Origin of the sequence: Cetobacterium sp., assembly GCF_051658645.1 — a bacterium.
Taxonomy (GTDB): domain Bacteria; phylum Fusobacteriota; class Fusobacteriia; order Fusobacteriales; family Fusobacteriaceae; genus Cetobacterium_A.
The window spans coordinates 1-57,671 of record NZ_JBOFMZ010000042.1; the positions used below are offsets into that span (position 1 = coordinate 1).

Annotated in this window: 56 protein-coding genes, 1 tRNA gene, 1 other RNA gene and 1 riboswitch (1 of these 59 running past the window's edge); of the genes, 39 read left to right on the forward strand and 19 right to left on the reverse strand. The window is 28.8% G+C overall.

Annotated elements, in window-relative coordinates; all coding sequences use genetic code 11:
- Positions 1-36 precede the first annotated feature (36 nt).
- The 19 genes from ACRCZX_RS03940 (at position 37) to atpC (ending at position 13,793) form a co-directional block, all read left to right on the forward strand.
- Positions 37-112, forward strand: a tRNA-Asn gene (locus ACRCZX_RS03940).
- Positions 113-156: 44 nt separating this feature from the next.
- On the forward strand, positions 157-741 hold the full coding sequence (locus ACRCZX_RS03945) for an LA_2272 family surface repeat-containing protein (protein ID WP_438581644.1): 585 nt from the start codon (positions 157-159) through the stop codon (positions 739-741).
- Between the two features lie 119 nt (positions 742-860).
- Positions 861-1,211 carry a 50S ribosomal protein L19 gene (gene rplS, locus ACRCZX_RS03950; RefSeq protein ID WP_438581645.1) on the forward strand — a complete coding sequence of 117 codons (351 nt, stop codon included), beginning with the start codon at positions 861-863 and terminating at the stop codon, positions 1,209-1,211.
- 89 nt (positions 1,212-1,300) lie between these two features.
- A complete protein-coding gene (gene lepB, locus ACRCZX_RS03955; protein WP_438581646.1) occupies positions 1,301-2,227 on the forward strand; it encodes a signal peptidase I in 927 nt (308 codons plus the stop codon).
- 2 nt (positions 2,228-2,229) lie between these two features.
- On the forward strand, positions 2,230-2,655 hold the full coding sequence (gene rimI / locus ACRCZX_RS03960) for a ribosomal protein S18-alanine N-acetyltransferase (RefSeq protein WP_438581647.1): 426 nt from the start codon (positions 2,230-2,232) through the stop codon (positions 2,653-2,655).
- A gap of 25 nt (positions 2,656-2,680) precedes the next feature.
- On the forward strand, positions 2,681-4,114 hold the full coding sequence (purB, locus tag ACRCZX_RS03965; RefSeq protein WP_438581648.1) for an adenylosuccinate lyase: 1,434 nt from the start codon (positions 2,681-2,683) through the stop codon (positions 4,112-4,114).
- A 1-nt stretch (position 4,115) separates the two neighbouring features.
- Positions 4,116-4,625 carry a Gx transporter family protein gene (locus ACRCZX_RS03970; RefSeq protein WP_438581649.1) on the forward strand — a complete coding sequence of 170 codons (510 nt, stop codon included), beginning with the start codon at positions 4,116-4,118 and terminating at the stop codon, positions 4,623-4,625.
- A gap of 1 nt (position 4,626) precedes the next feature.
- Positions 4,627-5,985 (forward strand): phosphoglucosamine mutase, encoded by a 1,359-nt coding sequence (gene glmM / locus ACRCZX_RS03975; RefSeq protein ID WP_438581650.1) that lies wholly within the window; start codon positions 4,627-4,629, stop codon positions 5,983-5,985.
- Between the two features lie 9 nt (positions 5,986-5,994).
- Positions 5,995-6,705 (forward strand): class I SAM-dependent DNA methyltransferase, encoded by a 711-nt coding sequence (locus tag ACRCZX_RS03980; RefSeq protein ID WP_438581651.1) that lies wholly within the window; start codon positions 5,995-5,997, stop codon positions 6,703-6,705.
- Positions 6,706-6,733: 28 nt separating this feature from the next.
- Positions 6,734-6,943, forward strand: a complete 210-nt coding sequence (locus tag ACRCZX_RS03985) for an AtpZ/AtpI family protein (RefSeq protein ID WP_438581652.1) — start codon at positions 6,734-6,736, stop codon at positions 6,941-6,943.
- Between the two features lie 12 nt (positions 6,944-6,955).
- Positions 6,956-7,330: an ATP synthase subunit I gene (locus ACRCZX_RS03990; RefSeq protein WP_438581653.1), complete on the forward strand. Its 375-nt coding sequence runs from the start codon at positions 6,956-6,958 to the stop codon at positions 7,328-7,330.
- Between the two features lie 23 nt (positions 7,331-7,353).
- The gene (gene atpB / locus ACRCZX_RS03995) at positions 7,354-8,166 is read left to right on the forward strand and encodes a F0F1 ATP synthase subunit A (RefSeq protein WP_438581654.1); all 813 of its coding nucleotides are present in this window, start codon (positions 7,354-7,356) and stop codon (positions 8,164-8,166) included.
- A gap of 49 nt (positions 8,167-8,215) precedes the next feature.
- Entirely contained in the window at positions 8,216-8,485 is a 270-nt protein-coding gene (gene atpE, locus ACRCZX_RS04000; RefSeq protein ID WP_040407557.1) for an ATP synthase F0 subunit C, read from the forward strand.
- Between the two features lie 46 nt (positions 8,486-8,531).
- Positions 8,532-9,038 (forward strand): F0F1 ATP synthase subunit B, encoded by a 507-nt coding sequence (gene atpF / locus ACRCZX_RS04005; RefSeq protein WP_438581655.1) that lies wholly within the window; start codon positions 8,532-8,534, stop codon positions 9,036-9,038.
- On the forward strand, positions 9,035-9,559 hold the full coding sequence (gene atpH, locus ACRCZX_RS04010) for an ATP synthase F1 subunit delta (protein ID WP_438581656.1): 525 nt from the start codon (positions 9,035-9,037) through the stop codon (positions 9,557-9,559). The genes atpF and atpH overlap by 4 nt, the downstream gene beginning before the upstream one ends.
- Positions 9,560-9,592: 33 nt before the next feature.
- Positions 9,593-11,095 (forward strand): F0F1 ATP synthase subunit alpha, encoded by a 1,503-nt coding sequence (gene atpA, locus ACRCZX_RS04015; protein WP_438581657.1) that lies wholly within the window; start codon positions 9,593-9,595, stop codon positions 11,093-11,095.
- Positions 11,096-11,109: 14 nt separating this feature from the next.
- Complete coding sequence (atpG, locus tag ACRCZX_RS04020; protein ID WP_438581658.1) at positions 11,110-11,961, forward strand: ATP synthase F1 subunit gamma; 852 nt, start codon at positions 11,110-11,112, stop codon at positions 11,959-11,961.
- Between the two features lie 18 nt (positions 11,962-11,979).
- Positions 11,980-13,383: a F0F1 ATP synthase subunit beta gene (gene atpD, locus ACRCZX_RS04025; RefSeq protein ID WP_438581659.1), complete on the forward strand. Its 1,404-nt coding sequence runs from the start codon at positions 11,980-11,982 to the stop codon at positions 13,381-13,383.
- Between the two features lie 2 nt (positions 13,384-13,385).
- Complete coding sequence (gene atpC / locus ACRCZX_RS04030) at positions 13,386-13,793, forward strand: ATP synthase F1 subunit epsilon (RefSeq protein WP_438581660.1); 408 nt, start codon at positions 13,386-13,388, stop codon at positions 13,791-13,793.
- Between the two features lie 432 nt (positions 13,794-14,225).
- On the opposite strand, the gene der is transcribed toward atpC, so the two are convergent.
- Genes der through ACRCZX_RS04045 form a run of 3 tightly spaced genes read right to left on the reverse strand, consistent with a single transcriptional unit; the run spans position 14,226 to position 18,865 of the window.
- On the reverse strand, positions 14,226-15,545 hold the full coding sequence (gene der, locus ACRCZX_RS04035) for a ribosome biogenesis GTPase Der (protein WP_438581661.1): 1,320 nt from the start codon (positions 15,543-15,545) through the stop codon (positions 14,226-14,228).
- A 2-nt stretch (positions 15,546-15,547) separates the two neighbouring features.
- Positions 15,548-17,254 carry a YgiQ family radical SAM protein gene (locus ACRCZX_RS04040; protein WP_438581662.1) on the reverse strand — a complete coding sequence of 569 codons (1,707 nt, stop codon included), beginning with the start codon at positions 17,252-17,254 and terminating at the stop codon, positions 15,548-15,550.
- Between the two features lie 6 nt (positions 17,255-17,260).
- On the reverse strand, positions 17,261-18,865 hold the full coding sequence (locus tag ACRCZX_RS04045; protein WP_438581663.1) for a putative manganese-dependent inorganic diphosphatase: 1,605 nt from the start codon (positions 18,863-18,865) through the stop codon (positions 17,261-17,263).
- A gap of 193 nt (positions 18,866-19,058) precedes the next feature.
- On the opposite strand from ACRCZX_RS04045, the gene ACRCZX_RS04050 reads away from it, so the two are divergent.
- From ACRCZX_RS04050 to ACRCZX_RS04075, 6 genes are all read left to right on the forward strand, one after another.
- Complete coding sequence (locus ACRCZX_RS04050; protein WP_438581664.1) at positions 19,059-19,817, forward strand: TatD family hydrolase; 759 nt, start codon at positions 19,059-19,061, stop codon at positions 19,815-19,817.
- Between the two features lie 8 nt (positions 19,818-19,825).
- Positions 19,826-20,197: a holo-ACP synthase gene (acpS, locus tag ACRCZX_RS04055; RefSeq protein WP_438581665.1), complete on the forward strand. Its 372-nt coding sequence runs from the start codon at positions 19,826-19,828 to the stop codon at positions 20,195-20,197.
- The gene (locus ACRCZX_RS04060; RefSeq protein ID WP_438581666.1) at positions 20,190-20,609 is read left to right on the forward strand and encodes an NAD(P)H-dependent oxidoreductase subunit E; all 420 of its coding nucleotides are present in this window, start codon (positions 20,190-20,192) and stop codon (positions 20,607-20,609) included. The genes acpS and ACRCZX_RS04060 overlap by 8 nt, the downstream gene beginning before the upstream one ends.
- Positions 20,610-20,627: 18 nt before the next feature.
- Positions 20,628-21,732 (forward strand): peptide chain release factor 2 gene (prfB, locus tag ACRCZX_RS04065; protein ID WP_438581667.1). Its coding sequence is split into 2 segments (ribosomal slippage): positions 20,628-20,699 and positions 20,701-21,732, totalling 1,104 coding nucleotides; the frame shifts between segments, so codons are not numbered across the junction.
- Positions 21,733-21,812: 80 nt separating this feature from the next.
- On the forward strand, positions 21,813-23,321 hold the full coding sequence (gltX, locus tag ACRCZX_RS04070) for a glutamate--tRNA ligase (RefSeq protein ID WP_438581668.1): 1,509 nt from the start codon (positions 21,813-21,815) through the stop codon (positions 23,319-23,321).
- An 85-nt stretch (positions 23,322-23,406) separates the two neighbouring features.
- Complete coding sequence (locus tag ACRCZX_RS04075; protein WP_438581669.1) at positions 23,407-24,714, forward strand: ATP-dependent nuclease; 1,308 nt, start codon at positions 23,407-23,409, stop codon at positions 24,712-24,714.
- A gap of 31 nt (positions 24,715-24,745) precedes the next feature.
- Here ACRCZX_RS04075 and ACRCZX_RS04080 read toward each other — a convergent pair whose 3' ends face one another.
- Genes ACRCZX_RS04080 through ACRCZX_RS04090 form a run of 3 tightly spaced genes read right to left on the reverse strand, consistent with a single transcriptional unit; the run spans position 24,746 to position 27,494 of the window.
- Positions 24,746-25,282: a chromate transporter gene (locus tag ACRCZX_RS04080; protein ID WP_438581670.1), complete on the reverse strand. Its 537-nt coding sequence runs from the start codon at positions 25,280-25,282 to the stop codon at positions 24,746-24,748.
- Positions 25,279-25,815, reverse strand: a complete 537-nt coding sequence (locus tag ACRCZX_RS04085) for a chromate transporter (RefSeq protein WP_438581671.1) — start codon at positions 25,813-25,815, stop codon at positions 25,279-25,281. Before ACRCZX_RS04085 ends, ACRCZX_RS04080 begins: the two co-directional genes overlap by 4 nt.
- A 56-nt stretch (positions 25,816-25,871) precedes the next feature.
- Positions 25,872-27,494 (reverse strand): ABC-F family ATP-binding cassette domain-containing protein, encoded by a 1,623-nt coding sequence (locus ACRCZX_RS04090; RefSeq protein WP_438581672.1) that lies wholly within the window; start codon positions 27,492-27,494, stop codon positions 25,872-25,874.
- Positions 27,495-27,657: 163 nt separating this feature from the next.
- Here ACRCZX_RS04090 and ACRCZX_RS04095 point away from each other — a divergent pair, with 163 nt between their 5' ends.
- The 3 genes from ACRCZX_RS04095 to efp are packed head-to-tail and all read left to right on the forward strand — an operon-like array spanning position 27,658 to position 30,355.
- A complete protein-coding gene (locus ACRCZX_RS04095) occupies positions 27,658-28,614 on the forward strand; it encodes an NADH:flavin oxidoreductase (protein WP_438581673.1) in 957 nt (318 codons plus the stop codon).
- Positions 28,614-29,780: an elongation factor P maturation arginine rhamnosyltransferase EarP gene (gene earP, locus ACRCZX_RS04100; protein ID WP_438581674.1), complete on the forward strand. Its 1,167-nt coding sequence runs from the start codon at positions 28,614-28,616 to the stop codon at positions 29,778-29,780. The genes ACRCZX_RS04095 and earP overlap by 1 nt, the downstream gene beginning before the upstream one ends.
- Before the next feature lie 11 nt (positions 29,781-29,791).
- Positions 29,792-30,355, forward strand: a complete 564-nt coding sequence (gene efp, locus ACRCZX_RS04105) for an elongation factor P (RefSeq protein WP_438581675.1) — start codon at positions 29,792-29,794, stop codon at positions 30,353-30,355.
- A 97-nt stretch (positions 30,356-30,452) separates the two neighbouring features.
- Here the strand turns inward: efp and ffs are convergent.
- The 4 genes from ffs to ACRCZX_RS04125 all read right to left on the reverse strand — a co-directional run bounded on the left by ffs (position 30,453) and on the right by ACRCZX_RS04125 (position 34,376).
- Positions 30,453-30,552: signal recognition particle sRNA small type (gene ffs, locus ACRCZX_RS04110), an RNA gene on the reverse strand.
- Between the two features lie 58 nt (positions 30,553-30,610).
- The gene (locus ACRCZX_RS04115) at positions 30,611-31,903 is read right to left on the reverse strand and encodes a hypothetical protein (protein ID WP_438581676.1); all 1,293 of its coding nucleotides are present in this window, start codon (positions 31,901-31,903) and stop codon (positions 30,611-30,613) included.
- 79 nt (positions 31,904-31,982) lie between these two features.
- The gene (gene fabG, locus ACRCZX_RS04120) at positions 31,983-32,708 is read right to left on the reverse strand and encodes a 3-oxoacyl-[acyl-carrier-protein] reductase (protein WP_438581677.1); all 726 of its coding nucleotides are present in this window, start codon (positions 32,706-32,708) and stop codon (positions 31,983-31,985) included.
- Positions 32,709-32,786: 78 nt separating this feature from the next.
- Positions 32,787-34,376 carry a ClC family H(+)/Cl(-) exchange transporter gene (locus ACRCZX_RS04125; protein ID WP_438581678.1) on the reverse strand — a complete coding sequence of 530 codons (1,590 nt, stop codon included), beginning with the start codon at positions 34,374-34,376 and terminating at the stop codon, positions 32,787-32,789.
- Between the two features lie 154 nt (positions 34,377-34,530).
- Here ACRCZX_RS04125 and dapF point away from each other — a divergent pair, with 154 nt between their 5' ends.
- Complete coding sequence (dapF, locus tag ACRCZX_RS04130; protein WP_438581679.1) at positions 34,531-35,361, forward strand: diaminopimelate epimerase; 831 nt, start codon at positions 34,531-34,533, stop codon at positions 35,359-35,361.
- Complete coding sequence (locus ACRCZX_RS04135; RefSeq protein ID WP_438581680.1) at positions 35,352-36,671, forward strand: hemolysin family protein; 1,320 nt, start codon at positions 35,352-35,354, stop codon at positions 36,669-36,671. The genes dapF and ACRCZX_RS04135 overlap by 10 nt, the downstream gene beginning before the upstream one ends.
- 212 nt (positions 36,672-36,883) lie before the next feature.
- On the opposite strand, the gene ACRCZX_RS04140 is transcribed toward ACRCZX_RS04135, so the two are convergent.
- The 4 genes from ACRCZX_RS04140 to ACRCZX_RS04155 all read right to left on the reverse strand — a co-directional run bounded on the left by ACRCZX_RS04140 (position 36,884) and on the right by ACRCZX_RS04155 (position 40,047).
- A complete protein-coding gene (locus ACRCZX_RS04140) occupies positions 36,884-38,059 on the reverse strand; it encodes an NAD(P)-dependent malic enzyme (protein WP_438581681.1) in 1,176 nt (391 codons plus the stop codon).
- Between the two features lie 20 nt (positions 38,060-38,079).
- On the reverse strand, positions 38,080-38,622 hold the full coding sequence (locus tag ACRCZX_RS04145) for a Fe-S-containing hydro-lyase (protein WP_438581682.1): 543 nt from the start codon (positions 38,620-38,622) through the stop codon (positions 38,080-38,082).
- Positions 38,619-39,461, reverse strand: coding sequence for a fumarate hydratase (locus ACRCZX_RS04150; RefSeq protein WP_438581683.1), 843 nt, complete (start codon positions 39,459-39,461; stop codon positions 38,619-38,621). The genes ACRCZX_RS04145 and ACRCZX_RS04150 overlap by 4 nt, the downstream gene beginning before the upstream one ends.
- A gap of 88 nt (positions 39,462-39,549) precedes the next feature.
- Entirely contained in the window at positions 39,550-40,047 is a 498-nt protein-coding gene (locus ACRCZX_RS04155; RefSeq protein WP_438581684.1) for a PTS sugar transporter subunit IIA, read from the reverse strand.
- Between the two features lie 284 nt (positions 40,048-40,331).
- Positions 40,332-40,429: riboswitch (purine riboswitch) on the forward strand.
- An 81-nt stretch (positions 40,430-40,510) separates the two neighbouring features.
- Between ACRCZX_RS04155 and ACRCZX_RS04160 the strand changes: the two genes are divergently transcribed.
- Positions 40,511-41,797 (forward strand): NCS2 family permease, encoded by a 1,287-nt coding sequence (locus ACRCZX_RS04160; protein WP_438581685.1) that lies wholly within the window; start codon positions 40,511-40,513, stop codon positions 41,795-41,797.
- Between the two features lie 50 nt (positions 41,798-41,847).
- On the opposite strand, the gene brnQ is transcribed toward ACRCZX_RS04160, so the two are convergent.
- The gene (gene brnQ / locus ACRCZX_RS04165; RefSeq protein WP_438581686.1) at positions 41,848-43,107 is read right to left on the reverse strand and encodes a branched-chain amino acid transport system II carrier protein; all 1,260 of its coding nucleotides are present in this window, start codon (positions 43,105-43,107) and stop codon (positions 41,848-41,850) included.
- A 295-nt stretch (positions 43,108-43,402) separates the two neighbouring features.
- On the opposite strand from brnQ, the gene ACRCZX_RS04170 reads away from it, so the two are divergent.
- From ACRCZX_RS04170 to ACRCZX_RS04180, 3 genes are all read left to right on the forward strand, one after another.
- Positions 43,403-44,752, forward strand: a complete 1,350-nt coding sequence (locus ACRCZX_RS04170; RefSeq protein WP_438581687.1) for an alanine/glycine:cation symporter family protein — start codon at positions 43,403-43,405, stop codon at positions 44,750-44,752.
- Between the two features lie 96 nt (positions 44,753-44,848).
- Positions 44,849-45,691 (forward strand): WYL domain-containing protein, encoded by an 843-nt coding sequence (locus ACRCZX_RS04175; protein ID WP_438581688.1) that lies wholly within the window; start codon positions 44,849-44,851, stop codon positions 45,689-45,691.
- A gap of 77 nt (positions 45,692-45,768) precedes the next feature.
- The gene (locus ACRCZX_RS04180; RefSeq protein ID WP_438581689.1) at positions 45,769-46,530 is read left to right on the forward strand and encodes a formate/nitrite transporter family protein; all 762 of its coding nucleotides are present in this window, start codon (positions 45,769-45,771) and stop codon (positions 46,528-46,530) included.
- A gap of 42 nt (positions 46,531-46,572) precedes the next feature.
- Here ACRCZX_RS04180 and ACRCZX_RS04185 read toward each other — a convergent pair whose 3' ends face one another.
- The 4 genes from ACRCZX_RS04185 to ACRCZX_RS04200 are packed head-to-tail and all read right to left on the reverse strand — an operon-like array spanning position 46,573 to position 50,989.
- Positions 46,573-47,346: an SDR family NAD(P)-dependent oxidoreductase gene (locus ACRCZX_RS04185; protein ID WP_438581690.1), complete on the reverse strand. Its 774-nt coding sequence runs from the start codon at positions 47,344-47,346 to the stop codon at positions 46,573-46,575.
- Positions 47,347-47,356: 10 nt separating this feature from the next.
- Positions 47,357-47,875: a shikimate kinase gene (locus tag ACRCZX_RS04190; protein WP_438581691.1), complete on the reverse strand. Its 519-nt coding sequence runs from the start codon at positions 47,873-47,875 to the stop codon at positions 47,357-47,359.
- A gap of 5 nt (positions 47,876-47,880) precedes the next feature.
- On the reverse strand, positions 47,881-48,210 hold the full coding sequence (locus ACRCZX_RS04195) for a DUF1904 domain-containing protein (RefSeq protein WP_438581692.1): 330 nt from the start codon (positions 48,208-48,210) through the stop codon (positions 47,881-47,883).
- 1 nt (position 48,211) lies between these two features.
- Positions 48,212-50,989 (reverse strand): M16 family metallopeptidase, encoded by a 2,778-nt coding sequence (locus tag ACRCZX_RS04200; RefSeq protein WP_438581693.1) that lies wholly within the window; start codon positions 50,987-50,989, stop codon positions 48,212-48,214.
- A 135-nt stretch (positions 50,990-51,124) separates the two neighbouring features.
- Between ACRCZX_RS04200 and ACRCZX_RS04205 the strand changes: the two genes are divergently transcribed.
- The 5 genes from ACRCZX_RS04205 to ACRCZX_RS04225 all read left to right on the forward strand — a co-directional run.
- Complete coding sequence (locus tag ACRCZX_RS04205) at positions 51,125-52,675, forward strand: putative glycoside hydrolase (RefSeq protein ID WP_438581694.1); 1,551 nt, start codon at positions 51,125-51,127, stop codon at positions 52,673-52,675.
- 67 nt (positions 52,676-52,742) lie between these two features.
- Positions 52,743-53,600: a tRNA pseudouridine(55) synthase TruB gene (truB, locus tag ACRCZX_RS04210; RefSeq protein ID WP_438581695.1), complete on the forward strand. Its 858-nt coding sequence runs from the start codon at positions 52,743-52,745 to the stop codon at positions 53,598-53,600.
- A gap of 19 nt (positions 53,601-53,619) precedes the next feature.
- Complete coding sequence (typA, locus tag ACRCZX_RS04215; RefSeq protein WP_438581696.1) at positions 53,620-55,425, forward strand: translational GTPase TypA; 1,806 nt, start codon at positions 53,620-53,622, stop codon at positions 55,423-55,425.
- A 21-nt stretch (positions 55,426-55,446) separates the two neighbouring features.
- Complete coding sequence (locus ACRCZX_RS04220; protein ID WP_438581697.1) at positions 55,447-56,247, forward strand: hypothetical protein; 801 nt, start codon at positions 55,447-55,449, stop codon at positions 56,245-56,247.
- Positions 56,248-56,376: 129 nt separating this feature from the next.
- Positions 56,377-57,671, forward strand: partial view of a TrkH family potassium uptake protein gene (locus ACRCZX_RS04225; protein WP_438581698.1) — the 5' portion only. Its footprint extends 55 nt past the window's final position; 1,295 of the gene's 1,350 nt are visible here — the first part of the coding sequence; its start codon is at positions 56,377-56,379; its stop codon lies beyond the right edge, outside the window.

The following is a 57,671-nucleotide window of genomic DNA, read 5'->3' on the forward strand; positions in this document are numbered from 1 at the left end:
CCTGGGAGGATAGGAAGTTGCCAATCTTAAAAAAGTGCTTCTTTAGCTCAGTTGGTAGAGCACACGACTGTTAATCGTGTTGTCGCTGGTTCGAGCCCAGCAAGAAGCGCCATTTTTTTATTTTTTGTAAAAAACAAAATTTAAAGGGAGAGCTGGATGAAGAAAAAATTACTTACAGGATTGTTGGGATTAGGATTATCATTAGTTTCTTTTGGAGCTGAAAGTTTAGAATTAGGTTTTTTATCGCCAAAACAACTTAAAAGTCCAAATGCAGATGTAAATGGAGTTAGATTAGGATTGATATATACTGAAAATAGAAATGTTGAAGGTGTTGATATAAATATAATTGCAAATAAAAAACAAAATTTTAAAGGACTTTCAATAGGTTCTCTTTATGATAGAACAGAAGGGAATTTTGAAGGAGCAAAATTAGGTTGGTTTTTCTTTCCTATTACATTTAATAGTGTAGGTGGAAATATGACAGGAGTTCAGCTAGGTTTAGTAAATATAGTAGAACAAAATATAAAGGGAGTTCAATTAGGTGCGGCAAACTTTACAAAAACTGGAACAGGAGTTCAATTTGGAGTATTTAATAAATCTGAAAAAATAAGAGGACTACAGTTAGGTTTAGTAAATATGGCTGATAATTTAGAAGGATTACAGATTGGTTTAGTAAATATGGCTGATAATAGTGAAATTTTTGAAGTGTTACCACTTTTAAATTTCAACTTTAGATTTTAATCTTCTAAATTGACAAAATAAAGATTTTATGATACACTTATATAGTTATTAAAAGGAATATTCCGCTTTAATGGAATATAATATATTAATATATTAAATGAATATTCATGGAGGCTAAAATGAAAGAAAAATTAATTCAATTAGTAGAGCAAGACTACTTAAGAAACGACATCCCAGCATTCAAAGCTGGAGATACTATCACTGTTCACTACAAAGTTGTAGAGGGTAACAAAGAAAGAATACAGTTATTCGAAGGTGTAGTAATCAGAGTAAATGGTGGAGGAATCGCTAAGACTTTCACAATAAGAAAAGTAACAGCTGGAATCGGAGTAGAGAGAATAATCCCTATGAATTCACCAATGATCGCTAAAATCGATGTTTTAAAAATCGGAAAAGTAAGAAGATCAAAGCTTTACTACTTAAGAGAACTTTCTGGAAAGAAAGCAAGAATCAAAGAAATCAGAAAGTAATATTTCTAAAGCTAAGGGACAACAATTCCTTAGCTTTTTTCTTTTTTTTGTGTTAAAATATAATCAAATTGACTAAGGGAGTTGAGATTATGAGTAGAGACAACATCATTTTAAATATCATTTTTTACGTAATTTTATCAACTTTTTTTCTTTATATATTTATAAAAGAAAAAAAGATTGTTGCTTTAATTGAAAAGAAAAGAACTAAATTTGAAGATGTTCTTGTAAATAAGTTTAATTTAAAAGGTAAAATAAGTGAAAAGATTTTGAGAAGAATAATCAAATTAGTTGAAAGTTTAGGTAGTGCATTAATTTTAGTATTAATTATACAAAAATTTTATATAGGAAACTTTTTAGTTCCAACAGGATCAATGATTCCAACAATAATACCAAAAGATAGATTGTTTGGAAATATGGTTATTTATAAATTTAAAGCCCCTCAAAGAGAGGATATAATTGTATTTAAAGAGCCTATAGAAAATAAAGTTCTCTATACAAAAAGACTAATGGCTTTACCTGGAGAAAAAGTTCAAATTAAATATAACAAATTATTTATAAATGGAAAAAAAATATCTGAAAGAGAATATGCCCCTTTAGGTGAATTGGGAAATAAAGAATGGTTAGTTCCTAAAAAAGGAGATGTAATAACTATAATTCCAGGACAAGATTATAGAAATAATTTTGAGAAAGAGAATATTGATATTGTAAAAGTTCAAGCTCTTTTAAAAGAAAATAGTGGATATGTATCACAGTTGTTACCAGATGTGAAATTTATGATAAATGATACTTCTACAGGAATGATTTTAGATTTTATTCACGATGAAGAAATCTTAAAAAAATTATTAGTGGGTGAAACTGTTACAGAAAAAATAGACGAGGATTTTTATCTTGCTTTAGGTGATAATACAAATGGAAGTTATGATTCTAGAATGTGGGGATTTGTGAAAGATACTAGAATAAAAGGAAAAGCATTGGTTAGATTCTGGCCTTTAAATAGAATAGGATTATTAAATTAGTTATGATATTAGAAATCACTGTAGAAAATATTATTTTACTTCAAGAATTGGTAAAAATAGAGAAAGAAATTTTTTCAGAAAGTTATTATTCAATAGAAACTTTAAAAGAAATGATCATAAAAAATGATTATAAAATTTTAGTTTTTAATAAAAGAATAGATGGATATTTAATTTTACATGACTCTTATGATCTTTATGAAATTATGAAGATCGGTGTTAGAAAAGAATTAAGAAAAAATAAAATAGGATATAAATTAATTGAATTTTATTTGAAAAACTTTGATAAAAATTTATTTTTAGAAGTGAGAGAAAGTAATGAAGTGGCAAAAAACTTTTATGAAAAAATAGGATTTATAAATATTGGAAAAAGAAAAAATTATTATCCAAATGGAGAAACTGCCATTTTAATGTCGCTAGAAAGAAATTAATATATATTTAGGAGGAAAATTAATAATGAACAGAGAGATTTATTCAAACCCTTTAGCAGAAAGATACAGCTCAAAGGAAATGCTAGAAGTATTTTCACCGAAATTTAAATTTTCTACTTGGAGAAAGTTATGGTATGTTTTAGCAGAGACTGAAAAAGAATTAGGTCTAGATATAACTGATGAACAGTTAGTACAAATGAAAGCTAATATAGATAACATTGATTATGATTTAGCCGATAAAATGGAAAAAAAGTTTAGGCACGATGTAATGGCTCATGTTCATACATTTGGAACAGCAGCACCAAAAGCTATGCCTATAATACATTTAGGAGCTACAAGTGCCTATGTAGGAGATAATACAGATTTAATTCAAATAAAAGAAGCATTAAATATTTTAAAGAAAAAATTAATAAATGTAATGGATGGATTAGGTAAATTTGCAAATGAACATAAAGATTTACCGACGCTTGGGTTCACACATTTCCAAGCGGCTCAATTAACAACAGTTGGAAAAAGAGCAACTCTTTGGTTACAAAGTTTAGTTTTAGATTTAGAGGAGTTAGATTTCAGGCAGGATACTTTAAGATTTAGAGGAGTAAAAGGAACAACTGGAACTCAAGCATCTTTTGAAGAATTATTTGATGGGGATTATAAAAAAGTTAAAGAATTAGATGAAAAAGTAGCAACTAAAATGGGCTTCAATAAAAGATTTTTAGTAACAGGACAAACTTATGATAGAAAAATAGATTCAGAAATTTCAAATCTATTAAGTAATTTAGCTCAATCAGCTCATAAATTTACAAATGATTTAAGATTATTACAGCACTTAAAAGAGTTAGAAGAACCATTCGAAAAAAATCAAATAGGTTCATCAGCTATGGCATACAAAAGAAATCCTATGAGAAGTGAAAGGATTTCATCACTAGCAAAGTTTGTAATAGCTTTACAACAAAGTACTGCAATGACAGCTGCTACTCAATGGTTTGAAAGAACGTTAGATGATTCTGCAAACAAAAGATTAGCATTACCACAAGCTTTCTTGGCAGTAGATGCTATATTAATCATTTGGAAAAATATACTAGAGGGATTAGTAGTGTACCCAAAAATGATAGAAAAGCATATAATGGCAGAACTACCATTTATGGCGACTGAATACATCATTATGGAGGGTGTAAAAAAAGGTGGAGATAGACAAGAACTTCATGAAATAATAAGACTTCATTCAATGGAAGCTGGGAAAAAAGTCAAAGTTGAAGGTCTTGATAATGATTTGATTGAAAGAATATTAAATGATTCATCATTTAATATAGATAAAGATAAATTAATGGAAATTTTAGCTCCTAAAAACTTTATTGGTTTCTCTTCAGAACAAGTGGTAGATTTCTTAGAATCAGAAATAAAACCAATATTAGAAGCTAATAAAGATTTATTAGGAATGGATACTGATTTAAGAGTATAATATGGAATTTAAAAGAAAGAGATATTTAACTACATTTGTGTTACTAGCTCTTTATTTATCATTGATAGAGACATTAATTCCAAAACCATTTCCTTGGATGAAACTTGGACTTGCAAATATTGCATCAATAATAGCATTAGAAAAATTTGATGAAAAAATGGCATTAGAAATTTTATTACTCAGAATTTTGATTCAAGGAATGATGTTAGGAACAATGTTTTCACCTAGTTTTATAATAAGTTTAATCTCAGGAGGGGCTAGTACCCTCTTGACCATTTTATTATTTAGATATAGAAAAAATCTATCTTTGATTGCTATATGTATAAGCGGAGCTTTTATTCATAATTTAGTACAGCTAGTAGTAGTTTATTTTTTATTGTTTAGAAATATTAGCATTATAAGTAAATCAATTTTTATATTTATTTGGGGGTTTTTATTTATGGGCTGTATTTCAGGAGTTATAACAGGATACATTTGTGAAAGATTACAATTTAGAAGAAAAAGGGGATAAAATGAGAAAATATTTTGGAACAGATGGAATAAGAGGAGAAGCGAACAAAGAATTAACAGTTGAATTAGCCTTAAAATTAGGATATGCTTTAGGTCATACCTTAAAAATGAAATATCCAGATAAAAAAAGAATCAGAGTGATAATGGGTTCAGATACAAGAAGATCAGGTTATATGTTAAGATCGGCTTTAACTGCAGGATTAAATTCAATGGGGATTAATATAGATTTTGTAGGAGTTATTCCAACACCTGGAGTTGCTTATCTAACAAAAAAAAGTACAGCAAAAGCTGGAATAATGATATCAGCATCACATAATCCAGCAAAAGATAATGGAATAAAAATATTCTGGGAAGATGGATATAAACTTCCTGATGAAGTAGAATTGGAAATTGAAAAATTAATGGATAATGTAGAAGAAATAATAAAAAATCCAATTGCAGGAGATGATGTAGGTAGATTTACATATGCAGAGGATGAATATTACCTTTATAGAGATCATGTAATATCTACTGTTTCTGGAGATTTTTCAAGTATGAAAATAATATTAGATGCAGCAAATGGATCGGCGTATAGAGTAGCTAAAGAGGTATTTTTAGCCTTAGGAGCAGAAATTGTAGTAATAAATGATGCACCAAATGGGAAAAATATAAATGTAAAATGTGGATCAACATATCCAGAAATATTATCAAAAGTAGTAATTGGTTATGAAGCAGATTTAGGTTTAGCTTATGATGGAGATGCAGATAGACTAATTGCTGTTGACAAGTATGGAAAAATAATAGATGGAGATAAAATTATAGCTGTTTTAGCTTTAGGAATGAAAGCTAAAGGAGAACTAAAAAATAATCAAATAGTTACAACAGTAATGAGTAACATGGGATTTGAAAGTTATCTTTCTAATAAAGGTATTCATTTAATAAGGGCTAATGTTGGTGATAGATATGTTCTTGAAAAAATGAAAGAGCTAGATGTTAACATTGGTGGAGAGCAATCAGGCCATATAATTTTATCAGATTTTGGAACAACAGGGGATGGAGTACTAACATCTGTAAAACTAGTTGAAGCAATCAGAGATTCACAGAAATCACTTGATGAATTAGTAAATGAAATAGTTGATTGGCCTCAAGTTTTAATAAATGTAAGAGTTGATAATAATAAAAAAAACTTATGGAATAAAAATAAAAACATAGTTAATTTTATAGAAAAAAAAGAAGAAGAGATGCTAGGATTTGGTAGGGTACTTGTAAGGACATCAGGAACAGAGCCAATAGTAAGAGTGATGGTAGAAGGAAAAGAAATGACTACAGTTGATAGGGTAGCTAAAGAAATTGTAGCAATAGTAGAAAAAGAATTAATTTAGGAGAAAATTATGTATTATAAAAATTTTTCAAAAGTATATGACAAATTTATGCAACATTGTGATTATGATTTATGGGTTGATTTAGTTAAAGAAAAGATTGTAGAATCTGAAACAGAAGGAAAAAAACTTTTAGATTTAGGATGTGGAACAGGAGAAACATTAGTTAGATTAAAGGATGATTTTGAATGCTCAGGATTAGATTTATCTCCTGATATGTTAACTATAGCTAACAAAAAATTAAAAAATAAAGGTGTTCAATTATTTGTAGGAGATATGAGAGAGTTTTCTACTGGAGAAAAATATGATATAATCGTGTCGCTTTTTGATACAGTAAATCATTTGACATCTTTAGATGATTTGGATGATTTAATGAAGTGTATTTATAATTCTTTAAATCCAAAAGGAGTATATATTTTTGATATTATAAATAGAAACTTTATAGAAAATATGTTCCCTGGAGGAGTTTATTATGATGATAGAAAGGATATGACTATTATTTGGGAGCACTTCAGAGAAGAAGAATTAGATATAATTGAAGCTGTATATTTTGTTAAAAATAGAGCAGGAAGTTATGAAAAATTGAAAGAGGTTTATGAAAAGAAAATATTTGAAGAGTGCGAAATTAGAAAAGCAATTGAAAAAAATAATTTAAACTTGTTAAGTATTAGTAAAAATGATAGAATAGCTGGAGAAAGGTTCTTTTACATGGTAAAAAAATAATTCCTATTTAAAATAAGGAGTGTAAAACATGATGTTTTTCAATAAAGATTTTATACATTCTTTTTCATTGTTGGGGTCTTTAGGATTTTTAATGGTAGGAAATATAGGAATATTTGTATTAGTTTATAAATTAATTGAAAGATTTTTTTTTAAGAGTACACCATTGTTTATAATTTTACTTATAATTGGAGTATTTAGTGCATTTTATAACGTGTATAAGTTGATAATGAAAAAATAGGATTGAGTGATAATGGACGAACTAAAAATAATAATGAAACGTGGAACCATAGCCGCATTAATTGTTTTACTATATGGGATATTATCAAAAAATGAATATATTTATTTAGGGATGTTTTTAGGATCTATTTTGTCTGTAGTTGGATTCTATATGATCTGTCTCGATGCAAAAGCAAGTTTAGCTTCCAATTCACCATTTAAAGTTGGAGTAATAGGATATTTAAAAAGATACTTTTTATACGGAATATTTTTAGCACTTGCTGCAAAGTTTTATGGATTTCCAATGTTAGTTAGTGGAGTTATTGGATTATTAAATATTAAAATTAATATTCTTGCAATAACTTTATTTAACAATATAAAAAAATTTAAATCTAAGTATTTAAAATAAACTATTGAAAGGAGGCGAGACTAATGAGAATAGGACCAATAGAGTTTATAACTCCACCATTAGTAGAAGGACCTGCAATAATGTTTCACATACCATTACCACATTTCTTAAATCAAATTCCATTTGCAATGGAATATGCTGACGGAAAATTTGGATTACCTGTTACTATTACAGTAATAAGTACATGGTTTGTGATACTTATGTTGGCACTTTTATTTAAAATGGGAACGAAAAAATTAGAAATGATTCCAGGAAAAGCACAAATCGTGGCAGAATCAGTTTATGAATTCGTGTATGGTATTATTCATCAAATGCTAGGAGATTGGACATCAAGGTATTTCACATTTTTAGGATCATTATTTGTATTTATTCTAGGATGTAATTTACTTATGTTTGTACCAATACCTTGGGGCGGATTAAAAGATGGTGTGTTTACTTTAGCACCAGCATTTAGAGCACCAACAGCAGATCTTAATACTACAGTTGGATTAGCATTACTAACTACAGCTGTATTTTTAGGAACTAGTGTAAAAGTAAATGGAGTATTAGGTTACTTTAAAGGTTTACTTGAACCAATGCCATTTATGTTACCTATTAACTTGGTTGGAGAGTTAGCAAAACCAACAAATATTTCTATACGTTTGTTTGGAAATATGTTTGCAGGTATGGTTATAATGGGGCTTATATATAAAGCTGCACCAATGGTTATACCAGCACCGTTACATTTATATTTTGATATATTTAGTGGAATAGTACAAAGTTTTGTATTCTTAATGCTAAGTATGGTTTACATTCAAGGATCATTAGGGGATGCACAGTGTCCCAATGATAAATAGAAACTAACAATTTTAATTTTAATTTAAAAATAACTAGGAGGTAATGATTATGGATTTAATGTTAGCAAAAACGATAGTATTAGCAGCATCTGCAGTAGGAGCAGGATGTGGAATGATCGCAGGAATAGGACCAGGAGTAGGACAAGGGTATGCAGCAGGTAAAGCAGTAGAAGCAGTAGCAAGACAACCAGAAGCAAAAGGAGATATTATCTCTACAATGGTATTAGGACAAGCAGTATCTGAGTCAACAGGTATATATTCACTAGTAATTGCACTTATCTTACTATATGCTAACCCATTCGTAGGAATGTTAGGATAATTTTAGAAAAAACACATCAAATACTTTTAGGAAGGAGGTAGAAGACTTGGCACCAACAAATATGCCTGCAGTATCCATAGATATTAACATGTTTTGGCAAATAATAAACTTCTTCATTTTAGTATTTATATTTAATAAATACTTTAAAAAGCCGTTAATGAAATTAATGGATACAAGAAAAGAGAAGATAGCAGCTGAATTTTCAGAAGCTCAAAAGAGTAATGAAGAAGCTGCTTTAAAAAATAAAGAAGCTCAAAAAATCTTAAGAGATGCAAAAGATGAAGCTACGAAAATAATTCAATTAGCAGAGAAAAAAGCTGATGAAAGAAAAGAAGGAATATTATCTGATGCTTCAGCTCAAAGAGATAAAATGATAAAATCATCAGAGCTTGAAGTTCAAAAAATGAAGCATGCAGCTAAAAAAGAGCTAGAAATTGAAATGAGTCAATTAGCTGTAAAATTAGCTGAAAAGATAATAAGAGAGAACTTAAACTCTAATTTAGACGCTGCCCTAGCTGATAAATTCATAGATGAGGTAGGGGGAGTAAGATGATAGGAAACCAAATTGGAAAAAGATATGCTGAAGCAATATATAGTGTTGCTGAGCAGAAAAATGAGGTTAAATCAATATATGAAATTTTAAATTCTGTAATGGAACTTTTTAAAACAGATATTGATTTCAAAAATTTTATAACTCACCCTCTGATTAAAGAGAGCCAGAAAAAAGAAACATTAAAGAAAATTTATACAGACTCTACTAACGAAGGATTAGAAGTACTTTTCTATATTTTAGAAAAAGGAAGAGTAGCACAAATAAGAGAAATTGTAGCAGAGTATGTTAAATTGGATTATGCAAAAAATAAAATTTTAAATGTAGAAGCTACATTTGCACTTTCATTAAGTGAAGAGCAAAAAGAAAAGCTTTCTAAAAATCTTGAAAACAAAACAGGTAAAAAAATAAAACTAGTAGTTAAAGTTGATAAATCTCTAATAGGTGGAGGAATTATCAGAATAGGTGATGAGGTTATAGACGGAAGTATCCGTAGACAATTAGAAACTCTAACACATAAATAAAAACTACTTGTAAAATTAGGAGGTGTAATCAGTTTGAAAATCAGACCAGAAGAAGTAAGCAATATAATTAGAACTGAGATCGAGAATTATAAAAAGAGTCTTGATGTCAAAACTTCAGGTTCTGTGTTGGAAGTAGGAGACGGAATTGCAAGAATCTACGGATTAAGCAGTGCAAAAGCAGGAGAGCTTTTAGAGTTTCCAAACGGAATAACAGGAATGGTTTTAAACCTTGAAGAAGATAACGTTGGAGCTGTTATACTAGGAGACTATACAAAGATTAAAGAGGGAGACGAGGTTAAAGCTACAGGTAGAATTGCCTCTGTTCCAGCAGGAGAATCTTTATTAGGAAGAGTAGTTAACGCTTTAGGTGAACCAATAGATGGAAAAGGTTCAATAAAAAGTGAAAAATACATGGAGATTGAAAGAAAAGCTTCAGGTATTATTTCAAGAAAACCAGTAACTGAGCCACTACAAACAGGAATTAAATCAATAGATGGAATGGTACCTATTGGTAGAGGGCAAAGAGAACTTATTATTGGAGATAGACAAACTGGTAAAACAGCAGTAGCTCTAGATGCAATATTAAATCAAAAAAATACAGGAGTTAAATGTGTTTATGTTGCAATTGGTCAAAAAAGATCAACAGTAGCACAAATAGTTAAAAGATTAGAAGAAGCAGGAGCTATGGAATATACAATAGTTGTTGCAGCAACAGCTTCAGAATCAGCTCCATTACAATATTTAGCACCATACTCTGGAGTAGCTATGGGAGAATACTTCATGGATAAAGGTGAAGCTGTTCTTATAGTATACGATGATTTATCTAAGCATGCAGTAGCATATAGAGAGATGTCATTACTATTGAAAAGACCACCTGGAAGAGAAGCTTATCCAGGAGATGTATTCTATCTTCATTCAAGATTACTTGAAAGAGCTGCAAAGCAATCAGATGAGTTAGGTGGAGGTTCAATAACAGCTTTACCAATCATCGAAACTCAAGCAGGAGACGTATCAGCGTATATTCCAACAAACGTTATATCTATAACTGATGGACAGATATTCCTAGATGCTCAATTATTTAACTCAGGATTCAGACCAGCTATAAATGCAGGTATATCTGTTTCAAGAGTTGGAGGATCTGCACAAATAAAAGCTATGAAACAAGTTGCTGCTAAAGTTAAGTTAGAGCTTGCTCAATATACTGAATTATTAACTTTCGCACAATTTGGATCTGATTTAGATAAAGCTACAAAAGCTCAATTAGAAAGAGGACATAGAATTATGGAAGTTTTAAAACAACCACAATATAGTCCTTATCCAGTAGAAGAGCAAGCAGTATCATTCTATGTTGTAATCAATGGATTCTTAGATGAAATACCTCTTGATGAAGTAGGAAGATTTGAAAGAGAATTAATTACAGAAATGAGAAATACAACAACAATTTTAGATGAAATTGTAAAAGGTAAAACTTTAACTAAAGAAATAGAAACAAAAATTGCTGATTCAGTAGTGGCATTTAAAAAGAATTTTAATTAAAGAGAGGTCGGAATATGGCTGGAACTAGAGAAATAAAAAATAGAATAAAAAGTGTTCAGTCTACTCACCAAATTACAAAGGCCATGGAAATTGTTTCTACTACAAAATTTAAGAAGTTCTCAACAATAGTAGCTAAATCAAAACCTTATTCAGAAAGCATTGAAAATATTTTACAAAATATTGCTTCTGGAGTTAAAAGTGAAAAACATCCACTTTTTGATGGTAGAGAAGATGTAAAAAAAATAGGAGTTGTTGTAATGTCTTCAGATAGAGGACTAGCAGGAAGTTTTAATACAAATACATTAAAAGCTCTAGAAAAGTTGATTTCTGCAAATAGTGGAAAAGAGGTCTCTGTAATAGTAGTTGGAAGAAAAGCTAAAGAATACTGTGCAAAAAGAAATTACGATGTAAAAGCTGAATATACACAACTAATCCCTGAAACTATGTTTGATAAAGCAAAAGAGATTAGTGAAAATATTGTAGAATATTATTATAATAACATCTTTGATGAAGTTTATGTAATTTATAATAAATTTATATCAGCTTTAGTAAGTGATTTAACAGTAAAAAAAGTAATTCCTATAGAAAGAGTTGAAGGAAGCGAGAGTAAGACTTATACATTTGAGCCATCTCCAGAAGAGATATTATCATCTCTTCTACCTAAATATTTAAACATGGAATTATATAAAGCTTTATTGGACAACACTGCTAGTGAGCATTCTGCAAGAAAAAATGCAATGAAAAGTGCAACGGATAATGCTGAAGATATGATAAAGGGATTAACTTTAGAATATAATAGAAGAAGACAAGCTTCAATAACTCAAGAAATTTCTGAGATTGTTGGAGGAGCCGCTGCGTTAAATTAAAAGAATTAGGAGGCAATAGTGGAAAATAAAGGTACCCTTACACAAATAATAGGTCCTGTTATAGACGTTATGTTCAATGATAGATTGCCTGGAATTTATAACGCTCTAAAAGTTAAAGCTGATGACGGAAGAGAAGTAGTTCTTGAAGTTCAGCAACATTTAGGAAATAATGTTGTAAGAACAGTAGCAATGGATGCTACTGAAGGTTTACAAAGAGGAATGGAAGTAACAGATACAGGATCGGCTATAACAGTTCCAGTAGGAAGAGGTGTTTTAGGAAGAATTTTAAATGTTTTAGGAGAGCCAGTTGACGAAGCAGGACCATTAAATACAACTGAATTTTTACCTATACATAGAGATGCACCAGATTTCGATCAACAAGGAACAGATGTAGAGATATTTGAAACTGGAATTAAGGTAATCGATCTTCTTGCACCATATATTAAAGGTGGAAAAATAGGTCTATTTGGAGGAGCTGGAGTAGGTAAAACAGTTCTGATAATGGAGCTAATTAATAACATCGCTAAAGGACATGGAGGATTATCTGTATTCGCAGGTGTTGGAGAAAGAACAAGAGAAGGAAGAGACTTGTATGATGAGATGAAAGAATCAGGAGTTCTTGAGAAGACATCTCTAGTATATGGACAAATGAATGAGCCACCTGGAGCTAGATTAAGAGTTGCTCTTACTGGACTAACAGTAGCGGAAAATTTCAGAGATAAAGAAGGACAAGACGTTCTTTTATTCATAGATAATATATTTAGATTTACTCAAGCTGGAGCAGAGGTTTCTGCATTATTAGGAAGAATACCTTCAGCAGTTGGATACCAACCAACACTTGCTTCTGAAATGGGTAAATTACAAGAGAGAATTACATCAACTAAGTCAGCGTCAATAACTTCAGTTCAAGCTGTTTATGTACCAGCGGATGACCTTACTGACCCTGCACCAGCAACAACATTTGCTCACTTAGATGCGACAACAGTTCTTTCAAGAAGAATAGCTTCTCTAGGAATATATCCAGCAGTTGATCCATTGGATTCAACTTCAAAAGCTTTAGATCCAGCTATAGTTGGAAATGAGCATTATAAAATTGCTAGACAAGTTCAAGAAATATTACAAAGATACAAAGAACTTCAAGATATTATTGCTATACTAGGAATGGATGAATTAGCTGATGAAGATAAATTAACTGTTACTAGAGCAAGAAAAATTGAGAGATTCTTCTCACAACCATTCTCAGTTGCTGAGGCATTTACAGGAATGGAAGGAAAATATGTTCCAGTAAAAGAGACAATAAGAGCTTTCAAAGAGATAGTTGAAGGAAAGCATGATGCTCTTCCAGAACAAGCATTCCTTTATGTTGGAACAATCGAGGAGGCAATAGCTAAGGGAAGAGACCTTATGAAGGGAGCTGAGTAATTATGGCAAACTCTTTTAAGCTAGAGCTAGTAACTCCATTAAGTAAAGCTTTATCTCAAGAGGTAAGCTTTGTTATGCTAAGAACTACAGAAGGAGATATGGGTATATTGCCTAATCATTCACCTTTTGTTGCAGGATTAGCTACTGGAGAAATGAAAATTAAAAGTAATGGACAAGAAAGTTTTTACTATGTTTCTGGAGGATTTGTAGAAATCTCTAATAACATTGTAACTATTTTAGCTGATGAAGCTATGGATATAAAAGATATAGATTTAGAAGCTGCTAGAAAAGAAGCAGAAATTGCTAAAGGAAAATTAGAAAGAGCAGCAGAGGATATGGATATTGCTAATGTGCAAAGATCATTAACTCAAGCTTTAACTAAAGTTAAATTAGCCGAAAGAATGCTTTAATAAAATACCCCCCTGATTGGAAATTCTAATTGGGGGTTTTTATATATATTTGTAACTACTCAGTTGGTAAATTACAAAAAATAAAAAAAAGTTAAATAATAGGAGATTTCTATGTTATTTTATAGTAGTCTCCTTTTCGATTTTGCTTTTAACCTTTACATTTCGAATTTCTCTTTCTTTGTAAAAATTTCAGCGTTTCTTTCTGTAAAGAATTTTAACATCTTCATATCGAGATAATCGTTTACGCTTTACTTCTTCTGAAGTTGGGTCAAAAGAATAATGTTGTTTTTCTTCAATTATCCCTTCTTTAACCGCAGTAACATAAACCGTAGTAATATATTTTTCAATACAAAAAAAAGATACTTTCTTCATTTTTTTGAAAAAAGTACCTTTTTTATTAAATTTTATTATTTACTAGCTGAGTAGTTATAATTAACCGTTTTTACGATCGAAAATAACATCAATAGGAGTTCCTTCAAATCCGAAAGATTCTCTTAATTTGTTTTCAATATATCTACCGTAAGAGAAGTGAACAAGCTCAGGGTAGTTACAGAATAGAATAAATCTAGGTGGTGCAGTAGAGATTTGAGTAGCATAATTAATTTTAACAACTCTACCTTTTCTTGTTGGTGGATTATTCATTATTATAGCATCACTAATAACTGTATTTAATAATCCAGTTGTGATTCTTTTGTTGTATTCAGCAAATACAGCTTCAGAGTGCTCTAATAATTTCGTTGTTCTTTGACCAGTTAAAGCTGAAACAAACTCTATAGGAGCGTAAGAAAGGAATGGTAACTCAGCATAAAGTTCCTCTTTCATTTTCTTCATTGTATCACCTTTTTTATTTTCAATAGTATCCCATTTATTCATAACAATTATTATTGGTTTTTTCTCATCATGAGCAATTCCAGCAATTCTCTTATCTTGCTCAGTTAATCCTTCACTACCATCGAGCATCCAAATACAAACATCAGCTCTTTTAATTGTTTTTATAGCTCTTAAAACAGAATAGTACTCTAAACTTTCTTCAACTTTAGATTTTCTTCTGATACCAGCAGTATCAATAAGAACATATTTATTTCCATCAAATTCAATAGCAGTATCTATAGCATCTCTAGTTGTTCCAGCGATATCACTAACAATAGTTCTTTCTTCACCACAAAGTCTGTTAACAAGAGATGATTTTCCAGCATTAGGTCTTCCAATTATAGCTAGCTTTAATCCAGGTTCATCTTCATACTCTTCAACATATTCATCAATTGTATCAACAACTAAGTCCAACATGTCTCCCAAGTTTATTTTATGCTCTCCTGAAACAGCAATAAGATGTTCAAATCCAAGTCCCCAGAAATCGTATATATCGTCTTGTTGAGCTAAGAAGTTATCAATTTTGTTAACACAAAGTATAACTGGTTTCTTTTTCTTTCTTAATAAATAAGCAACTTCCTCATCTAATGGGTTTAGTCCATTTTTTCCATCTACAACGAATAAAATAACATCAGCTTCGTTCATTGCAACTTCAGCTTGTTGTCTGATTTTAGTCATCATGAACTCGTTGTTTCTAGGCTCAAGTCCTCCAGTATCAACTAGAACGAACTCTTTACCACGCCATTCAGTCTCTCTGTATAATCTATCTCTTGTAACTCCTGGTTGGTCGTCAACGATAGCTATTCTATCACCAACCAATTTATTAAATAGTGTTGATTTTCCAACGTTAGGTCTTCCTACGATTGCAACAATTGGTTTCAATTTTAATACCTCCTAGTTTTATTTGTTTGAGTGATAATATCTTTTTGTTTTTGTTTTTTACCATTGTCCTTTTCAACGAATATTTTTTTATCATTAAATGGATTTATTTCGGTATAATACATAAGTGTAGAATAAGTTGATGGAGTAGGAGTAAAAATTTGTACCTGCTCTGGACTTACTTTAAGTTCAGAGGATGCGAATCTTTTTAAATCTAACATATCTTTTTCGTTACACCCTGGATGAGCAGCAATTAAATAATAAGTCAAAAACTGTTTTTTATCATGCTTTTTATTCAGTTCGTAGAAACGATTCTTAAACTCTTTTAATATACTTTTTCCTTGTTTACCCATTAGAGAAAGAATTTTATCCTCTGTATGTTCGGGAGCAATTTTCATTTGTCCTGAAATATGGTCTTTAATAATCTCTTCAAGATAGTTATCACCAGATTTATTATCATCTAAAATCATATCATATCTGATACCAGATGCAATAAATATTTTTTTAATTTTATCAATAGATTTAAGTTTTTTTAAAAGTTCAATTTGTTTTGAATGATTTAATTTTAACGCAGAACAAGTCTCTGGATAAAGACACCTTTTATGAGAACAAGCTCCATGTTTTAATTTTTTATCACATTCAAGTCCATACATATTAGCTGTAGGGCCTCCAACATCTGAAATATTTCCCTTAAATCCTTTTGAATTTGAAATAGTTGTTACTTCTTTAATTATAGAATCTTCACTTCTAGAGATAACGGTTCTTCCTTGATGAACAGCTATAGCACAGAAGTTACATTCACCATAACATCCTCTATGAGTCGTCACAGAATTTTTTATAGTATCTAAAGCTTTTACATGCCCATCTTTTTTATAGTAAGGATGAACATCTCTTTCAAATTCTAAGCCATAAATAGCATCCATCTCTTCTGATGTAAAATTTTCAGAAGGTGGATTTTGAATATAATATCTATCAGAATTTTTTTGAGAGATACCTTTTGCAGTAATTGGATCACAATTATTATAGAAAAGTTCGAAAGCCTTGACAAAGTTTTCTTTTTTTTCTAAACACTCTTCAAAACTTGGGAGAGCTAGATAACCTTCTAAAGGCTCTTTCGAAATATACCCAATACCTCTTATACCTCTCCAATCCTCATTGTTTTTAATAGCTTCAGCAAGTTCTAACATAGATTTTTCTCCCATTCCATATGAAAGAATATCCGCTTTAGCATCAAAAAGAATTGGACGTCTTAAAGAGTTGCTCCAGTAATCGAAGTGCACAATTCTTCTAAGACTAGCTTCTATTCCACCTAATACAATAGGAACAGAGCTGTTTTTAAAGAAACGACGAATAAGATTAGTATACTGCATAGTTGCTCTATCAGGTCTTCTATTATTTTCTCCACCAGGAGTAAAGTCGTCACTTTTTCTTCTTTTTTTAGTAGCAGTATAGTTAGCAACCATAGAATCAACACAACCAGCAGAAACTGCCCAATATAAATTGGGAGCTCCAAGTCTAGTTATATCTTTCTCAGAATTAATATCTGGTTGTGCAATAACACCTACTCTAAAGCCATTTTTAACTAACCATTTACCAATAATAGCAGTACCATTATATGAGGAATCTAAATACGTATCTCCAGATATAAGAATAATATCCAAAGAATCCCATCCTAGTTTTTTAACCTCTTCTATTGTAGTAGGTAGAAACATTTAAAATCACACTCCTTGAGACGCAGCCATTAAGAAAGGAACAACTTGTTTCTTTCTAGAAACAACACCATCAACCCAAGCAGTGTTGTTATTTAAAATTGTATGGAAAGCTCTTTCAACAATCGTAGAATTTCCTACAACAAGTAACATAGAACCAGCTTTAACTATATCTGTGATAACAAGAATAGATAGTTCATAACCATTGTCATGATTAGTTTTAGTCATAGTACTTTCTAGAACCTCTTGAAGATTTAAAAGTCCTTTTACATCAACAGTATTAACTTGAGAAATAGCTAATTTAATTCCATTCATAGAAAATTCTTTTTGGTCCATAGTTAATATCTCTTCAGGTGTTTTATCTGAAAGAGAAGTACCAGCAATAAGCATTTTCATTGCATATTCTTCAAAGTTAGTTACTTCAGAAATTGAAGCTAAAGCTTTTACAGCAGCAATATCTTTTTCTGTACAAGTTGGAGACTTGAATAGAAGAGTATCAGATAAGATAGCACTCATCATTAATCCAGCAATCTCTTTAGAAGGGATAATTCCAGCTTCTTTATAAAGATTGTAGATTATAGTACAAGTACATCCTACAGCTTCTGCATTTATCTTTACAGGCTCATTAGTTTCAAAGTCAAACTTATGATGATCAACAACTTGGATTACTTGAGCATCTTTTAATCCAGCTACAGATTGAGCACTTTCATTGTGATCAACTAAAACAACTTTTTTTCTAGTGAAATTAATTAGATTTTTAGTTCTTATAGTTCCGTAAACTTCACCATTTTTATTTACTACAGGAAAGTTTGTTTGAGAAGATTCTTTCATAATATCTTTAATATCAACTAAGTAATCATCAATAGAGAAAGAATAGAATTTCTCATTATTTAAAATAGATAAAATAGATATTGATTGAGAAATTAAAGGTATAGCTTTAAATAAAGATTTATTAACTCTTAAAATAGGAGTTTCTGAATCTCTAGGTAAAATAATATCTTCTTTATCACAACAAAGAATAATCATTTTTACATCTAAATTAATTAAGTCATCTATAGAATCTAATAGAGTTGTAGTAATAACAATATCACCAGACGAGATATTTTTGTATTCACTAACTCCTTTTAAGTTTGCCACAATTTTACCTGAAGGATATTTTCCACTGACAATTTCACCTTCTAAAACTTCTTTTAAATTTTCATAAGTTGTGTAATAGTTAGAAAACAAATCAGAATAATCAATGTTTAAATAAGCATTGGCTATATCAGAAACATGTATCATTCCTTTTAAATGATTTTTACTATTGACAACAGGTAAACTAGAGAAATTTTCCTCTGTCATTACTTCTAAAGCTTTTTTTAAAGAATCTTTATGGTTTATAGTTCTTTTTTCAACAGAAGTAAGGTCTGATATTTGAGCACTTACTGTTGAAAGTAGTTTTGGTGCATCTATGTTAAAACTATTTAAAACAAATTCAGTCTCTTTACTAATGTTTCCTAATCTACAAGCTAAAGCGGATTCGCCTTTTAACTCTTTTAATCTAGCTAATGAAATAGCTGAACAGATTGAATCTGTATCTGGATTCTTATGTCCAAAAATTAAAGTTGGTTCCATGTAAATACTCTCCTTTTTCTTAATAAGTCTATTAATTATTTTATCATTTTTTTGAAAATAGAACAACAAAATCTTTACTTTTATGCTAAAAAATATAAAATACAAAATGAAAATATACGGATATGGAAAATATGTAGTTATTATGCTAAAATATAGTAAGGATTTTTACAAAAAATATTCATGAGGTGAAAAAATGAAATTAGTTGATACACACTGCCATTTAGATAATGAGCAATTTGATTTAGATAGATTAGAAGTTATAAATAAAATAAAAGAAAAGTTAGAATTTTGTGTAAACATAGGTTATGATTTGAAAAGCTCTGAAGAGAGTTTAAAACTAGCAAAAGAATATGATTTTATATATGCAGTTATTGGAATTCATCCAATTGATATAGCGCAATATAATGATACTCTTGAAAAACAATTAGAGGAGATGGCAAAAGATTCAAATGTAGTTGCAATAGGAGAGATTGGGTTAGATTACCATTGGATGACAGAGCCTAAAGAAGTTCAAGAAGAAAGATTTAGAAAGCAACTAGAGTTAGCTAGAAGAGTAAATAAACCAGTTGTTATTCATACGAGAGATGCAATGGAAGATACTGTTAGGATATTAAAAGAATATCCAGATTTAAATGGAGTTATTCATTGCTATCCTGGATCAATAGAAACCGCAAAAGTTTTAATTGATAGATTTTACCTAGGAATTGGAGGAACTTTAACATTTAAAAACGCTAAAAAAACTGTTGAAGTAGTCAAAGGTATCCCATTAGATAGAATTGTAATAGAAACAGATTCGCCATATTTAACACCAATTCCATTTAGAGGAAAAAGAAATGAACCTATTTATGTAGAACATATAGCACAAAAGATAGCTACAATAAAAGAGTTAACTTTAGAAGAAGTAGTTAGAATAACAACAGAAAACGCCAAAAAACTATATAGAATAGGATAGGTATAAATATGAAGTTTATAGGTATTGGGAATGATATAATTGAAATAGAAAGAATTGAAAAAGCGATTTTAAAAAAAGGTTTTAAAGAAAGAGTTTTCACTCAAAAAGAAATTGACTCAATAGAAATAAAAGGTGGAAAAGCCGAGAGTTATGCAGGTAAATTTTCGGCAAAAGAAGCTATTTCAAAAGCTTTAGGAACTGGAGTAAGAGGTTTTAACTTAGTTGATATAGAAATACTTAATAACGCTTTAGGTAAACCAGAAGTAAGGTTTTTAGGCGGTTTAAAAGATAAAAATTTAAAAGTAGAGATTTCTATATCTCATTGTAAAACTTATGCAACAGCAGTTGCTATAGCTATGGAGGAAGAAAAAAATGAATGATTTTTATGAAATGTTAGATCAATTTATAGATGGATTAGAAAATAAAAAAGATGATTATGCAATTTTATCTTTTGTTGTTGATGAATTAGGATATATACCAGATGAAATTCTAAAATATATTTCTAAAAAAATAGATATATTTCCATTTTCATTAGATGGAACTATAAAATTTTATCCAAAATTGCAAAAGGCAAGAACAAAGTTTTACGTTCAAATTTGCACTGGAAGAAATTGTAATAGAGTTGGATTAAAAGAAAAAATTATAGAGATAAAGAATAAAGTTGATTTTGTAATAGAAGAAAGAAATTGTTTAGGTAAATGTTCAAAAGGAAGCTCAATTAAAATAAATAATGGATTTTACTCGTATAAAAACTTAGAAGAATTAGAAAAAATGTTATTCAATTTAAAATAAAATTTAGGAGGTATTTTGATGGATATTTTAGAATTAAAAAGAGAATATAACCAATTTAAGAATCAAATTGACGCTATAAGGGGGTCTCTTTGACTTAGATGTCAGAAAAAGTAAAATTACAAATTTAGAAAATAAAACTTTGCAAGAAGGATTTTGGAATGATAAGTTGACTAGCGGTAAAGTTATAAAAGAGATGAACGAAGAAAAAGATATAGTTAAAGAGTTTGAAATTATAGAAAGTATGTTCTTTGATGAAGATATTTTAATTGATTTTGTGGATTCTGGAGAAGAAGATTTTGTAGAAGAGCTAGAAGAGAAGCATAAAAAATTAATGCATACAATAGATAACTTTGATACTAAAATGCTTTTGGACGGAGAGTACGATAGTAATAATGCAATTGTAACAATTCATTCTGGAGCAGGTGGTACAGAAGCTTGTGATTGGGCTGATATGCTTTATAGAATGTATATGAGATGGTTTAATGTTAGAGGTTTTAAAGTGACTGAAATGGATTATATGTCTGGAGATTCAGTTGGAATTAAATCAATAACACTTTTAGTAGAAGGAACAAGAGCTTATGGATACTTAAAAGGTGAAAAAGGTGTTCATAGGCTAGTTAGAATATCACCATTTGATTCAAATAAAAAAAGACATACTTCTTTTGCATCTGTAGATATTATGCCAGAAGTAGACGACACAATTGAGATAATTATAGATACAGGCGATTTAAGAGTAGATACTTACAGAGCTTCTGGAGCAGGTGGACAGCATGTAAATATGACTGACTCAGCAGTAAGAATAACTCATATTCCGACAGGAGTAGTTGTAACTTGCCAAAGAGAAAGGTCACAACTAAGTAACAGAGAAACAGCAATGAAACTTTTAAAATCTAAACTCTTAGAGATTGAAATGAAAAAGAAAGAGGAAGAATTAAAAAAAATTCAAGGTGTTCAAAGTGATATAGGTTGGGGAAATCAAATTAGATCATATGTATTCCAACCTTATACAATGGTTAAGGATCATAGAACTTCTGTAGAAAGCGGAAATATAAGAGCTGTTATGGATGGAGATATAGATGATTTTATAAACGGGTATTTAAGATGGACAAAAAATAAAAAATAAAAAATAATAAGTAATCTTGAAATTATTATTTATATAGATTATAATATAGGGTACAAATTACAAAAAAGGGAGAGATTACAATGGAAAGAAGAGTAAGAACGAGAATCGCACCGTCTCCAACAGGAGATCCACACGTAGGAACGGCCTACATTGCGTTATTCAACTTAGCTTTTGCTTATAAAAATGGCGGAGACTTTATACTAAGAATAGAGGATACTGATCAAAACAGGTATACAGAAGGATCAGAACAAATGATTTTTGATGCTTTAAAATGGTTAGGATTAAACTATGCTGAAGGACCTGATTTAGGTGGACCTACTGGACCATATAGACAATCAGAAAGATTTCACTTATATGGAGAATATGCAGATAAGTTAGTTGAAAAAGGAGAAGCTTATCATTGCTTCTGTACGCAAGATAGATTAGAAAAATTAAGAGAAAGACAAAAAGCTATGGGCAAAGCTCCAGGTTATGATGGGCACTGCAGATCTCTTTCAAAGGAAGAAATAGAAGCTAAATTAGGAGCTAAAGAGGAATATGTAATTAGACTTAAAATGCCTTATGAAGGAGAAACAATCATTAAAGATAGATTAAGAGGAAATATTGTCTTTGAAAATAATAAAATAGATGACCAAGTTTTATTAAAAGGAGATGGTTACCCAACATATCATTTAGCAAACGTTGTAGATGATTACTTAATGAATATAACTCATGTAATTAGAGCAGAAGAATGGATTGCTTCTACACCAAAGCATATCCAACTTTATAAAGCATTTGGATGGGAAGAGCCTGAATTTATTCATATGCCTTTACTTAGAAATTCAGATAGAACAAAGATATCTAAGAGAAAAAATCCAGTGTCATTAAACTGGTATAAAGAAGAGGGATACTTAAAAGAAGGTATTGTAAACTTCTTAGGATTAATGGGTTACTCATTTGGTGAAAATAAAGAGATATTCTCATTGCAAGAGTTTAATGAAAACTTTGATATTGATAAGGTATCTTTAGGAGGTCCTGTATTTGATTTAGTTAAATTAGGATGGGTAAATAATCAACATATGAGAATGAAAGATTTAAAAGAATTGACAGAGCTATCAATTCCATTCTTCAAAAATGCTGGATTAATTGGAGAAGAGTTAACAGAAAAGCAATTAGAAAACATCTCTAAAATAGTTGATATTTTAAGAGAAGGAGCTCAAACAATAAAAGAGCTAGTTCTTCAATCAGAAGTTTATTTTAAAGATGAATACACATTACCTGTTGTAACTGAAGAAACAGATAAAAAAGACGTTAAAGGAATTGAGAGACTTTATACAGTTATTCAAGATGAAGCTGGAAAGAAATCAATAAATATATTTGAAGAAAAAATTTCAGCTTGTAATGAAGAAATTTCTATAGATAGAGCAAAAGAATTATTAAAAGAAACTCTTGATGAAGTTGGAGAGGGACCAGGAAAAGTATATATGCCTTTAAGAGCAGTATTAACTGGACTTCCAAAAGGAGCAGATTTATATAACTTGGTTTCTATAATAGGAAGAGCTAGAACTTTAGCTAGAATAGATAGAATGAAAAAATTATACAATATTTAATAAAAAATTGGTGGAGTTATTGACTCCACTTTTTTTAAAATAAAAACATATTGAATGTTGGAACATTAGATGATGGGGAGATAAAATGGATATAAAAAGATTAACAATATCTAATTGGAAAAGTATAGATTATATAAATATTGAATTTCAAAAATTACTTATTTTAATAGGAGAATCTAATAGAGGTAAAACCTGTATTTTAAAAGCATTATCTGCATTTTTAGGTGAAGTTGAAATAAAGAATGAAGACTTTAAAGATAAAAATAAAGAGTTAGAAATAAAAATAAAATACTATAAAATTAATAAAGGTTTTATAACTTTGAAATTATTAAAAAAATATAATTTTGAAAATGAATACTATATATCAAATCATGGGATAGAAAGAAAAATATCTTTAAAAGAGCTAGAGAAAGATTTTCTTCCTATAAAAGGAATATTAATAAATTCAAAAGATACAGGAGTTTATGAAGGACTAGCTAAAATAAGAGATATTTTTTTATCCGAAGGAATAGAAGGTGAAATACTGAAGGACTTGATTAATAAAGTAGATTATTTAAAAGAAAATAGAATTTCTCAAAGTCTTCAGAGAAGAATACTTTTTAATTTTTTAAAAAACACTTTGGATAAAATTGATATTGATAACAGTTCTATAAAATCAAAATTATGTAATTTGTTTTTAATATTTGAAGAACCCGAATTACATTTGAATCCTCAAGCAAGTCGTGAAATGTATTCGTTGCTTGTAAAATTATCTAAAATAGGTATGCAAATAGTATTAGAAACTCATTCAAGTTATTTTATAGGATTAAAACAGTATAAATCTATTTGTTTAATAAGAAGAGTAGAGAATAAAATGCAAGTTTTTCAATATATAGGTGAGTTAATGAATGGAGATGAAATTAAAAATTTTAATATGAATTACTGGATTAATCCTGATAGAGGCGAGATGTTTTTTGCTAAAAAAGTAATTTTAGTAGAGGGGCAAACAGATAAAATAGCACTATCATATTTAGCTAAAAAATTAGAAATACATGATTATAATTATTCAATAGTAGAGTGTGGAAGTAAAAGTATAATCCCGCAATTTATAAAAATCTTGAATGGTTATAAAATATCTTATGTTGCTGTTTTTGATAAGGATAACCATAAGTGGAGAAGTGATCTTGAGTTAGAAAATTCAAATTTAAAAAACAAAAAAATTAAGGGTTTAATTAATAAATTCATAGGAGATTATGTTGAATTTGAAAACGATATAGAAGAAGAGATTTGTCAAGAAGAGAGAGAAAGAAAAAATTATAAAAATAAACCATATCATACTTTACAAAAGATAAGTGAGGAGAATTTTAAATTATCTAAAAAATTAGAAAATAAAATAAGACAAATATATAAGTGAGGATAGTTATTATCTTCTCCTCACTTATATATTAAAATATAAAAGCTCCAATTAAAGCAGTGAAAATAAGAGTTATAATTGGATTTATTTTAGGAATATATTTTGTTCCTAGAAAAACTATAAGAAACAGACAGAAAGCTTTAATACTTTGTGAATGGTCTTTTACAAGGAATGTAGGTTTAGCAATAATTATTCCAGCAAAAGTGATTAAAGCTAATGTAACAGGTTTTACTCCTTTGAAAAAATACTCTTTTTTTGGATTGTTTTTTATTTTTGAAAAAATACTAGCAATTATAATTATAATTATAAACGAAGGTAAACAAGATGCAGTGGTAGCAACAATTGCACCGAGAATACCTCCAACTTGATGTCCAACAAAAGTAGCGGCATTAATAGCTATAGGTCCAGGTGTAACTTGAGAAATAGCTATTACATCTAGAAGCTGTTGCTCATTCAACCAATGATTTCTATATATAACTTCTTGCATAAGAGGAAGCATAGCTAAGCCACCACCAAAAGAAAAAATTCCAATTTTAAAAAATTCATAAAAAAGTGTAAAATAAATCATTTTTTTGCACCTTCCTTTATTGTAAAGAATATAATACATCCAATACCAAATATTAATATAAGAAGAACAGGCGACAAGTTAAAAAATATTAACCCAATTAAAGAAACTCCAAAAACTATATAACTAAATAAATCAGTTAAAGTATTTTTAGAAAGTTTTATAACAGAGGATAAAATTAATCCAGCTATACCAGCTCGGAGACCTATAAATATTTTTTGCATAATAGGATTTAAGAAACTTTCAGCAAAAAATGCTGATATTATAGTTATAATAATAAGTGATGGGGCTACTACTCCTAATGTAGCAGCTAAAGACCCTATTATACCAGCTTTTTTTTTCCCAATAAATGTAGCGGCATTTATTGCAATAGGTCCAGGTGTCATTTGAGAAATTGAAATAATTTCAATAAGCTCATCTTTACTAATCCATTTTTTATTATTAATCATTTCTTTTTCAATAAGTGGAATCATTGCATATCCACCACCAAAAGTAAACATTCCAATTTTAAAAAAAGTAAAAAAAAGTTCTAGCATAAATCCTCCTAAATTAAATTAAAAGCAGAGGAATTCCTCTGCTTTTAATTTAATTATTATTTATTGTACATCTCTTTAATTTTTTCTTGTAAATCTTCATCAGAAATATAATCGTCATAACTAGTTGATTTATCAATAATTCCACTTGGAGTTATTTCAATTATTCTAGTAGCAACAGTTTGGATAAACTCATGGTCATGAGCACCAAACAATATAGTTCCTTTGAAATTAGTTAAAGCTTTATTTAAAGATGTAATAGACTCAAGGTCCAAATGGTCAGTTGGATTATCAAATATTAAAACGTTAGCATTATTTAGCATCATTCTAGATAACATACATCTAACTTTTTCTCCACCAGATAAAACTTTAGATTTTTTAGTAGCTTCTTCTCCAGAAAACAGCATTCTTCCTAAGAAACCTCTAACAAATGCATCATGTTGGTCAGGCGAATATTGTCTTAACCAATCAATTAGATCAAGATCAGGATTTTCGAAGAATGATGAATTGTCTTTAGGCATATAAGCTTGAGTAGTTGTAACTCCCCAAGTATATGTTCCACTATCAGCTTCCATTTCACCAGATAAAATAGAGAATAACGTTGTTTTAACAATATCATTTTGAGATATAAATACAACTTTATCGTTTGTATGTATAGTGAATGATAAGTTATCAATAACTTTAACTCCATTAATAGTTTTAGTAAGATTTTCAACTTTAAGAAGGTTATTTCCAGCATCTCTATCAGCTTTGAATTCTACAAATGGATATTTTCTATTAGAAACTTGCATATCTTCAAGTTGTAACTTCTCTAATTGTTTTTTTCTAGAAGTAGCTTGTTTTGATTTAGATGCGTTAGCACTAAATCTAGCAATGAAATCTTGAAGTTCTTGTCTTTTCTGGTCTAACTTTTTATTTTTATTATTAATTAATGATATCATTAATTGATTAGATTCATACCAGAAATCATAATTTCCAACATACATTTTAACTTTACCGTAGTCTATATCAGCAATATGAGTACAAACTTTGTTTAAAAAATGTCTATCATGTGAAACAACAATAACAGTAGTATCTTCTAAATTCATTAAGAAATCTTCAAGCCAAGAAATAGCTTGGATATCAAGTCCGTTTGTAGGCTCATCTAATAGTAAAACATCAGGATTTCCAAATAGAGCTTGTGCAAGTAAAACTTTAACTTTATCTGGTTCACTTAATTCTTTCATCATTTTATGATGTAAATCAGCAGTTATTCCAAGACCAGTTAGAAGCATTTCTGCTTCCATTTCTGCTTCCCATCCATTTAATTCAGCAAATTCACCCTCTAATTCAGCAGCTTTCATTCCATCTTCATCAGAAAATTCTGTTTTAGAATAAATTTCATTTCTTTGTGCAATTATACTCCAAAGTTTTGTATGTCCCATTAAAATAATATTTATAACTGAAACGTCTTCATGTGCGAAGTGATCCTGCTTCAGAACAGCCATTCTTTTATTTTTGTCAAATATTACATCTCCTTCAGTTGGATCTAAATCTCCTGAAAGTATTTTTACAAATGTTGATTTTCCAGCACCGTTTGCACCAATAAGTCCATAACAGTTTCCAGGAGTAAATTTAACACTTACTTCCTCGAAAAGCTTTCTACCAGAAAATCTCATACTAAGGTTACTAGTTGATATCATCTTAAGAAATTCCTCCTATATATTTATAATTAATTAGTTTTTTAAATATGTATCTCAAATATTATATCATGAATTTTAATAATAACAAACATAATATATTTTCTTTTTTTATAAATTATGTTAATATATTTTATAAAACTAATAATGAAAGTGAGGCAAAAAGTTGAATTTATTTACTCCTTTAAATATAAAAAATAAAATTTTAAAAAATAGAGTGGTATTACCACCACTAGTTAGATTCTCAATGGTAGGAAAAGATGGATATGTGACAGAAGAATTATTGGAATGGTATAGAGATGTTTCAAAGGGTGGAACAGGATTAATTATAGTAGAAGCGAGTTGTGTTGCAGAAGATGGAAAATTAAGAGATAACCAAATTGGTATATGGAATGATAGCTTTGTAGAAGGTTTATCTAAAGTAGCTCAAATAGGAAAGCAATATGATGTTCCAATGCTAATACAGATTCATCATGCAGGATTTAAAGATGCTATTGCAACTGTCAGTACAGAAAAACTTGATAAGATATTAGAACAGTTTATAGATGCATTTAAAAGAGCTAAAAGTGCAGGATTTGATGGTGTTGAAATACATGGAGCACACACATATTTATTATCTCAATTAAATTCAAGACTTTGGAATAAAAGAGAAGATAAGTATGGAGGTACTTTCGAAAAAAGAATGTATTTTACAAAAGAACTTATAGAAAGAACAAAACAATTATTTGATGCTGATTTTATATTAGGTTATAGAATGGGTGGAAATGAGCCAGAATTAGAAGATGGAATAGAGATAGCTAAATATTTAGAAAAAATAGGTGTAGATATTATTCATGTATCTTCAGGAGTACCTAATCCAGAAAAAAAACAAGAAGTAAAAATAGATATGCCAGAAGATTTTAAATTTGATTGGGTTGTTTACTTGGGCGTGGAAATAAAAAAACATATAAATATTCCAGTAATTGGAGTAAGAAATATAAAAACCGAGGAACAAGCGAGCGAATTAGTAGAAAATAGAATGTTAGATTTAGTAGCAATTGGAAGAGGAATGATTGCTAGACCTAATTGGGTGGAACATGCTAAAAAAGAGTATTTTAAAAGAACTGGAAAATTGGTGAAGTAATGGAAATAAAAAATCTAGATATTTTTTGTGAAATAATTGATAATTTTGGAGATATTGGAGTTGTATATAGGTTAGCTAAAGAGTTTAAAAATATTTATAAAAAAGATATAAAAATAAGGGTTTTTCTAAATAGATTGGATGAGTTTTTGATATTAAATAAAAAAGCTAAAAATATAGAATGGCAAGAAATAGACGAAATTGAATATATAACAAATGAATTTTTAGCTAAAAATATATGTACTTTTTCTCCTGCAAATGTTATAATAGAAGCCTTTGGGTGTAACGTTTTAGAGGAATATTTAGAAAAAGCTAAAGATAAATCAACGTTACTTATAAACTTAGAATATCTTTCTGGTGAGACTTGGATAGAAGGAATACATTTGATGGAATCTCCAATGGGAAATATAAAATTGAAAAAGTACTTTTATATGCCAGGTTTTAAAGAAAATACAGGTGGAGTAATTGTGGACCAGTTATTCTTAAATAGAAAAAATGATGTTTTGAAAAATAGAGAATATTATTTAGAAAAATATTTGCCTCAATTTAAAGATAAAAATTATTTTATAGGAACTATATTTAGTTATGAGAAAAATTTTGAACCTCTTTTTAATAGTTTGTTGAAAAATAATAAAAACAATTGTTTGTTAATTCTAGGTGAAAAATCAAAAAATAGTGTAAGAGAAATTTTAAAATATATGTCAATAGATTGTTTAACAACAGAAATTGTTGAATATAAAAATATAAAAATAAAATTTATGCCATTTTTAGAGCAAGAAGAGTATGAAGAGCTTATAAATTTAGCACATTATAATTTTGTGAGAGGTGAAGATTCTTTTGTAAGAGCTTTACTTACTGGCAAGCCTTTTGTTTGGCATATCTATCTTCAAGAGGAAATGGCTCATATGGATAAAATAGAAGGTTTTATTGAAAGATATAGAGAAGTTTTAGAAAGTTTAAATTTAAATATCCCTTTGGATATACATACAAAGCTATTAAAAGAATATAATTTGAGAGATAATAACTCTTTAGATTTAGGAGAAGAAAACTTTGATGACTTTTTTAAAGAGTTTCAAAATATTTCAAAGCTATCTAAAGTATATTCAGAGTATATCGAATCAAATTGTAATCTTATAGATAAATTAAATAAATTTATTTTAAAATATTAGGAGGTTTAATTATGAAAAATGCTCAAGAATTAAGAGCTGGAAGTACAGTAAGAATCGGAAACGATCCTTTCGTAATTTTAAAAGCAGAGTACAACAAATCAGGAAGAAACTCAGCTATGATGAAGTACAAAATGAAAAACTTATTAAATGGAAACATATCAGATGCTATTTATAAAGCTGACGATAAAATGGACGATATCAGACTTGATAAAGTTAGAGCAGTTTACTCTTACAATGATGGAGATTTCCATGTATTCTCTAATCCAGTAACTTGGGATCAAATTGAGTTAAAGGATGAGGATTTAGGAGACGCTTTAAACTACCTTGAAGAAGGTATGGAATTAGAAGTTGTATATTATGAATCAACTCCAGTAGCAGTAGAGTTACCTAATTTTGTTGAAAGACAAGTGACTTACACTGAACCAGGATTAAGAGGAGATACTTCAGGGAAAGTAATGAAACCTGCAAGAATCAACTCAGGATTTGAAGTGCCAGTACCTATATTCGTTGAGCAAGACGAATGGATAAAAATAGATACAAGAACAAACGAATATGTAGAGAGAGTTAAAAAGTAATAAAAATAGAGTCGAAGATTAAATTCTTCGACTTTTTTTATTCTAAAATTATATTTTAATAAAAGTAAAATACAAAAAATAAAAAATAGCCACAAGCGAATAACAGGAGTGATCTTATACCCGTATTAAATACCTTAGTGCTGCTTCCTTCCAGATCTGACACGGTTCGATACCAATACGCCATAAGGCTCCTGTCACTACACTTGTGACTGCAATAATTATACCACTTAAAAACAAAAAATACAAGCTAAAATTTTAAAAAATATTTTTAAAGAATCTTTTTATTTTATTTTTTTTATCTTCTATTTTATTTTTATACTCTGTTTTCAATTCGCTTTCTAGAAAAGAAATAAAAGTAGAACGCTCTGAAATGAGACCTCTTTTAATTTGAGCAGGAAGATTAGTTTTTATAGAAACAAAATCTGTTACAGTAGAAAAATTACTAGAAATACTAAGTTTATAATCTTGTGATTGAGTTAAATTAATTAATCTATTTAAGATTACTTTTTTAAAGTGATCTAATTTGTTTGATTTATTTATAAAATCTTTATCAAAAATAATATTATTAAAATTAGTAGTACCATCAATATTAATATTAGTATCGTTTATAGTTAAAAGCTGTTCACTACTAATTATTCCTTCTGAAATATATTGATTTATATTCTTAAAAGAACTTACATTAAAACTTTCAAGTTTAATGTAAATGTTAGCATCTAGCTTATTGATATTTATATTTCCATAAATTTGCCCTTTACCTTTTCCATCAATTTCAGTTAAAGAAATATTTAAAGGAATAGAAAAATTTTTTGATAAATTATTATTAATATTTTTAAATTCTCCATTAAACGAGATGTTATCAGCATTACCTGAAAAAACAATACTTTTTATAAATATTTCAGTTTCACTTGTTTTACTGTTTTTTAATGTAGAAATAAAGTTTCTTGATTTTTGTGAAAAAGAGATGATTTTTTTTTCAAGAAGTATATTTACCTCTCTTTGGATAATAACATCTATAAAATCAACATTTTTAATAAAAAATTGAAGCAAGTTTTGGGAAGTATTTTGAGAAAAGTTTTCATTGCTAAATTTAGATTTAAAAAGTGTAGTTAACCCTTTTGTTCCTTTTATTTGACGATCAATTTCACTTATGAATTGATTAGCTTTATCATTTGTTATTTTGGAATCATTTAAAGAGATATTGTTTTTATCGATAGATAGTTTTGTAGTATTTATATTTTGATTAAAAAAGATGTTTTTAAAAATAATAGAGTCGACTGTAAAACTTTTTTTATTTTTTAAAAAATCTTTAAAGTTCATTTTAGTTTTTATATTTTTAATAATGATATCATCTTTAGAAAAATAGGTGTTTTCCAAAATGAAAGTATTACTGATTAAATTTACATAAGCTTTTTCAATAGTAATATCTTGTTTAAATGATTTAGATAACTCTTTTTCAATAATATTTTTAAAGTATAGATTTTTTCCAAAAGATATAACTCCTAAAAATATTAAAATACTAGATATTATAACTAGCATTTTTTTTTTCATAAAATCCTCCTAAAAAACAAAGGACAAGAAACAAACTTCTTGTCCTTTAATAATATTTTGTATATTTGATTCACTCAAATTAAAGAGCTAATCCTCCACTAACTTCAATAGTTTGTCCAGTTATGTATGCTGATTCATCGCTTGCTAAGAATAGCACAGCATTTGCAACATCTTCAGGCATTCCAAGCTTACCTAGAGATGTTCTATCAAGCATTCCTTTAATAACGTCTTCAGGAAGAACATCAGTCATCGGAGTTGCAATAAATCCAGGAGCAACACAGTTAGATCTAACTTGAGCACCTTTTCTAGCAAGCTCTTTAGACCAACTTTTAGTCATAGCTATTACTCCACCTTTTGTAGCTGAATAATTAACTTGACCAATATTTCCATATAATCCAACTACAGAAGAAATAGTAACAATTGATCCTTTTTTATTTTTAGTCATCAAAGGAGCTACAGCTTGAGTAACATTAAAAACACCTTTTAAGTTAACGTCAATAACAGCATCCCATGAATCTTCACTCATTCTAACAAAAGGACCATCTTTCGTAATTCCAGCGTTATTAACAAGTATATCAATTCTTCCAAATTCATCTTTTATTTTTTTTATCAATATTTTAACAGCTTCTCTATCAGTTACATTTAAAATTTCATGCCTAATATTAGCTTGTTCAAAAGTAGTATCACCCATATCACAAGATATAACTAATTCAGCACCTTCAGAAGCCAATTTCTCAACTATAGTTCTTCCGATTCCTCTTGCAGCACCAGTAACCAAAGCAATTTTACCTTCTATTCTATTCATTATTATCCTCCTATAAAATACATATGTGATTTAATAGTATAATTAATTGAAAAAAATGTCAATAAATTCCTAAAAAAATTAATGAGAAATTCCTGATTTAAATAGTGTTTCATTAATAATATCAGCTTGTTTACTAGGTAATAGTAAAACAATAATATCTCCAGCTAAAATTTGACTGTTTCCTTTTGGTATGTATTCAACTTCCGCTCTTTTAATAGAAATTACAAGTGAATGTTCAGGCCATTTAATGTCTTTAATTAACTTATTCTCAAATTCAGAATCAGCCGCGATAGGGATACAAATAATAGTTTTTTCCATCTGTTCATGACGGTCTTCTTCTAAATCATCAACTATTTTCTTTTTTGGCATTCTTTCATAAAGTATTTCATATATAGGTTCAAGTTTTAAAATTTCAGTAACATAATAAGCTACAATTGAAATTGTTGCAATAGCTAAAAGATGTTCAAAACTTCCAGTCATTTCAAGAATAAGAATAATACCAGTTATAGGAGCTCTAACAACAGCTACAAAGAAACCAGCCATACCTAAAATCATGAAATGTACAATAAATTCATTTCCAAATCCAAAAGTATATATAAGTATTAATGCATAAATTTTACCTAAAATAGCACCTAAAACAAGCATGGGAAGGAATATTCCACCTTGAAAACCAGTAGCATATGATATTGTAGTAAAAAGTAATTTAATTATAAACATAAATAATAAAAATAATATTGTTTGATTAAGATGTGGCATTTCTTCAACTAAATGATGTCCACCACCAGCCATATCAGGCAGAATAAAACATATTACAAATGATAAAGTCATAACAGAAGATATTTTGAAAGCTCTAGGAAGTTTAATGTCCTTAAAAATATCTTGCGTTTTAGTCAAACAAACGGTAAATAATTTTCCAGCAAAAGCTAATATAATTCCAAAGATAATAAAAAATAAAAACTGTAAGTAAGGATTTGCATCTGTAGGATATTTCGTATATAAATCAAAAGAAGGTTTCATATCAAATATTCTTCTAGATATAAAATTTGAACAAATACTGGCTAAAAATGTACATATAATTAGTTTAGAAGAAAAGAATCTATGAAGTTCTTCCATACTAAATATTACACCAGATAATGGAGCTCCAAATGCTCCAGCCAAACCAGCACTAGAACCAGCTGTAACTAGATATTTTTCTTCGACGTAATCTCTTTTGAATAATTTTGTAATTCCATATCCAAGATAAGAACCTAATTGAACAGAAGGACCTTCTCTACCTAGTGATAGTCCAGAACCGATACCAAGTAAACCCCCAAAAAATTTAACTAAAAATTCTTTAGGCCAAGATAAATAATCAAGTTTTCTTAAGATTAAAGCTTTAACTTGAGGTATACCACTTCCTGCTGTTGTTGGAAACTTTTTAGAAGCATAATCCACTAAAAGTCCAATGGAAATAAAAATTAACCAGATAAAAATAAGATTAATTGGATTTGTTAATAAATCCTTATTAATATACCTATTTCTAAGAGTTTCGGCAAAAGATAAACCATATCTGTAAAGAGAAACAGTTATTCCAGTAGTAATACCGACTAAAATAGATAGGCCATACAATCCCTTATTTCCTTTTTGGAGAAGTTCCACATGATTTTGAATTTCTTTTTTCGTATTCATAAAATCTCCTTAAAATATATTGTAGCAATCCGAATAATAACACAAAAGTAAAAAAAAGTAAAGTATAATCAAACAAAAGTGAAAGCTTGCGTTAAATGAAAGGATAGGGTAAAATATAGCATAGACAACAGTTATAAAATATGAGGTGATAATTATGAAATTTAAAAAGATGCAAGGAACAGGAAATGATTTTTTACTTTTGGATGGAGTAAAAAATAAATATAAAGATTGCACAACAATTGCAAAAAAACTTTGTGATAGACGTTATGGTGTTGGTGGAGATGGAATTATAATTGCAGAAGAAAGTTTAGTTGCAGATATAAAAATGGTGTATTATAATTCGGATGGCTCAAGAGGAGAGATGTGTGGCAATGGAATAAGATGTTTTTCTAAGTTTGTATACGAAGAGGGGCTAGTAAAAAAAGAAGAGATAAAGATAGAAACAGGAGATGGAATAAAAATAGCATATTTAAATCTTGAAAAAGATGTTGTTAAAAGTGTTACTATATATATGGGAAAGGCTAGACTTAATCCTGAAGATATTCCAGTTTTATCAGAAAAGAAAAAAGTTTTAAATGAAAAAATATTTTTAGACAATAAAGAAATAAAGTTTTCTGCAGTTTTAATTGGAGTACCTCATGTAGTTATAATAGAAAAAAAATTAAAAGAAATTGATGTTAATATTTTAGGAGAGAAGATAGAAAAAAATAAAATTTTTCCTAAAAGGATAAATGTAAACTTTATTGAAATCTTAGATAGAAATAGAATTTCAATAAAAACATGGGAAAGAGGTGCTGGAAGAACACTTGCATGTGGAACGGGTTCATGTTCTGCAGTGTATATTGCAAATTTATTAAATTTAGTAGATTCAGAAGTAGATGTAGAAACTGAAGGTGGAATATTGAAGATAAAGTTGATTAAAGATAAAGTTTACATGACAGGATCAGCAGAAACCACATTTAAAGGAGAAGTAGTATGGGAATAGGACAAAAAATAATATTTATTTTATTTTTAATTTTTATAAGTGCATTTTTTTCAATGGCAGAAATTTCATTAGCAGGAGCAAGAAAAATAAAATTACAGTTGTTACTTGATGAAGGAAATGAAAATGCAAAAAAAGTGATAGATTTACAAAGTAATCCAGGCAATTTTTTTACAACAGTTCAGATTGGATTAAATATAGTAGCTATTTTAGCTGGAATAATAGGAGATGGAATTTTATCTCCTATTGTAACAAAATATATAACGAATCCAACATTTGCTTTTTTAATATCTTTTGCATTTGTAACAGGAGCTTTTATTGAGTTTGCAGATTTAATACCTAAAAGATTAGCAATGGTTTATCCAGAAAAAATAGCAGTAGGACTTGTAAATCCAATGACTTCAGTTATAAAATTTTTAACTCCAATTGTATGGATTTTTAGTAGTGTAGCTAACTTGGTATTTAAAATATTTGGTGTACCTATTTCTAGAAATGAATTAATAACACATGATGATATTTTTGCATTAGTAGATGCGGGAGCAGAAGCAGGAGTAGTTCATACAAAAGAACATCATTTGATAGAAAATGTATTTGAATTAGAACAAAGATGGGTTTCGTCAGTAATGACAACAAGAGATGAAATAATATATTTCACATTAGAAGAAACAGAAGAAAGTATAAAGCAAAAAATAGCAGAATATCCACATTCTAAATTTTTGATTTGTGAAAGTGATATAGATTCTATATATGGCTATGTTGGTTCTAAAGATATTTTACCAAGAATATTAAAAGGTGAATTAAGTGGACTACAAAATATAAAAGAAATTACAAATAGAAATATTTTAATTATTCCTAATACTTTAACTCTGTCGGATATGTTAGATAGATTTAATGAAGCTAGAGAAGACTTTGCAGTTATTTTAAACGAATATGCTCATGTAGTTGGAGTTATAACTTTAAGTGACGTTGTTTCAACTCTTATGGGAGATGTAGTGTATCCAATGCAAGAAGAGTATATAATAAAAAGAAGTGATGGTTCTTGGTTGATAGATGGAATAACTGCAACTGAAGATGTAAAAAAAGTATTAGAAATTGAGAGTTTTCCAGAAGAAGAAAGTTACGAAACAATAGCAGGATTCATAATGTATATGCTAAAAAGTATTCCTAAAAAAGGAGCTCATATAGAATACAATGGCTATAGTTTTGAAGTTGTAGATGTAGACAACTTTAAGATTGATCAACTTTTAGTAATAAAAGAAGATAGTGAATTAAAATCCAAAATACATTTAGAAGAGCAACAATATAAAAAATAGTATTATAGTATATCCCTCCCCTTTTTAGGTAAACAGATAAAAAAAAGACCTGTAAAATGGTATTTGAAAATATCTAACTAAAAGGGTTTTTTTATATCTAAAATTAATAAAAAATATTCGAAGGAATTTAAATTAGCAGTTATACAAAAAATAAAACGGTTTAAACCCTATAGAATACAGGACTTAAACCGCTTAAATATATCTTTATTAAATTATCTAGTAATATTTTGTTCTTTTGCAATTCTTTTAACCTCTTCAGCAACTACTGTAGCCACTCTTAAATCAAAAGCATCTGGAATAACAAATTCAGGATTTAATTCATCTTCAGAGACTAATTTTGCAATTCCAACAGCAGCAGCAATTTTCATCTCTTCAGTTATTTTTTTTGCTTTAGCATCAAGTGCACCTCTAAATATTCCAGGGAAAGCTAAAACATTATTAACTTGATTTGGATAATCAGATCTTCCAGTACCGACAATTTTAGCACCACCTGCAATAGCATCTTCTGGCATTATCTCAGGGTTAGGATTAGCCATAGCAAAAACAATAGCATCTTTATTCATACTTTTAACCATATCTATTGAAAGGATATTAGCAGCAGAAACACCAATAAAAACATCTCTTCCTTCTACAGCTTCAAAGAGTCCACCTTTTATATTTTGAAGGTTTGTTATATTTGCAATTTCAGCTTTTAAAAAATTGTAATCTGCGATATTATCTCTGTTAATAATTCCATCAATATCATTAACTACAATATCTTTAGCCCCCATTTTAATAAGAAGTTTAATAATAGAACTTCCAGCAGCTCCAGCTCCACTAACAACAAATTTAGCGGTTTCAAATGTTTTATTAACTAATTTAAATGAATTTATAAGAGCAGCGACAACAACAATTGCTGTTCCATGTTGGTCATCGTGGAAAACAGGTATATTTAACTCTTCTTTTAATCTAGTTTCAATTTCAACACATCTAGGAGCAGAAATATCTTCTAGATTTATTCCACCAAATCCAGGTGCAATAAGTTTAACAGCTCTAATTATTTCTTCTGTATCTTGAGTGTCTAGGCATATAGGAAAAGCATCAACACCAGCAAATTGTTTGAATAGAATAGCTTTTCCTTCCATGACAGGAAGTGCAGCTTCTGGCCCTATATTTCCTAGACCTAAAACAGCTGAACCATCAGTAACAACAGCAACCATATTACCTTTAGAAGTATATTTATAAACGTTTTCTTTATTCTCTTTAATTGCTAAACAAGGAGCAGCAACTCCAGGAGAATAAGCGAGACTAAGTTCTTCTCTATTTGTAACAGCAACTTTTGATACGATTTCAATTTTTCCTAAATGAGTTTCATGTAACTCTAAAGATTTTTCAAAAACTGTAGACATAAAAGTTCCTCCAATATTTTTTATTTTGAGCTATTTCTAGCTATTTCATATAAATCATTTCCATTACAATCATTGATAACTATAGCAGGAAAATCAACAACCTCTAATTTTCTTATAGCTTCAGCACCTAAATCTTCATAAGCAATAATTTCACTGCTTTTTACAGATTGTGCAATAAGAGCAGCAGCCCCACCAACAGCAGCAAAATAGATAGCTTCATTTTTAACAATAGAATCTTTTACTTTTTGATCTCGAGCACCTTTACCAATCATACCTTTTAAACCCTGCTCTAAAATGGCAGGAGAATAAGAGTCCATTCTGTAACTAGTTGTAGGACCACAACTTCCAATTGGTTGTCCTGGTTTAGCTGGAGAAGGACCAGCATAATATATGATTTGACCTTTAACATCAAAAGGTAACTCTTTACCTTCTTCTAAAAGTTTAATAAGTCTAGCATGAGCTGCATCTCTAGCTGTGTATATAGTACCAGTTATAGTGACAGCATCACCAGATTTCAATGATTTTAAAATTTCATCTTTTAAAGGGGTAGTTATTTTAATCATAATGTAACCTCCTTATGTCTAGCAGCATGACAATTTAAATTTATAGCAACTGGTAAAGAAGCAAAGTGGCAAGCTTGTGTTTCAACTTTAACAGCTAAAGCTGTAGTTTTACCACCAAGACCTTGTGGTCCAACGTTTGTATTGTTAATCAACTCTAAAAGTTCAATTTCTAAAGCGCTAGCAATAGGATCAGGATTTATATCTTCTATTTCTCTTAAAAGAGCTTCTTTGGCTAATTGAGCACATCTTTCAAAGTTACCCCCAATTCCAACTCCGACAACAATTGGAGGACAAGGATTACCACCAGCATTTTTAATACTATCAACTACAAATTTTTTGATTCCTTCAATGCCATCTGCAGGTTTAAACATTTTTAAGGTACTCATATTTTCAGAACCTCCACCTTTAGGGGCTATAATAATTTTAACTTTATCTGAATTTGGAATAAGTTTTGTATGAATAACAGCAGGAGTATTATCTCCAGTATTAATTCTGTCAAGTGGATGCTTAATAACAGATTTTCTTAAATAACCCTCATCATAACCTTTTGCAATTCCAGAATTTATAGCAGCATAAATATCTCCGTTAATTTTAACCTCAGTTCCAATCTCTAAAAAAACAGCAACAAGACCAGTGTCTTGGCACATAGGAACATTATCTCTAGCAGCAATTTCATCATTTTCAATAATTTGGCTTAAAATAACTTTTCCTAATTCACTTGTTTCTGTAAGTTGTGATTCTTTAATTTTTTTTAGAACATCGTTACCAATAAAATAATTTGCTTCAATACAAAGTCTAGCAACTTCATTAGCTACCAAATTTAAATCTAATATTTTCATATATCCTCCCCAGTTATACTCTTTACTTTTCTTTATAGATAAACAAAAGTACCACTTTTTTAAAAATAAAAGTGGTACTTTTTTAAAATTACTTTTTAATTTTAACTCTCATTAAAAGATCTCCGATTTTAACATTTCCTGAAGCAACAACTTCAAGAGTTTCTACTTCATCCATATTAGCAATAATAACAGGAGTTTTTACAGATTTAGCATTTTCTTTAATGTAAGCTAAATTATACTTAATAAGCTCGTCTTTAACTTCTACAGTAGATCCAGGTTCAGCAATTCTAGTGAAACCTTCTCCATTTAATTTTACTGTATCAATTCCAAAATGAACAATTAATTCAAGTCCGTTAGAAACTTCAAAACTAACAGCGTGATTTGTAGCAAAGATATCAATTTCACCAGCTACAGGTGAACAGATAGCTCCCTCAGCAGGATCAATCCCACATCCATCTCCAATCATTTTTTGAGAAAAAGCGTCATCTGGTATTTCGCTTAAAGGAATAACTTTTCCATTTAATGGTGAGTAAATATTGAACCACTCATCCTCTTTTTTCTTTTTGAATAAATCAAATAATCCCATAGTCAAATCTCCTTTCAAATTAAGTGTGAAATATATTTATAATTATTTCACATCAAGTTTGTTAAATCAATATATTTTTTAAAAAAGTATACAAAGAATAAAAGAAAAGTCAATGTATAATAAATAAATTATATCATAAAGATTAATTGTTTTACTAGTACTTATTTAAATTATTTTTTTATTCTTTATAAAGCTTTTAGGGTGTAGTATAAACAATAAAGTTGTATTTTTTTAATAAAAAAACAAATAAAACTTGACAAAAACGAAATATAACTTTAGTATTGTGGTAAAGTTATATTTCGAACCATATATACTCCTAATACGGCGGAGAGTTTCTACAAGCTACCTTAAATAGCTTTCTATGGGTCAAAACTTAGATTTTTTTATTTAAGTTTATTTGACCTGTTTATGCAGGTCTTTTTTTATTTATAATTTAAAAATTAAAATAAATCTGGAGGGAAAAATGGAAAAATTGTTTCAATTAAAGGAACACGGAACAACAGTAAAACAAGAGATAATAGCAGGAGTAACAACATTTTTGACAATGGCGTATATTATTTTTGTGAATCCATCTATTTTATCATTAACTGGAATGGATAAAGGTGCATTAATTACTGTAACATGTTTAGCGTCAGCGATAGGAACAGCAATAACAGCATTTTGGGTAAATGCTCCATTAGCAATGGCACCAGGAATGGGTTTGAATGCCTTCTTTACTTTTACTTTAGTTTTAGGAAATGGAGCAACATGGCAACAAGCTTTAGGGGTTGTATTTATATCCGGAATAATATTTTTAATTTTAACGTTTTCAGGATTAAGAGAAAAAATAATTGATGCAATACCAGCAGAAATAAGACTAGCAGTAGGTGCAGGTATTGGATTATTTATAGCATTTATAGGAATGCAAGGAATGGGATTAATAGTAACTAATCCTGCAACTATAGTTGGATTAGGAAAATTTAATGTTAGTGTAGTGTTAGGTTTGGTAGGATTTGGAATTATGGGATTCTTAGAAATGAGAAAAATTAAAGGTGGTATATTAATAGGAATAGTTTCAACAACAGTTTTAGGAATTTTATTTGGAGTAGTAGAGTTACCTACACAGATAATGTCAATTCCACCAAGTCCAGCACCTATAGCATTAAAACTTGATATTTTAGGAGCTATTAAACCGATGTTTTTAGGTTCGATTTTTTCATTTATGTTTGTGGATTTGTTTGATTCATTAGGAACTATAATGGCTTGTGCTCATGAAGCAGAAATGATAGATGAAAAAGGAAAAATTAAAAATGTTAGTAAAATATTAGAAGCAGATGCTGTTGCAACAGTAATTGGATCTTTATTAGGAACTTCAACAACAACAACATTTGTAGAGTCAGCATCAGGAATTGCTGTTGGAGGAAGAACAGGATTAACAGCATTGACAACAGCAATATTATTTGTAGTGTCGTTATTCTTTTCTCCAATAATAGGAATTGTGCCAGCTTTTGCTACAGCACCAGCACTTATATTAGTTGGAGTATATATGTTTAAAAATTTATTAGATATAGATTTTCATAATATAGAAGTAGCAATTCCTTGTTTCTTAATAATAATAATGATGCCTTTGACTTATAGTATATCAATAGGAATTTCGTTTGGATTTATCTCTTATATATTAGTATGTTTATTTAACGGGAAAATGAGTCATATAAAACCAGTAATGTGGGCGATAGGATTTTTCTCACTTGTAGAATTGATGTCTAAATAAAATATTAAAATAAAAAATGGAGTATCTGTAAGAAGATACTCCATTTTTTATTAAACAATACTTTTTAAAGATGAACTTTTTGATTTAATAAATAAACTTATAACGAAAGATATTAAAGCTGGAATAATCCAAGGAAAACCAGTTTTAGCTAAAGGTATGAAATCTAAATTTAATTTCAACGTTTCAGCTATACTTATAGCAAGTGTAACACCAACAACAACTTTAAATGTAACATGATTTTTAATCCCAAAAATATTAAGTAAGATTAAAACAATTGTTATAGGATATAAAATTACTAAAACAGGTACAGATAAACTGATAATATAATCTAAGCCAGCAACTGAAAGTATAGTTGAAAATATGCAAATTCCTACAGCTAATTTTTTATAAGATATTTTAGTTAGCTTTGAAAACCAGTCGCTAGCAAGAGCAACTAATCCTACAGAAGTAGTTAGGCAAGCAGCAGCAACACAGATACCAAATGCTATTTTACCAATATCCCCTAAAGTCATTTGTGCTAGTGTTAAAGTTGTTTGAGCAGTGCTCATACCTTTTAAACTACTAATTTGAGCACCTAAATATATTAAGCTTAAATATATTAAACCTAATCCTGTAGCTGCAATAAATCCAGCGTTACTTAAAAATAATTTTTGTTCATTTTTATCTTTTATTCCTTTACCTTCAAGACCACTTATTATGATAACACCAAACAAAACAGAAGCTAAAGCATCCATTGTTTGGTAGCCACTAATAAAACCGAAAGCAAGAGGACTTCCTTTAATAGTTGATGGAATAGGGGTTCCAAGATCACCAGTTACTCCTAAAATAGTAATTAGAGATAAAATAAGTAAAATTATAGGAGTTAAAAATTTACCTAAAATATCAGTTATACTTGATTCATTTAAAACTAAAAATAATGTAATTCCAAAGAAAATTAAAGATGTAATTATAGCGAGAACAGTTGGATTTGAATTTGGAAATAAAGGAAATACTCCCATTTCAAAAGTAGTTGATCCTGTTCTTGGAATGGCAAATAAAGGGCCAATAACAAGTATTAATATAGTCGAATAAAAAGTGTTGAACTTATTTGAAACTTTATTTGCAAATTCATCTAAGTTTCCAACTTTAGTAAAAGCTAGAATTCCTAATAAAGGTAAACCAATTCCAGTAAAAAAGAATCCCAAACCAGCTTGGAGCCAATCTTCACCAACTGCTAAACCAACAGATGGTGGAAACAATAGATTTCCAGCGCCAAAAAACATCGAAAATAAAGCGAAACCTAAAATTAAAATTTCCTTCTTTTTGTTCATTATAACCTCCAAATTTTTAGTATAACAGTATTAAAAAAATATGTGTATTTAATTTGTTAGAAAAATTGTATCAAAAAAATCAAAAAAAATCAAGTTAAAATATTCATTTTGAAGTATAAGTGTGCTTAAAAAATGGTACGTAGAACAAGTCTATAAATTTAAAACATTTAAAAGCCTTTATTTATAAGAGTTTTTTTAAAAAAATACGAACAAAAAAATAAAAAAATTGTTATCTACTAAAGAAAAAAAATAAATGTTAAAATTCTTTATAAAAAAATAATAAAAGGAGTAAAGTATGAACTGGATAAAAATGATAATAGATGTTACAAATTTAATTTTATGGGAAAAAAATATATTAGTAGTTTTATTAGTAGGAATGTCAATATATGCAACTTATAGAACAAGGTTTATGCAACTTCGATTAATTAAAGAAATTTTTAGAACATTAAAAAGTGGAGATGAAAGTGGAGAAGGAGTAAGTTCTTTAGAAGCATTTTATTTAGGAACAGCTTGTAGAGTTGGTGCAGGAAATATAGCAGGAGTTGTAGCTGCTATTTCAGTAGGAGGACCAGGTTCATTATTTTGGATGTGGCTTATAGCTCTTTTAGGGGCTTCGACATCATTTGTAGAATCAGTTTTAGCTGTAATATATAGAGAGAAAAAAGCTGATGGTAGTTATATTGGTGGAACCCCTTGGATAATAAAAAATAGATTAAATAAAAAATGGTTAGGAGTAGCTTATGCTGCTGCATCATTACTTTGTTATGCAGGTGTAATTCAAGTTATGTCAAATTCTGTTACAGAATCAGTTGTAGGAGCATATAAGTTAAATCCAAAATTAATTGGAATGATTTTAGTTTTATTAGTAAGTTTAGCAATTTTTAAAAAGGGAAAAAAAGACACAATAGTAACAGCTTTAAATAAAATTGTACCAGTTATGGCATTTACTTATTTAGCAGTAGTTTTGTATATACTAATAACTAATATAACTGGAATTCCTGGTGTAATATCAAAAATATTTTCAGCGGCATTTGGATTAAAAGAGTTTGCTGGAGGAGCATTAGGTGGAGTTATAATGCAAGGTGTAAGAAGAGGTTTATTCTCTAATGAAGCAGGAAGTGGAAATGGAAATTATGCAGCTGCTTTAGCTGATGTCGATGATCCAGTAAAGCAAGGAATGGTTCAATCATTGAGTGTCTTTGTAGATACATTGATAATTTGTAGTGCAACAGCATTTGTAATTTTATTAGCAGATTCAACTGCTTTAGAAGGAACAAGTGGAATGGTATTATTCCAAGAAGCATTAAGAAATCATATAGGGTGGATAGGAATACCATTCACAGTAACAATACTTTTCTTTTTCTCATTTAGTACTATTTTAGGAGTAACTTTTTATGGAAAAAATGCTTTGAGTTTTATAAGTGAGAATTCAAAGATAAATTTTGTATATCGTTTAATTGTAGTATTGATGGTTTATGTAGGAGCAGTTCAACAGAATTTATTTGTTTGGTCTTTGGCTGATTTTGGTTTAGGGATTATGACAATTATGAATATACTTGCAATAGCTCCATTAACAGGTGAAGCAATTATATATTTAGAAAGATATGAAGAAAAAATGTTATGTTTTATAAAATCAAAAATATAAAGTTTTTAACCAATAAATGCTTAAAAGTTCAACTCTCTAGATTTTTTTTAAAAATTAATATATAATAATATTAAAGAAAAATATAGGAGAAATTCAATGAAGAAGATTAGAGTTACAGTTTCAGAAGATATTTGGAGACTTCTAAAAAAAGATTCAGAAGAGTTTGGTATAAACAATAACAAACTGTGCAACTATATTTTAGATAAATTTAAATATTCTAAAAAATTTGATATTGATAAATTTATCGGATCACAAGGACGACCTTTAAAAAAGGTTATACAATTTGATTTGAATATTGCAAATAAGAGTGTATATTATGATATTTTGAAAGCGAATAATGTAGATATAGAAGCAGAATTTTTTAGAGATTTGTTTCAAATCTATTCATCACAGTTTAAATATCAAAGAGAGATATTTATATTTCAAGAAACATATAAAGATGTTATAGAAGCTATAAAAAATAAAGTTAAAATAAGGATTCTGTATTTAGGAGAAACCTCAACGGTATCTCCTTATTTTATAAAGAGAGAGGATCAAGGAGATGAAAATTTTATTTTTGTATATGATGATGACAATAAAACATATAGAAACATAAAATTAAAAGATGCTTCAATTTTAGGAGTTTTAAGTGAAAAAATACAGATTAGAGATAAAAAACTTATTGAAAATATGAGGAAAAATTTCGATCCATTTTTAGGAGAGAGACTATTAATAAAAGCAAAGTTTACTCAAATTGGAGAAAGTATGTTGAAAAGTTTTACAAATTATAAGCCAAAATTGATAAAGAAAGATGAAGATTTATATTTTTTTGAAATGACTCTTGAAAATGCTAAATTTTATTTTGCTTCGTTTTTAAAAGAGGTTAAAATAATAGAACCAGAAAAATTAAAAGAAGAATTGAAAAAATCCTTCATAGAAGCATATAAAATTTATGATTAATTACTTTATCTACTTGAAAAAAAAAGATAAACGGGGTATAATTTTAAGCCGTATATTAAAAAAATCAGGAGGGAAAAGTGAAAGTTTATTTAACAAACAAAGAAACAGCAGAACAAGTTCTTCTTTTAGGAGAAAATAAAGGGCATTATACATTTACTAAAACTGTATTATTAGGAGTGATGGGAGGTATCTACATAGCTCTAGCAGCTTTGGGTAATTTAATAGCTAATTTTACAATAGGTGGTGGAGCAGGTAAATTTGTAGGTGCGACAGTATTTCCAACAGGATTAATGCTAGTGGTTTTAGTAGGAGGATCATTATTTACTGGAGATTGCTTAGGCTTATTAGCATTTACAAAAGGAAAAGTAGAAAAAACAACATATGTTCGTAATTTAGGTGCGGTTTGGTTAGGGAACTTTTTAGGATCAATATTTATAGCTTATACAACTTATTTAGCAGGAAATTATTCGTCATCAGATTTTTCTACTTATGTTGTAGGAGTAGCTCAACATAAAGTTCATTTAACGTTTATAGAAGCTGTTGCAAGTGGGTTTTTATGTAATATATTAGTTGCTATTGCAGTTTGGTTTGCTTTAGCTGCAAAAGATTTAGCAGGAAAAATATTAGCAATTTGGTTTCCAATAATGCTATTTATCTTAGGAGGATTTCAGCACGTTGTTGCCAACATGTATTATGTAAGTATGGGTAAAATATTAATGTCGTCATCTTATTCATTAACAGAAATGGGTATACATTTGTTAGCTGTAACTTTAGGTAATTTTATATCTGGAGCTTTATTTTTACCTTTAATCTATAAAAAATTATATATGAATGATTAATAAAAAAGGAGTAGAATTTATATTTTCTACTCCTTTTATCAATTATTTTTTTCTATGAACAGTTCTGCCATCAGCTTGATGGTTTGGTGTAACTGTAATTTCTGTTAATTGAATATTTTCAGAAAGTCCAGTAGCATATACAATAACATCAGCTACATCAGTAGGAGTTAAAGGAGTTATTCCTTTATATACACTGTTAACTTTTTCAAGATCACCATCGAATCTAACCTTGCTAAAGTCTGTTTCAACCAGTCCAGGTTTTATATTGGTTACTTTAAGGTTGGTGTTTACCAAATCAATTCTAAGCCCATCTGAGAAAGATTTAACTGCAGCTTTAGTAGCGCAGTAGATAGCGCCACCAGCATAAGAAGAATCTCCAGCAATAGAACCAATATTAACAATATGTCCAGTTTTATGTTTTAACATTAAAGGGACAACAGCGCTAGTAACATAAAGCATACCTTTTACATTTGTATCTACAACAGTATCAATTTCAGTTGGAGAAGCCAAATAAACTTTTTCTAAGCCTAAAGCCAATCCAGCGTTATTAATTAAGATGTCAATTTTTTTGAAAGATTCAGGAAGAGTATTTACTTTTTCTTCTACGTCAAAACTTTTAGTAACGTCCATAACTTGAGTATAAATTTTAATACCGTACTTTCTAACCAGTTCTTCTTTTAATGAATCAAGAAGATCAGAACTTCTAGCTGTCAAAACTAAGTTAGCTCCTTTTTCTGCAAAAGCAAAAGCACAACTTCTTCCAATACCTTTTGTAGCACCTGTAATAAAAACTGTTTTACCATATAACTTGTTCATAGAAACCCCCTTAGCTTATTATATAAGCATTTTTTATTTTCTCAACACTATCATAAATATTTGTGTTTAAATCTATCTTTATTGAAAAATCTGAAGAAATTTTATAGAGTGTTTTTCGTTTTATGTAGAGTTCTTCAATAGTTTTGAACATGTCTTCAGAGTTAGTAAGAAGTGGTCTAGTTTTACTTTTCTTAACTCTTTCGTAAATCGTATTTACATCACAGTCTAAGTAAACAACAAAAGATGTATTTTTAATATTTTTAATATTTACATTATCAACAATTGCTCCACCACCAGTAGATATAACAATATTATTATCACTAGATTCCTCTTCAATAATACTTCGTTCTAAATCTCTAAAATATTTTTCTCCCTGCTCTTCAAAAATTTCTGGGATAGTTTTCTTTTCCCTGATAGATATACAACGGTCTATATCTATAAATTTCATATCTAAGCTTTTAGCGAGAATCCTACCAACAGTAGTTTTCCCACTGCCCATAAAGCCTATAAGAGCAATGTTAGCTTTCATAGAACTTAGAAATGAGTTCCGTTGTCATAATAATTGTTACCTTCAAGGGGATAGAAGATAACAGTTGTGTCATTATTTTTTGTTAATTTTTTACAGAATGTTGTGATAAAATCAGCAACAAGGTCTTTGATTTCTTGGCCTCTATCAAACCAAGCAACATCAATAAAAGTGTAGCCTGGAACAATTGCACCATCAAAGATATATTCAGTTTCAGTATGCTCGATAGTGAACCAAGTTCTGTCGCATTGAATGATGGATGTAAGACCATCTATTAATTCTTTACTATGTTTAATTAAAATTTCTTTTTCAATACCTTTAAATTTTAAATGTGGCATATTATTCCTCCTTTTCTGGTAGAAGAGTAACTTCTACACAATGATTTATATTGAGAACCCTATTGGAAAAATTAACAATAGAATTATAAGTTACAATATCATTATACCTCATAGGAGTGTAAAATTCATAGTCTGATATTAAATTTTTTTTCTCTAAATAATTCTGCCAGAAATTATTAGTTTTTACGGCGGTTTCAAAATTAAGTTCATAGTTTTTTTGAATATCTAAAATTTTATTTTCAGGGAATGTTCCTCTTTGAACATCTAAGACAACAGACTTTGCTTTAGAGATTACTTCATTTACTCTAGTTGTGTCTGTACTAAAAGTTATTTGCAAATAATTTTCACCAAAATTTAATTTTTCAAGATTAGCAGAAGAAGATATAGAATAAACTCCACCAATTTTTTCTCGAACATTTTCAATTAAAAGGATGTTTAATAAATTTGAAAAACTATTGTATAAGGCTCTGTTTTCTATAGTGAAGTTACCTTTATATGGAAAAGTTAAAATAACTACAGATTTTTTATCTATTCCTTGTACAACAGATTTTTTAATATTTCCTTTTGGATAGACAACACCTAGAGGCTTTACTGAGGTAGATACATTTGTTACAGGTAAATTAGCAAAAAAATTATTTAATGCTAACTCTAAAGATTCTTCATCAATTGAACCAGTAACTGTGAGCTTGTAATCTTTAAAATTAGTAAATAAAAAATCAAATGTTTCTTCAAGATTTTCTTTAGAAATATTTGAAAGGTCATCAATATTTAGAGGTACTCTTCTAGGATGTTTACTATTTAGAGTTTCAGAATAAGTTTTTCTGAAAACTGATCTAGGAGAGAAATTTCGATTTTGAATTAATTCTTTATTAGTTTTTAAAGTTGATTCTATTATGTTATTATCAAATTTAGGTTCTAATATAAGACTTCTAAAATATTTCAAAGATTCCTCTAAATTTTCTTTATTAGTATTAATTGTAAATCCTTGAGAGTAGTCTTTAATATAAGGTGATACAGAAAAATTTTTACCTTTAAAATATAATTCTAAAGAGTTATAATCAACGTTTCCTACACCAGAATTAGATAAAATTCCAGGTAGAAAAATACTGTTAATATATTTAGGATAATCTAAACTAGAACTACCTTGTAATTTAGTAAGTTTAAAATTAATATTATCTTTATCAAAATCAGTTTTTTTATACAATACATCAATACCATTTGATAAAGAAATCTCAGTGTATTCTTTATTTTTATTTTTTATTTTACTTGTTCCAGGTGAAAGTTTAATTTCAGAAAGAACAATATTTGATTCGTTTAATTTGATAGTAGATAATTTTTGAACAAGCAGGTCATCTATTAATTTCTGAATTTCTAATTCAGTAGGTAAAATTGCCTTCATATTATCTCTAGATGTAATTAAAACATTATAATTTAAAGAAAGTAAATTTTCAGTAGCACTTTTTAAAGTTTCAGAAGTTATTTTAGGCAAAAATTGTTTTGTTAGTTCAAATTCTTTTTCGGGGTTTAAAAATATATTATCATTTGTAATATAATCGACTATAGAATCTATATAAATATCGTTTTTTATGCTATCTTTATTATTTAATACTGTTTTTAAATTGTTTAATAAATTGTTTTTTTCTCTTTCTAACTCTGTATTTGGAACTCCATTGATAGAGATTTCTTTTAAGTTATTGATAACATCTTTGATAACATTTTCTAAATTGGTATCTTTGATAAGAGAAGAGTTTGCAAAAATACTAGTTTGTTTATTCAAAGAGAAGTTATACATAGAAGAATAAACAAATGGTGAATTTTTCTCTTTTGATAAAATAGATAATCGAGTATTTAAAATAGAATTTAGTAATATTTTTTCTAAAGCTTTTTCAAAAGATAATTCGCTATTTATTGGAGTAATAGCTTCTTTCCACATAATATTAAAATTAGTACTAGTTAGTTCAGGGTCTGTAAAACTAGTGACTGAATTTTTATCAACTAAAGGTATAGGGAACTCTTCTTTTGAAATTTTATTTTTATTAGGAATAGCTGAAAAGTTTTTTAAAATTAACTTTTTAATCTCTTCTTCATTAAAATCACCTACAGCAACTAATGCCATATTTTCGGGTTGATACCATTTTGTATAATAATCCTTTAACTTTTCAGCAGTAGCATTATTAATAGTTTCAGGAAATCCAATTGGAAATCGATTTGAGTAGTGTGAATTGCTATATAGAATCTTTTTTTGCAAATCTCCAATTCTTTTAGTTATTCCTTGTCGAAGTCTCCATTCTTCAATAATTATTTTTTTTTCATTTTCAATATCTTTTGAATCTAAAGTTATTTCAGAAGCCCACTCTTTAAGAACTTCAAAACCTATTTCTAAATCAGGTTTTGTTGTGGGGACTTGCAATTTGTAAACAGTTTCAGAAAAACTAGTATAAGCATTTAAATCTCCACCAAAACTTAAACCTAAAGACTGCAAGTACTTTACAAGTTCATTTTTTTCGTATTTAGTAGTACCGTTAAAAGCCATGTGTTCTAGAAAGTGAGCCAATCCTTGTTGCTCTTCTGTTTCTAAAAGTGAACCAGCTTTAACAATCAAATTTAAAGAAGCTCGATTTTCTGGTTTTTTATTTTTTAAAATATAGTACTCTAATCCATTTTCAAGCTTTCCTGAAATCAAATTTGATGCAGGCTTTAAAGTTGTATTTTGATTGGAAAAGATAAGACTGTACAAGGTTAAAAATACTAAAAAAATAATGGTTGTTCTTTTCTTCATAAAAATCCTCCTTGTTAGATATAATATATGTTTAGATAGTAACATTTTAAGAGTTTTATTAATAGGATTATTTACTAGATTTTTTTAGATAAAATTGTTAGAATATATAAAGCAAATATACTGGTGGAGGACAACGTGAGAGTAAAAGACAAAAAGAAATTTTTCAGATTTTTAATATTATTAGTAATTTTTATTTTTACAATTTCTTGTGGAGTTAAAAGGTTTGTTTTAGACGATAAACCAAAAACTATAGAAATGGTAAGTGATGAAATAAAAGTGGATGTGCTATCTTTTAATAAAGATAGTGCATCTTTAGAATTAAAAAAGGAAGATTTAATTAAAAAAGAAGAAGCCACACCTTTAAAGTTAGAACAAAAAAAAGAAATTTTAGAAAAAAATGAAATGAAATATGTGAAAAATCAAAATTTAAATGTTTTTATGGATGACGCACAGAAAAATAGGCAAGATGTTTTAAGAAAAGGAACAAAAATAAGAATTTTAGAAGAGAAAGAGATAGAAGAAGCGGGAAAAGAAAAAACTTTATTAAAAATAGCTTATAGAAAAGATCTAAAAGAAAAAGAAGGATGGATAAATAAAGTAGAATTTGCACAAAACTTAAATGAAACATTACCGTCTAATTGGAAGAATATAGATTTTGAAACAGATTATCCAATAAATAATTTTGAAAATAATCCAAGAGTAGATGTAAAAGGAATTTACTTGAATATTTATACAATTGGAAGTAGTAAAAAAATGGAAAGGTTAATAAATTTAGCAAAAAAAACTGAAATAAATGCATTTGTAATAGATGTGAAAGATGACAATGGAACTTTATCATTTGAAATGGAAGCTTCAAAGAAATTTAGAATTCCTGTAACAAAAAATTATCCAATAAAAAATATAGAGAGTTTCATGAAAACAATGAAAGAAAACAATATATATACAATAGCAAGAATTGTATCGTTTAAAGATCCAACTTATGCTAAAGCTAATCCAGATAAAGTTATTATATCTAGAGATACTGGAAAACCATATACAAACAGTGACGGAATTATATGGGTATCAGCTCATGATAGAAATTTGTGGGAATATAATTTATCTGTAGCAGAAGAAGCTATAAAAGCTGGATTTAATGAAATTCAATTTGATTATGTTAGATTCCCAGCTTCAAATGGAGGAAAATTAGATGCTAAACTTAATTATAGAAATACTAAAAATGAATCAAAACCAGAAACTATTCAAAAATACTTAAAAAATGCAAGAGAAAGAATAAACTCTTTAGGAGGATATATAAGTGCCGATGTTTATGGCCAAATAGGAACATTTAATGATGATATGGGATTAGGTCAACATTGGGAAACTGTAAGTCAGGTTGTTGACTACATCTCGCCTATGATGTATCCAAGTCATTACGGAAAGGGAGCATATGGAATACCAGTACCAGATGCGGAACCATATAAAACAATATATTATTCTGTAAAGGACTCTATAAATAGAAACGAGAATATAGAATCACCAGCAGTTGTAAGACCTTGGATACAAGCTTTTACAGCTAAATGGGTAAAAGGTCATATACAATATAATGAAAAAGAAATAAGAGAACAAATAAAAGCAATGAATGATTTAAAAGTAAATCAATATTTATTATGGAGTCCAAGTAATAATTACAAGATTACAGCGAATTAAAAATAAATGTTTAAAAAAAGTATAGTGTATGATATAATGGCATTTGACTAAATTAAAGGAGAAAGACTTGGAAGGAATAATAGTTGTAGACAAACCTATAGGTATAACTTCGTTTGATGTTATAAGGGTTTTGAGAAGAAATTTAAAAGAGAGAAGAATAGGTCATACAGGAACTTTGGATCCTTTAGCTACAGGAATTTTGGTTATTTGTGTTGGTAGAGCAACAAAATTAGCACAAGATATTGAAGGGTATGAAAAAGAGTATGTTGCAGATTTGGAACTTGGTTTCAAAACAGATACTTATGATACAGAAGGAAAGGTTTTAGACAGAACAGAGAATTTCAATATATCTAAAGAAACTTTTAAAAATGCATTAGAAACATTTAAAGGGAATATTAAGCAAGTCCCACCAATGTATTCAGCTATAAAAGTTGATGGAAAAAAACTTTATGAGTTAGCTAGAGAAGGTGTAGTGATAGAGAGAAAAGCTAGAGATGTTAGTATAACAAACTTAGATTTACTTTCGTTTGATGGTATAAAAGCCAAAATTAATTGCACAGTTTCAAAGGGAACTTATATAAGAAGTTTAATCTATGATTTAGGAGAAAATTTAGGAACTTTTGCTACAATGACAGGACTGAGAAGAACTAGAGTTGGAAAAGAGAACCTAGACAGATCATTTACTTTAGAAAGTATAGAGAAAATGGTTGAAAAAAATGATTATTCATTTTTAGTTTCTGTAGAGGATTATTTTAAATTTCCAAGAACAGATATTGAAGATGAAATGGATATAAAACTTTTTGTGAATGGCCAAAGATGTAAAAAAAGAATAAATGAAGGAAAATACTCTGTTTATTCTAACAATAAGTTTATAGGCTTAGGTGAAGTAACAAATGGTTTATTAAAAGGTTATAAGTATTATTAATTTATAGAGAGGAAGAGATATGAAAATAAAAAATATTGCAATAATAGCCCATGTTGACCATGGAAAAACAACTTTAGTAGATTGCCTTTTAAGACAATCTGGAGTTTTTGGAGCTCATGAACTTGAGAAAGTTTCAGAAAGAGTAATGGATTCGAATGATATTGAAAAAGAGAGAGGAATTACAATTTTCTCAAAAAATGCATCAGTAAATTATGGAGATTATAAAATCAACATAGTTGATACTCCAGGCCATGCTGACTTCGGAGGAGAAGTACAGAGAATCATGAAAATGGTTGACTGTGTTGTTTTACTAGTAGACGCATTTGAGGGTCCTATGCCTCAAACAAAATATGTTTTAAAGAAAGCTTTAGAGCAAGGACATAGACCAATAGTTGTAGTTAACAAAGTAGATAGACCAAATGCAAGACCAGAAGAAGTTCTATACATGGTATATGACTTATTTATTGAGTTAAATGCAAATGATTTACAATTAGAATTCCCAGTTGTATATGCTTCAGGAAAAGCAGGATTTGCTAAGAAAGAATTAAACGATGTTAGTGATAACATGAAGCCTTTATTTGATACAGTAATAGAGCACGTTGAAGATCCAGAAGGAGACAACGAAAAACCAACTCAATTCTTAATAACTAATATTGAATATGATAACTATGTTGGAAAGCTTGCAGTAGGAAGACTTTATAATGGTATGTTAAAAAGAAATCAAGAAGTTATGTTAATAAAAAGAGATGGAAAGCAAGTTAAAGGTAAAATTTCTGTTATGTACGGATACGAAGGATTAAAAAGAGTAGAAATTCAACAAGCATACTCTGGAGATATCTTCTGTGTAGCTGGATTAGATAATATTGATATTGGAGAAACAATTGCAGATATTAATGAACCAGTAGCATTACCAGTAATTGATATAGATGAGCCAACTCTTGCGATGACATTCATGGTAAATGACTCTCCATTCGCAGGAAAAGAAGGAAAGTTCGTAACATCTAGAAATATTTGGGATAGACTTCAAAAAGAACTTCAAACTAACGTAAGTATGAGAGTAGAAGCAACAGAAGCTGCTGATGCATTTGAAGTTAAAGGAAGAGGAGAACTTCAACTTTCTATACTTTTAGAAAATATGAGAAGAGAAGGATTTGAAATTCAAGTTTCAAAGCCAAGAGTTTTACTTAAAGATATTGATGGAGTAAAATGTGAACCAATTGAATTAGCAATGGTTGACGTTGATGAAGCTTTCGTTGGTGTTGTAATTGAGAAAATGGGAATCAGAAAGGGAGAAATGGTAACAATGAACCCTGGTAATGATGGATATACAAGATTAGAGTTTAAAGTACCTGCAAGAGGATTAATTGGGTTCAGAAATGAATTCTTAACAGATACAAAAGGAACAGGAATATTAAATCACTCATTCTTCGATTACGAAGCATATAGAGGACCAATACCTACAAGACCTAAAGGAGTTTTAATATCTTTAGAGCAAGGATCAACTATAGCTTATGCTTTAAGTGGATTACAAGATAGAGGAGTACTGTTCACTGAACCTGGTGTAGCTGTTTATGAGGGAATGATCGTTGGAGAACATAATAGAGAAAATGACTTAGTTGTAAACGTATGTAAAGCTAAGAAATTAACAAATATGAGAGCTTCAGGAAGTGACGATGCAGTAAGAATAGCTGTTCCAAGAAAGTATACTCTTGAGCAAGCATTAGACTACATTGCTGACGATGAGTTAGTAGAAATCACACCAATCAATATCAGAATAAGAAAGAAATTCTTAAAAGATAGTGACAGAAGAAAAAACTCTAAATAATAACTCATAAGAGGTAAATCTATGAAAAAATTATTGATTTTATTTACACTTCTACTTTCATTAATTGGTTGTAGTAGTTTTGATAAAAAAATATATACAGAAGATGAAATAATAGCAGCAGTTATTGTTGATAATGTGTATATTTTAAATAGAGCAATAAAAAATGGATTTAATATAGAAAAAGAGTTGAAAAGTAGAGATACTCTTTTAAGCTTAGCCTTAAAAGAGGATTCTCTTCAAGTAATTTCTAGTTTATTAGTAAATGGAGCTAATTTAACAAAGGATTTACCTGCAAAAAAAAATGTAGGGATTGATACAGTAATTTCTTCAAGATCTCCAATATTTTTTGTAAATAGTATTGATGCTTTGGAGATGTTTTTTAATAGCAAAGCGAATTTAAATACTTTTACAAGTGATGGTGAGTTGTTATTAAACTTTTATATAAAGACAAAACCTGAAAAATTAGTTATGAATTTGATAGATAAGGATATTCAATTAAAAATTCTTGATTCTAGTGGATGGTATCCAATATTTTGGGCTGTTAACATAGAAAGTGAAAAAATATTAATTGAATTATTAAAAAAAGATAATAGTCAATATATCTTAAAAGATAAAAAAGGCAATTATCCTATTTATTATGCTAATTCAAGTGAAGTTATAGAAGTTTTATTAAATGGAGAATATAATCCAAAAGAAAAAAATATATATGGAGAAAATATATTGGGTGAAGTTTATTTGAAAGTAAAAAAATTAGGTTATGATAATCTAATTCCTATACTATTAAAAAAAGGAGTAAATCCAGATTATATTTCTTATAGATAAAAATAATATTAATTAAAGTAAGGATAGAATTTTTAATTCTATCCTTCTTAATTATTCAGATAACTTGAAAAAATGTTAAAAATAGGTTATAATTACAAAAGCATTTTTTTGCAGGAGGAAATAAACAAAATGATAGAAAAACTTTTAAGTCCTCTAAAGAAACTTTCTTTTTCAAGAAAGTTAATTTTAGGATTTTTTGCAGCGATAGTTTTGGGTTCCATATTGCTATATATGCCATTTTCTTTACAAGAAGGTCATAAAATAAGTTTTTTAACCGCGATATTTACAATAACTTCAGCTATATGTGTAACAGGATTATCAGTTATAGATATAAGTCAAGTTTTATCATTTAAAGGTCAAATTATATTACTTTTATTTATTCAACTTGGTGGTTTAGGAGTAATGACCTTTTCATCTTTATTTTTTCTTTTAATTGGAAAAAAAATGAGTTATAAAGATAGAGAACTTATAAAAGAAGAAAGAAATGCAGAGAGTAGTGGAGAAGTCGTTGGTTTTATAAAGAAAATAGTATTGATAGTACTATTAATAGAAGGAGTAGGAGCATTCTTTTTAACGTTAGAGTTCATGAAAACTTTTAATCTTTCGAAAGCGATATATTTTGGTATATTTCATTCGATTTCAGCATTTTGTAATGCAGGGTTTGCTTTGTTTTCAAATAATCTAGAAAACTATTCTGGAAGTTTATTAATGAATATGACTATAGCATACTTAATAATATTGGGTGGAATAGGATTTTCAGTAATTAGTTCAGTTATAATTGCAGTAAGAAAAGATGTAAAAAGATTTACTTTGACATCAAAAGTAGCTATTTTGGTTTCAATGTTTTTAACTTTTGCAGGAATGATTCTCTTCTTTTTATTAGAATATAAAAATCCAACAACTATTGGAAATTTGAGTTGGATAGATAAAATTTTAGCTTCATTTTTCCAAAGTGTAACAACAAGAACAGCAGGATTTAATACAGTTCCTATGGGATCATTAAACCCAGCAACTGTATTCATGTTTTGCATTCTTATGTTTATAGGTGCTTCACCTGGTTCTACAGGCGGCGGAATAAAAACTACAACTATTGGAGTTATAGTTCTATACGTAATAGGGGTTATTCAAGGTAAAGAAAATATAAACGTTTTTAATAGAAGAATTAGTTGGGATATACTAAATAGAGCTCTTGCAATTTTGGTTATATCCATAATATATGTTTCAATAGTAATAATGGTAATTATGACAATAGAAACTGGAATGAGTTTTGAAAAAATAGTATTTGAAGTAGTTTCAGCTTTTGGAACAGCTGGATTGTCAATGGGAATAACAGCAGATTTAAGTGTAATATCAAAAATACTAATAATAATAACTATGTTTATTGGACGATTAGGACCAATGACCTTTGCATTAGCTTTAGGAGA

Coding starts and splice junctions, on each gene's coding strand:
- earP (WP_438581674.1), top strand. CDS start 28,614: ATGGAAATAAAAAATCTAGATATTTTTTGTGAAATAATTGATAATTTT.
- fabG (WP_438581677.1), bottom strand. CDS start 32,708: ATGAATAGAATAGAAGGTAAAATTGCTTTGGTTACTGGTGCTGCAAGA.
- ACRCZX_RS04085 (WP_438581671.1), bottom strand. CDS start 25,815: ATGCTAGAACTTTTTTTTACTTTTTTTAAAATTGGAATGTTTACTTTT.
- ACRCZX_RS04155 (WP_438581684.1), bottom strand. CDS start 40,047: ATGGGATTATTTGATTTATTCAAAAAGAAAAAAGAGGATGAGTGGTTC.
- atpB (WP_438581654.1), top strand. CDS start 7,354: ATGAGAATAGGACCAATAGAGTTTATAACTCCACCATTAGTAGAAGGA.
- gltX (WP_438581668.1), top strand. CDS start 21,813: ATGGAAAGAAGAGTAAGAACGAGAATCGCACCGTCTCCAACAGGAGAT.
- atpC (WP_438581660.1), top strand. CDS start 13,386: ATGGCAAACTCTTTTAAGCTAGAGCTAGTAACTCCATTAAGTAAAGCT.
- ACRCZX_RS04075 (WP_438581669.1), top strand. CDS start 23,407: ATGGATATAAAAAGATTAACAATATCTAATTGGAAAAGTATAGATTAT.
- acpS (WP_438581665.1), top strand. CDS start 19,826: ATGAAGTTTATAGGTATTGGGAATGATATAATTGAAATAGAAAGAATT.
- ACRCZX_RS04200 (WP_438581693.1), bottom strand. CDS start 50,989: ATGAAGAAAAGAACAACCATTATTTTTTTAGTATTTTTAACCTTGTAC.
- rplS (WP_438581645.1), top strand. CDS start 861: ATGAAAGAAAAATTAATTCAATTAGTAGAGCAAGACTACTTAAGAAAC.
- ACRCZX_RS03945 (WP_438581644.1), top strand. CDS start 157: ATGAAGAAAAAATTACTTACAGGATTGTTGGGATTAGGATTATCATTA.
- efp (WP_438581675.1), top strand. CDS start 29,792: ATGAAAAATGCTCAAGAATTAAGAGCTGGAAGTACAGTAAGAATCGGA.
- brnQ (WP_438581686.1), bottom strand. CDS start 43,107: ATGAACAAAAAGAAGGAAATTTTAATTTTAGGTTTCGCTTTATTTTCG.
- rimI (WP_438581647.1), top strand. CDS start 2,230: ATGATATTAGAAATCACTGTAGAAAATATTATTTTACTTCAAGAATTG.
- ACRCZX_RS04150 (WP_438581683.1), bottom strand. CDS start 39,461: ATGAAAATATTAGATTTAAATTTGGTAGCTAATGAAGTTGCTAGACTT.
- ACRCZX_RS04175 (WP_438581688.1), top strand. CDS start 44,849: ATGAAGAAGATTAGAGTTACAGTTTCAGAAGATATTTGGAGACTTCTA.
- ACRCZX_RS04160 (WP_438581685.1), top strand. CDS start 40,511: ATGGAAAAATTGTTTCAATTAAAGGAACACGGAACAACAGTAAAACAA.
- ACRCZX_RS03970 (WP_438581649.1), top strand. CDS start 4,116: ATGGAATTTAAAAGAAAGAGATATTTAACTACATTTGTGTTACTAGCT.
- ACRCZX_RS04040 (WP_438581662.1), bottom strand. CDS start 17,254: ATGTTTCTACCTACTACAATAGAAGAGGTTAAAAAACTAGGATGGGAT.
- atpH (WP_438581656.1), top strand. CDS start 9,035: ATGATAGGAAACCAAATTGGAAAAAGATATGCTGAAGCAATATATAGT.
- ACRCZX_RS04115 (WP_438581676.1), bottom strand. CDS start 31,903: ATGAAAAAAAAAATGCTAGTTATAATATCTAGTATTTTAATATTTTTA.
- ACRCZX_RS04060 (WP_438581666.1), top strand. CDS start 20,190: ATGAATGATTTTTATGAAATGTTAGATCAATTTATAGATGGATTAGAA.
- ACRCZX_RS04195 (WP_438581692.1), bottom strand. CDS start 48,210: ATGCCACATTTAAAATTTAAAGGTATTGAAAAAGAAATTTTAATTAAA.
- ACRCZX_RS03990 (WP_438581653.1), top strand. CDS start 6,956: ATGGACGAACTAAAAATAATAATGAAACGTGGAACCATAGCCGCATTA.
- ACRCZX_RS04090 (WP_438581672.1), bottom strand. CDS start 27,494: ATGATATCAACTAGTAACCTTAGTATGAGATTTTCTGGTAGAAAGCTT.
- atpG (WP_438581658.1), top strand. CDS start 11,110: ATGGCTGGAACTAGAGAAATAAAAAATAGAATAAAAAGTGTTCAGTCT.
- ACRCZX_RS04185 (WP_438581690.1), bottom strand. CDS start 47,346: ATGAACAAGTTATATGGTAAAACAGTTTTTATTACAGGTGCTACAAAA.
- ACRCZX_RS04125 (WP_438581678.1), bottom strand. CDS start 34,376: ATGAATACGAAAAAAGAAATTCAAAATCATGTGGAACTTCTCCAAAAA.
- ACRCZX_RS04045 (WP_438581663.1), bottom strand. CDS start 18,865: ATGGAACCAACTTTAATTTTTGGACATAAGAATCCAGATACAGATTCA.
- lepB (WP_438581646.1), top strand. CDS start 1,301: ATGAGTAGAGACAACATCATTTTAAATATCATTTTTTACGTAATTTTA.
- ACRCZX_RS04080 (WP_438581670.1), bottom strand. CDS start 25,282: ATGATTTATTTTACACTTTTTTATGAATTTTTTAAAATTGGAATTTTT.
- ACRCZX_RS03980 (WP_438581651.1), top strand. CDS start 5,995: ATGTATTATAAAAATTTTTCAAAAGTATATGACAAATTTATGCAACAT.
- purB (WP_438581648.1), top strand. CDS start 2,681: ATGAACAGAGAGATTTATTCAAACCCTTTAGCAGAAAGATACAGCTCA.
- ACRCZX_RS04170 (WP_438581687.1), top strand. CDS start 43,403: ATGAACTGGATAAAAATGATAATAGATGTTACAAATTTAATTTTATGG.
- ACRCZX_RS04190 (WP_438581691.1), bottom strand. CDS start 47,875: ATGAAAGCTAACATTGCTCTTATAGGCTTTATGGGCAGTGGGAAAACT.
- ACRCZX_RS04135 (WP_438581680.1), top strand. CDS start 35,352: ATGGGAATAGGACAAAAAATAATATTTATTTTATTTTTAATTTTTATA.
- dapF (WP_438581679.1), top strand. CDS start 34,531: ATGAAATTTAAAAAGATGCAAGGAACAGGAAATGATTTTTTACTTTTG.
- atpE (WP_040407557.1), top strand. CDS start 8,216: ATGGATTTAATGTTAGCAAAAACGATAGTATTAGCAGCATCTGCAGTA.
- ACRCZX_RS04140 (WP_438581681.1), bottom strand. CDS start 38,059: ATGTCTACAGTTTTTGAAAAATCTTTAGAGTTACATGAAACTCATTTA.
- ACRCZX_RS03985 (WP_438581652.1), top strand. CDS start 6,734: ATGATGTTTTTCAATAAAGATTTTATACATTCTTTTTCATTGTTGGGG.
- ACRCZX_RS04050 (WP_438581664.1), top strand. CDS start 19,059: ATGAAATTAGTTGATACACACTGCCATTTAGATAATGAGCAATTTGAT.
- glmM (WP_438581650.1), top strand. CDS start 4,627: ATGAGAAAATATTTTGGAACAGATGGAATAAGAGGAGAAGCGAACAAA.
- ACRCZX_RS04220 (WP_438581697.1), top strand. CDS start 55,447: ATGAAAAAATTATTGATTTTATTTACACTTCTACTTTCATTAATTGGT.
- ACRCZX_RS04145 (WP_438581682.1), bottom strand. CDS start 38,622: ATGATTAAAATAACTACCCCTTTAAAAGATGAAATTTTAAAATCATTG.
- typA (WP_438581696.1), top strand. CDS start 53,620: ATGAAAATAAAAAATATTGCAATAATAGCCCATGTTGACCATGGAAAA.